General features: G+C 56.2%; 54 protein-coding genes (2 of these 54 running past the window's edge). 31 read left to right on the top strand and 23 right to left on the bottom strand.

The annotated features are described in order from the left end of the window. Nucleotides 1-1187, top strand: partial view of a multidrug efflux RND transporter permease subunit OqxB gene (gene oqxB, locus P346_RS18410; RefSeq protein WP_032657520.1) — the end only. Its footprint begins 1969 nt before the window's first position; only the last 1187 of its 3156 coding nucleotides appear in the window; its start codon lies off the left edge, out of view; it ends in the stop codon at nt 1185-1187. A gap of 99 nt (nt 1188-1286) precedes the next feature. On the opposite strand, the gene P346_RS18415 is transcribed toward oqxB, so the two are convergent. From P346_RS18415 to P346_RS18425, 3 genes are all read right to left on the bottom strand, one after another. Then, a complete protein-coding gene (locus P346_RS18415) occupies nt 1287-1766 on the bottom strand; it encodes an RrF2 family transcriptional regulator (protein ID WP_029739386.1) in 480 nt (159 codons plus the stop codon). Between the two features lie 137 nt (nt 1767-1903). Continuing rightward, the gene (locus tag P346_RS18420; protein WP_032657516.1) at nt 1904-3292 is read right to left on the bottom strand and encodes a sensor histidine kinase; all 1389 of its coding nucleotides are present in this window, start codon (nt 3290-3292) and stop codon (nt 1904-1906) included. Continuing rightward, nucleotides 3292-3969, bottom strand: a complete 678-nt coding sequence (locus P346_RS18425) for a response regulator (protein ID WP_032657513.1) — start codon at nt 3967-3969, stop codon at nt 3292-3294. Before P346_RS18425 ends, P346_RS18420 begins: the two co-directional genes overlap by 1 nt. 203 nt (nt 3970-4172) lie before the next feature. Here P346_RS18425 and P346_RS18430 point away from each other — a divergent pair, with 203 nt between their 5' ends. After that, nucleotides 4173-5009, top strand: a complete 837-nt coding sequence (locus P346_RS18430) for a MipA/OmpV family protein (RefSeq protein ID WP_032657511.1) — start codon at nt 4173-4175, stop codon at nt 5007-5009. Between the two features lie 123 nt (nt 5010-5132). On the opposite strand, the gene P346_RS22270 is transcribed toward P346_RS18430, so the two are convergent. Beyond that, nucleotides 5133-5681, bottom strand: a complete 549-nt coding sequence (locus tag P346_RS22270) for a hypothetical protein (protein WP_233456512.1) — start codon at nt 5679-5681, stop codon at nt 5133-5135. A gap of 180 nt (nt 5682-5861) precedes the next feature. On the opposite strand from P346_RS22270, the gene P346_RS18435 reads away from it, so the two are divergent. Both P346_RS18435 and P346_RS18440 read left to right on the top strand, forming a co-directional pair. Then, nucleotides 5862-6287 (top strand): VOC family protein, encoded by a 426-nt coding sequence (locus P346_RS18435; RefSeq protein ID WP_032657509.1) that lies wholly within the window; start codon nt 5862-5864, stop codon nt 6285-6287. Nucleotides 6288-6457: 170 nt separating this feature from the next. After that, on the top strand, nt 6458-8173 hold the full coding sequence (locus tag P346_RS18440; protein ID WP_032657507.1) for a SulP family inorganic anion transporter: 1716 nt from the start codon (nt 6458-6460) through the stop codon (nt 8171-8173). Between the two features lie 39 nt (nt 8174-8212). Here P346_RS18440 and dmsD read toward each other — a convergent pair whose 3' ends face one another. The 3 genes from dmsD to P346_RS18455 form a co-directional block, all read right to left on the bottom strand. Next, the gene (gene dmsD, locus P346_RS18445) at nt 8213-8827 is read right to left on the bottom strand and encodes a Tat proofreading chaperone DmsD (protein ID WP_032657505.1); all 615 of its coding nucleotides are present in this window, start codon (nt 8825-8827) and stop codon (nt 8213-8215) included. Nucleotides 8828-8920: 93 nt separating this feature from the next. Then, nucleotides 8921-11359: a selenate/tellurate reductase subunit YnfE gene (gene ynfE / locus P346_RS18450; RefSeq protein WP_032657504.1), complete on the bottom strand. Its 2439-nt coding sequence runs from the start codon at nt 11357-11359 to the stop codon at nt 8921-8923. A 256-nt stretch (nt 11360-11615) separates the two neighbouring features. Further along, the gene (locus P346_RS18455) at nt 11616-11882 is read right to left on the bottom strand and encodes a DUF1161 domain-containing protein (RefSeq protein WP_032657502.1); all 267 of its coding nucleotides are present in this window, start codon (nt 11880-11882) and stop codon (nt 11616-11618) included. Nucleotides 11883-11986: 104 nt separating this feature from the next. On the opposite strand from P346_RS18455, the gene P346_RS18460 reads away from it, so the two are divergent. Next, nucleotides 11987-12697 (top strand): YnfC family lipoprotein, encoded by a 711-nt coding sequence (locus tag P346_RS18460; RefSeq protein WP_032657501.1) that lies wholly within the window; start codon nt 11987-11989, stop codon nt 12695-12697. A gap of 167 nt (nt 12698-12864) precedes the next feature. Here P346_RS18460 and speG read toward each other — a convergent pair whose 3' ends face one another. Then, nucleotides 12865-13425 (bottom strand): spermidine N1-acetyltransferase, encoded by a 561-nt coding sequence (speG, locus tag P346_RS18465; RefSeq protein WP_023311549.1) that lies wholly within the window; start codon nt 13423-13425, stop codon nt 12865-12867. After that, complete coding sequence (locus tag P346_RS18470; RefSeq protein ID WP_023311550.1) at nt 13425-13763, bottom strand: DUF1283 family protein; 339 nt, start codon at nt 13761-13763, stop codon at nt 13425-13427. Before P346_RS18470 ends, speG begins: the two co-directional genes overlap by 1 nt. 152 nt (nt 13764-13915) lie before the next feature. Here P346_RS18470 and P346_RS18475 point away from each other — a divergent pair, with 152 nt between their 5' ends. The 5 genes from P346_RS18475 (at nt 13916) to P346_RS18495 (ending at nt 19726) form a co-directional block, all read left to right on the top strand. After that, entirely contained in the window at nt 13916-14242 is a 327-nt protein-coding gene (locus P346_RS18475) for a YnfA family protein (RefSeq protein WP_032657499.1), read from the top strand. A gap of 110 nt (nt 14243-14352) precedes the next feature. Then, entirely contained in the window at nt 14353-15567 is a 1215-nt protein-coding gene (gene manD, locus P346_RS18480) for a D-mannonate dehydratase ManD (protein ID WP_032657497.1), read from the top strand. Nucleotides 15568-15581: 14 nt separating this feature from the next. Continuing rightward, the gene (locus P346_RS18485) at nt 15582-16601 is read left to right on the top strand and encodes a Zn-dependent oxidoreductase (RefSeq protein WP_032657494.1); all 1020 of its coding nucleotides are present in this window, start codon (nt 15582-15584) and stop codon (nt 16599-16601) included. 73 nt (nt 16602-16674) lie between these two features. Continuing rightward, nucleotides 16675-18042, top strand: coding sequence for an MFS transporter (locus tag P346_RS18490; RefSeq protein ID WP_032657491.1), 1368 nt, complete (start codon nt 16675-16677; stop codon nt 18040-18042). A 220-nt stretch (nt 18043-18262) separates the two neighbouring features. Continuing rightward, on the top strand, nt 18263-19726 hold the full coding sequence (locus P346_RS18495; RefSeq protein ID WP_032657488.1) for a mannitol dehydrogenase family protein: 1464 nt from the start codon (nt 18263-18265) through the stop codon (nt 19724-19726). Between the two features lie 43 nt (nt 19727-19769). Here the strand turns inward: P346_RS18495 and ydfZ are convergent, their stop codons facing one another. Then, entirely contained in the window at nt 19770-19973 is a 204-nt protein-coding gene (ydfZ, locus tag P346_RS18500) for a putative selenium delivery protein YdfZ (protein WP_014883679.1), read from the bottom strand. Nucleotides 19974-20259: 286 nt separating this feature from the next. On the opposite strand from ydfZ, the gene P346_RS18505 reads away from it, so the two are divergent. Next, nucleotides 20260-20691 carry a universal stress protein gene (locus P346_RS18505; protein WP_032657485.1) on the top strand — a complete coding sequence of 144 codons (432 nt, stop codon included), beginning with the start codon at nt 20260-20262 and terminating at the stop codon, nt 20689-20691. A 33-nt stretch (nt 20692-20724) separates the two neighbouring features. On the opposite strand, the gene P346_RS18510 is transcribed toward P346_RS18505, so the two are convergent. Both P346_RS18510 and ydfG read right to left on the bottom strand, forming a co-directional pair. Continuing rightward, on the bottom strand, nt 20725-21411 hold the full coding sequence (locus tag P346_RS18510; protein WP_023311557.1) for a GntR family transcriptional regulator: 687 nt from the start codon (nt 21409-21411) through the stop codon (nt 20725-20727). Nucleotides 21412-21502: 91 nt separating this feature from the next. Further along, nucleotides 21503-22249, bottom strand: a complete 747-nt coding sequence (gene ydfG, locus P346_RS18515; RefSeq protein ID WP_023311558.1) for a bifunctional NADP-dependent 3-hydroxy acid dehydrogenase/3-hydroxypropionate dehydrogenase YdfG — start codon at nt 22247-22249, stop codon at nt 21503-21505. A 142-nt stretch (nt 22250-22391) separates the two neighbouring features. Here ydfG and dcp point away from each other — a divergent pair, with 142 nt between their 5' ends. Both dcp and P346_RS18525 read left to right on the top strand, forming a co-directional pair. Then, nucleotides 22392-24425 carry a peptidyl-dipeptidase Dcp gene (gene dcp, locus P346_RS18520; RefSeq protein ID WP_032657482.1) on the top strand — a complete coding sequence of 678 codons (2034 nt, stop codon included), beginning with the start codon at nt 22392-22394 and terminating at the stop codon, nt 24423-24425. Between the two features lie 309 nt (nt 24426-24734). Then, complete coding sequence (locus tag P346_RS18525) at nt 24735-27317, top strand: bifunctional diguanylate cyclase/phosphodiesterase (protein ID WP_032657479.1); 2583 nt, start codon at nt 24735-24737, stop codon at nt 27315-27317. 101 nt (nt 27318-27418) lie between these two features. Here P346_RS18525 and uspF read toward each other — a convergent pair whose 3' ends face one another. Continuing rightward, on the bottom strand, nt 27419-27853 hold the full coding sequence (gene uspF / locus P346_RS18530) for a universal stress protein UspF (RefSeq protein WP_032657476.1): 435 nt from the start codon (nt 27851-27853) through the stop codon (nt 27419-27421). Between the two features lie 132 nt (nt 27854-27985). Continuing rightward, nucleotides 27986-28276 carry a DUF1330 domain-containing protein gene (locus tag P346_RS18535; RefSeq protein ID WP_032657474.1) on the bottom strand — a complete coding sequence of 97 codons (291 nt, stop codon included), beginning with the start codon at nt 28274-28276 and terminating at the stop codon, nt 27986-27988. 66 nt (nt 28277-28342) lie between these two features. Here P346_RS18535 and P346_RS18540 point away from each other — a divergent pair, with 66 nt between their 5' ends. Beyond that, nucleotides 28343-28798 (top strand): MarR family winged helix-turn-helix transcriptional regulator, encoded by a 456-nt coding sequence (locus tag P346_RS18540; protein ID WP_233456513.1) that lies wholly within the window; start codon nt 28343-28345, stop codon nt 28796-28798. 72 nt (nt 28799-28870) lie between these two features. On the opposite strand, the gene P346_RS18545 is transcribed toward P346_RS18540, so the two are convergent. Then, the gene (locus P346_RS18545; protein ID WP_032657471.1) at nt 28871-29542 is read right to left on the bottom strand and encodes an MgtC family protein; all 672 of its coding nucleotides are present in this window, start codon (nt 29540-29542) and stop codon (nt 28871-28873) included. A 457-nt stretch (nt 29543-29999) separates the two neighbouring features. Between P346_RS18545 and P346_RS18550 the strand changes: the two genes are divergently transcribed. Continuing rightward, nucleotides 30000-31208, top strand: a complete 1209-nt coding sequence (locus tag P346_RS18550) for an MFS transporter (protein WP_032657468.1) — start codon at nt 30000-30002, stop codon at nt 31206-31208. Between the two features lie 19 nt (nt 31209-31227). Here P346_RS18550 and P346_RS18555 read toward each other — a convergent pair whose 3' ends face one another. After that, entirely contained in the window at nt 31228-32217 is a 990-nt protein-coding gene (locus P346_RS18555) for a 2-hydroxyacid dehydrogenase (protein ID WP_008502392.1), read from the bottom strand. Nucleotides 32218-32576: 359 nt separating this feature from the next. Between P346_RS18555 and P346_RS18560 the strand changes: the two genes are divergently transcribed. From P346_RS18560 to P346_RS18580, 5 genes are all read left to right on the top strand, one after another. Beyond that, a complete protein-coding gene (locus P346_RS18560; protein ID WP_032657465.1) occupies nt 32577-33332 on the top strand; it encodes a DUF4225 domain-containing protein in 756 nt (251 codons plus the stop codon). Nucleotides 33333-33334: 2 nt separating this feature from the next. Then, the gene (locus tag P346_RS18565) at nt 33335-33658 is read left to right on the top strand and encodes a hypothetical protein (RefSeq protein ID WP_032657462.1); all 324 of its coding nucleotides are present in this window, start codon (nt 33335-33337) and stop codon (nt 33656-33658) included. A 214-nt stretch (nt 33659-33872) separates the two neighbouring features. Continuing rightward, the gene (locus P346_RS18570) at nt 33873-36512 is read left to right on the top strand and encodes a YdbH family protein (protein WP_032657459.1); all 2640 of its coding nucleotides are present in this window, start codon (nt 33873-33875) and stop codon (nt 36510-36512) included. Continuing rightward, entirely contained in the window at nt 36509-36700 is a 192-nt protein-coding gene (locus tag P346_RS18575; protein WP_014169918.1) for a YnbE family lipoprotein, read from the top strand. Before P346_RS18570 ends, P346_RS18575 begins: the two co-directional genes overlap by 4 nt. Before the next feature lie 7 nt (nt 36701-36707). After that, complete coding sequence (locus P346_RS18580) at nt 36708-37025, top strand: YdbL family protein (protein WP_028017556.1); 318 nt, start codon at nt 36708-36710, stop codon at nt 37023-37025. Here P346_RS18580 and feaR read toward each other — a convergent pair whose 3' ends face one another. Next, nucleotides 37026-37934, bottom strand: coding sequence for a transcriptional regulator FeaR (gene feaR, locus P346_RS18585; RefSeq protein WP_032657456.1), 909 nt, complete (start codon nt 37932-37934; stop codon nt 37026-37028). A gap of 241 nt (nt 37935-38175) precedes the next feature. Here feaR and P346_RS18590 point away from each other — a divergent pair, with 241 nt between their 5' ends. Continuing rightward, on the top strand, nt 38176-39675 hold the full coding sequence (locus tag P346_RS18590) for an aldehyde dehydrogenase family protein (RefSeq protein WP_032657453.1): 1500 nt from the start codon (nt 38176-38178) through the stop codon (nt 39673-39675). A 51-nt stretch (nt 39676-39726) separates the two neighbouring features. Here the strand turns inward: P346_RS18590 and P346_RS18595 are convergent, their stop codons facing one another. Together P346_RS18595 and P346_RS18600 are read right to left on the bottom strand one after the other, a co-directional pair. Beyond that, nucleotides 39727-40341, bottom strand: a complete 615-nt coding sequence (locus P346_RS18595; protein WP_032657450.1) for an FMN-dependent NADH-azoreductase — start codon at nt 40339-40341, stop codon at nt 39727-39729. Continuing rightward, nucleotides 40338-41102, bottom strand: a complete 765-nt coding sequence (locus tag P346_RS18600; RefSeq protein ID WP_032657448.1) for an alpha/beta fold hydrolase — start codon at nt 41100-41102, stop codon at nt 40338-40340. Before P346_RS18600 ends, P346_RS18595 begins: the two co-directional genes overlap by 4 nt. 166 nt (nt 41103-41268) lie before the next feature. Between P346_RS18600 and P346_RS18605 the strand changes: the two genes are divergently transcribed. Continuing rightward, entirely contained in the window at nt 41269-42210 is a 942-nt protein-coding gene (locus P346_RS18605; protein ID WP_338010679.1) for a GlxA family transcriptional regulator, read from the top strand. A gap of 9 nt (nt 42211-42219) precedes the next feature. Here P346_RS18605 and P346_RS18610 read toward each other — a convergent pair whose 3' ends face one another. The 4 genes from P346_RS18610 to paaZ form a co-directional block, all read right to left on the bottom strand. Beyond that, nucleotides 42220-43326, bottom strand: a complete 1107-nt coding sequence (locus tag P346_RS18610; RefSeq protein ID WP_032657442.1) for a GGDEF domain-containing protein — start codon at nt 43324-43326, stop codon at nt 42220-42222. Nucleotides 43327-43398: 72 nt separating this feature from the next. Continuing rightward, a complete protein-coding gene (locus P346_RS18615; RefSeq protein ID WP_032657439.1) occupies nt 43399-45372 on the bottom strand; it encodes an alkyl/aryl-sulfatase in 1974 nt (657 codons plus the stop codon). A 167-nt stretch (nt 45373-45539) separates the two neighbouring features. Continuing rightward, nucleotides 45540-47816, bottom strand: a complete 2277-nt coding sequence (tynA, locus tag P346_RS18620; protein WP_032657436.1) for a primary-amine oxidase — start codon at nt 47814-47816, stop codon at nt 45540-45542. 622 nt (nt 47817-48438) lie between these two features. Next, the gene (paaZ, locus tag P346_RS18625; RefSeq protein WP_032657433.1) at nt 48439-50481 is read right to left on the bottom strand and encodes a phenylacetic acid degradation bifunctional protein PaaZ; all 2043 of its coding nucleotides are present in this window, start codon (nt 50479-50481) and stop codon (nt 48439-48441) included. Between the two features lie 284 nt (nt 50482-50765). On the opposite strand from paaZ, the gene paaA reads away from it, so the two are divergent. The 9 genes in view from paaA to paaI are tightly spaced (at most 11 nt apart) and all read left to right on the top strand, a layout consistent with a single transcriptional unit that may run on beyond the window. Then, entirely contained in the window at nt 50766-51695 is a 930-nt protein-coding gene (paaA, locus tag P346_RS18630) for a 1,2-phenylacetyl-CoA epoxidase subunit PaaA (RefSeq protein WP_032657430.1), read from the top strand. An 11-nt stretch (nt 51696-51706) separates the two neighbouring features. After that, on the top strand, nt 51707-51994 hold the full coding sequence (paaB, locus tag P346_RS18635; RefSeq protein WP_003857353.1) for a 1,2-phenylacetyl-CoA epoxidase subunit PaaB: 288 nt from the start codon (nt 51707-51709) through the stop codon (nt 51992-51994). 8 nt (nt 51995-52002) lie between these two features. Then, nucleotides 52003-52749 (top strand): 1,2-phenylacetyl-CoA epoxidase subunit PaaC, encoded by a 747-nt coding sequence (paaC, locus tag P346_RS18640; RefSeq protein ID WP_032657428.1) that lies wholly within the window; start codon nt 52003-52005, stop codon nt 52747-52749. An 11-nt stretch (nt 52750-52760) separates the two neighbouring features. After that, entirely contained in the window at nt 52761-53258 is a 498-nt protein-coding gene (gene paaD, locus P346_RS18645) for a 1,2-phenylacetyl-CoA epoxidase subunit PaaD (protein WP_032657425.1), read from the top strand. A 7-nt stretch (nt 53259-53265) separates the two neighbouring features. Then, nucleotides 53266-54336 (top strand): 1,2-phenylacetyl-CoA epoxidase subunit PaaE, encoded by a 1071-nt coding sequence (gene paaE, locus P346_RS18650; protein ID WP_032657422.1) that lies wholly within the window; start codon nt 53266-53268, stop codon nt 54334-54336. Next, on the top strand, nt 54333-55100 hold the full coding sequence (gene paaF, locus P346_RS18655) for a 2,3-dehydroadipyl-CoA hydratase PaaF (RefSeq protein WP_032657419.1): 768 nt from the start codon (nt 54333-54335) through the stop codon (nt 55098-55100). The genes paaE and paaF overlap by 4 nt, the downstream gene beginning before the upstream one ends. Continuing rightward, nucleotides 55100-55888: a 2-(1,2-epoxy-1,2-dihydrophenyl)acetyl-CoA isomerase PaaG gene (paaG, locus tag P346_RS18660; RefSeq protein ID WP_152537841.1), complete on the top strand. Its 789-nt coding sequence runs from the start codon at nt 55100-55102 to the stop codon at nt 55886-55888. The genes paaF and paaG overlap by 1 nt, the downstream gene beginning before the upstream one ends. 1 nt (nt 55889) lies before the next feature. Beyond that, nucleotides 55890-57314 (top strand): 3-hydroxyacyl-CoA dehydrogenase PaaH, encoded by a 1425-nt coding sequence (gene paaH, locus P346_RS18665; RefSeq protein WP_032657414.1) that lies wholly within the window; start codon nt 55890-55892, stop codon nt 57312-57314. Next, nucleotides 57304-57671, top strand: the 5' portion of a protein-coding gene (paaI, locus tag P346_RS18670) for a hydroxyphenylacetyl-CoA thioesterase PaaI (RefSeq protein ID WP_032657412.1). Its footprint extends 61 nt past the window's final position; 368 of the gene's 429 nt are visible here — the first part of the coding sequence; it begins with the start codon at nt 57304-57306; its stop codon lies beyond the right edge, outside the window. Before paaH ends, paaI begins: the two co-directional genes overlap by 11 nt.

Raw genomic sequence — 57671 nt, 5'->3', positions numbered from 1 at the left:
ACGCCAAAATCGCGCAAATTCAGGAAGGTTTTGGCTTCTCCATCCTGCCGCCGCCGATTTTAGGGCTGGGTCAGGGGTCGGGCTATTCTCTGTACATTCAGGACCGCGGCGGTCTGGGGTATGGCGCGCTGCAAAACGCGGTGAACACCATGTCCGGGGCGATTATGCAGACCCCGGGAATGCACTTCCCGATCTCAACCTACCAGGCTAACGTTCCGCAGCTGGACGTGCAGGTAGACCGTGACAAGGCGAAAGCGCAGGGCGTGTTGCTGACCGATCTTTTCGGTACGCTGCAAACCTATCTGGGCTCGTCGTACGTGAACGACTTCAACCAGTTCGGGCGTACCTGGCGCGTGATGGCGCAGGCCGACGGGCAGTTCCGCGACAGCGTGGAAGACATTGCGAATCTGCGCACCCGTAACAGCCAGGGCGAAATGGTGCCGATTGGCAGCATGGTAAAAATCACGACCACCTACGGGCCGGATCCGGTGATTCGCTATAACGGCTACCCGGCGGCGGATCTGATTGGCGATGCCGACCCGCGCGTGCTTTCGTCTGCGCAGGCGATGACGCAGCTGGACGCGATGTCTAAGCAGATCCTGCCGAACGGGATGAACATTGAATGGACTGACCTGAGCTTCCAGCAGGCCACCCAGGGCAATACGGCGCTGATCGTCTTCCCGGTCGCGGTGCTGCTTGCGTTCCTGGTGCTGGCGGCGCTGTATGAAAGCTGGACGCTGCCGCTGGCGGTGATCCTCATCGTGCCGATGACCATGCTTTCCGCGCTGTTTGGCGTCTGGCTGACCGGTGGCGATAACAACGTGTTCGTGCAGGTAGGGCTGGTGGTTCTGATGGGGCTGGCCTGTAAAAACGCGATTCTTATCGTGGAGTTTGCCCGCGAGCTGGAAATTCAGGGCAAAGGCATTATGGAAGCCGCGCTGGAGGCGTGCCGCCTGCGTTTACGCCCGATTGTGATGACCTCCATCGCCTTTATTGCCGGGACTATTCCGCTGATCCTCGGCCACGGTGCGGGCGCAGAAGTGCGCGGCGTCACCGGGATCACCGTCTTCTCCGGGATGCTGGGCGTGACGCTGTTTGGTCTGTTCCTGACGCCGGTGTTTTACGTGACGCTGCGTAAGTTTGTGACGCGCGGGAAAAAAGAGGAAAGGGACGTTCTGCCCGCGTAGGAACGCTGCTGATAATAAAAAACCGCCTTCATTGTGAAGGCGGTTTTTTTTTACATCAGAATGTGGGCCGGGTAAGCACTGCGCCACTCAACAAGATCGTTAAGACGTTTTTTGATACTGGGCAATAAGGTCCGGGAGCGGATCCCATCCGCTGCTATCGGCGTTTTTGACCGCTTCCAGGGCGCTTGCCACGGTATGGCGGGCCAGTACCGCTAACGAAGCCTCCTCGGCTTCTTCGGATATCGATTTGAAGTACCAGCAGGCGTTAGCGCTGACCACGCAGCGGGCCGGCACGTCAGGGCGCGACGCCCACAGCTTTTTATCTTCGATGACCGAAAGGTAGATGTCGCGCAGGGTGATCTCTTCCGGAGGGCGACCAAGATGAATTGAACCGTTACGGCCAAGCGTTGAGACGATAATGCCGTCACGCGTCAGCGGAACCATCAATTTGCGGATGAAGCTCGGGTTCGCTTCCAGGCCGTAGGCCAGAATCGCACTCGTGGAACGTTCACCCAATTGCTCCGCCATCGCTACGCTGAGAACCATCTGCAAAGCTGTCGGGAAGCGGTAATCTAACATTTCTCTGTCCTGGGTTGCGGTGAATCTTGTTCTTTTTGGCACCGCAGAGGTGAATAAGCAATAAACAACAATATAACAAATACGGTAATTATTTTGAAGCAATCTGCGGCATTTGCGATCGAACTCCCTGTTCTGATTTAGCAAAACGTGCGGTTCGGGAAGTCAACCGTCACCATCAGGCCACCTTCAGCGGAAGTACTCAGGTTTACGCTGCTGTTGTGTTGCTGCGCCACCGCTTTCACGATGGCTAGCCCCAGCCCGCTACCGCTTTGCACCTGATTGGGGTCGCGGAAAAACCGGTCGAACACGCGCTCGCGCAGTTCAACCGGAATACCGGGTCCTGCATCTGAAACGCGAAGCCGCGCGAAGCCATCTGCTATGCAGACATCAACCTGAATCCGCCCGCCCTCGGGATTGTACTTCACGGCGTTCTCAATGAGGTTATCAATAAGCGATACCAGGCGTTCCCTGACGCCAGCGATCCAGATGTCATCCTCGGCGAGGAATTCCAGCTCAATTCTGCGCGCAGAGGCCAGCGGTTCCAGCTCGGCCATTCGCTCCTGGATGAGCGTCGTCAGCGGCACGGGCTCCATGTCCGTATCAATGCGCGCTTCGCTGTGCATCATTAGCAGCAGCTGGTTGACGAGACGCGCTGCCCGGCTATTACTGCGAATCACCCCCGCCAGCAGCTCCTGCTGGCTTTCGCTAATGACCCAGGACTGCAGCGCTTCCACGTTGATGCGCATCGCCGCGAGGGGGGTACGCAGCTCGTGCGCGGCATCCGCAATGAAAACCCGTTCCCTTTCCGCGCTTTCGCGCACTCTGGCAAGGAAGTCGTTGATCGCATCCACCATCTGGCGAAGCTCCCTGTGTCCGGGAACGGCCTTTAAAGGGGAGAGATCGTCAGGCGTGCGCAGCGTAATTTCATTGACCACTTTATTCCAGGGGCGCATCGCAATACGGATTGACAGCCACGCGGGAAACAGAAGAAAAGGGAAGCAGACCAGCAGCGGCAGGATGTAGTAGCCGCGCGAGTTCAGGTAGATAAAGAAGTTCCAGCCGCTGGCAGGGGTGAAAAGGGTAACCTCCACGTCGGAGCGAGGGGATTTGAGGGTGCGGCTGGTCCAGACGCGGCCTTCACTCTGCACGTGCTCCATTTCCCCCAGCCGGGTGTTTGTTACCCCTGCGGGCGCTCCCTGTGATGAAAATATAACGGCATTATTCTTGCGAACGATGAGGTTAATCGACAGCACGGGATCTTCCCCGCCGCCATAGCCCTCACGCAGCGCTTTGCTGAAGGCTTCCAGCACTGCGGTGCGATCCTGCGGGCGTCCGTCCATCTTCTCAACCAGGGTAAAAAGGGTTTCGTAGGTATTACTGCCCGTGATAATGGGAGGACTGCGCAGGTCCTCCCACAGGATGAAGGTTACAAAAAGACACCACAGCAGGGTAAGCAGCAGCATCTGTGCGATGATAATTCGCCGTACCAGCGTTGGGCGTTTCAGGTGATACCAGACGTTTTGCATTACCCGGCCACCTTCTGCACTGAAACGGTATCAATGACATACCCGACGCCCCGCACCGTTCGCACATAGCCGTCGCCAATCTTTCGCCGCAAATTACCCATATGCACGTCGAGCGCGTTGCTGAGGTTCTCTTTGTTGCCGAATATCCTTTCTTCCAGAAACCGTCGCGTAATCACGCGGTCAGCTCGCAGCATCAGCGTTTCCAGCAGCGCATATTCACTCGCCGTCAGGTCTACGTGGCGCTCGCTCACCGTAACGCGACGCGTCGGGACATGAAGAGATAGGCCTCGAATTTCTATCGCCTCATTCTCGAAACCGTAGCTGCGCCGCGCCAGGGCTCTGACTCGCGCCAGCAGCTCGGCGAGAATAAAAGGCTTGACGAGATAGTCGTCCGCACCGGCATCCAGCCCGGACAGCCGATCCTGCAGCGTGCCTCGCGCCGTCAGGATGATAACCGGGATCCCCTTAAGCTGCTGACGCAAACGCGTCATCAGGCTCATGCCGTCGCCGTCGGGCAGCCCCAGGTCGAGCAAAATAAGTTCCGGCACGCAGACGTCCAGCTGATGCAGCGCATCCTCTTTGCGGCGAACCCATATGACGTCAAATCCTTGATCGGAGAGGGCGATACGTACGCCGTTGCCGAGATCCAGGTCGTCTTCAATTAGTAGAATTTTCACACTGGTAACTGTATCAACCGTGAATGAAGAACATCTTAAGAAAAAAACGGTATCAGGAAACCTGCCCGGTTTACAGCACCGGCTCGCGCTTCAGTATTTCTTCATTTTCGGCTCATCAGAACCTTAGGGTCGGTATTCAGAATGGGCGTTCTGGCGGTTAACCGCATGCATCGTCATCATTTGAATCCAAAAGGGCTTCTGTAATGAGAAACATCGAACTGCGTCATACGTTCCCCCATTTTCGTCCGGGCCGCAGCCTGAAAAACCTCGTGCCGGGCGTCGTTCTGGCATTACTGACCACGCCTGCGCTGGCGGCAGAGCAGAGCCAGGGTAACGTCTTAACCCTGGGGGGCGGCGTGGACGTCGCGCCGCGCTACTCGGGTTCAGATAAAACCCGCGTCAGCGCGGCTCAGGTGGTGGATTACGCCATGGCAAACGGCTTTTTTATCGGCACCACGCGAGGGATCGGTTACGGCAACAACATCGGCAACCTGGGCTACAGCGCCGCGCTGAGCTATCGAGTTGGCCGTAAAGATAAAGATGTGAGCAGCGATTCCATCAGCTCCGGCAGCGACGAGCTGCGGGGAATGGGCGAGATAAAAGGCTCGGCAATCGTTGTGCCCGGGCTTGAGTACAGGGTGACCGACTGGCTTCACCTGCAGATGCAGGCAGAGGTACCGGTTTCTGAGAGAGACAACGGTGAAGCGGTTCATTTCGGCATTTCCAGCCCGTTCTATACCTCACCCAAAAATGAGGTGACGCTGGCGCTGACCGGCAGCTGGGGATCGGGCAAGTATATGCAGACCTACTACGGGGTCAGCGCCGCTCAGTCGAGCGCATCGGGTTTTGCCCGACATGACGCCGGGGCCGGGATTTATGCCTGGTCGATGAATCTGGACTGGACCCACAGGCTCACCTCGCGCTGGAGCGTACTTGCCTCAGCGGGCGTTACGCAGCTGACGGGGGATGCGGGTGATAGCCCCATTGTGCAACGCAAAACATCGCCCACGGGAAGTTTGAAGGTGACGTACAGTTTCTGATCGTTGGCCGCGGTGGCTTAACGTTTTGAGCGCGCACCAGCTGTAATTTAAGCCGCTCCGGTTGAGATGGCGGGGCGGTTCCCTTTGCAGACAGTTACAGTACTGCACTCGCGGTTGACGGATTTACCTAAAGCTCCATTGTGCCGTAATGACAAACACGGAAGGTATGATAATACCCACATCCATTCCAAAATAAGACGTAAAATTATACTGGAATCCATGATATATGTAAGGAGAGAACCCTATCCCTGTTACTTTTTTAAAATCATGGTATGAACCATGGTCGCCACAATCATCGAAAGTATCAAAGAAAAATTCACCTACATATCCATAGATTCCTTTAAAAACCCAACCGTTATCCCATCCAGCCCAGTCTCTTCTAACCCCGGCAGCCAGGCATCTGTCATTAAAGCTGTTTTTCATTGTGCCTAGCACAAGACTGTATTTCGACGTATCCGAGAATTTCCTCTCCACGGATATGAACTTATTTTCAAAATTCTCCGTGTATTGTCCTCGATTATGCGTCAGATGATAAACGTATGAGCCGGTGTTTATTGAATACAGATTTATTTCATCTGCAGAGCAATGCAACGTAAAAAGATAAAAACTTCCGCACCACAGCCATGTGGGCCATCTTTTCCGATCTGTCTGCTTATGTGGAATATTATCCATATTCGCTCACTTTGGCTAACGTACTGAAAATATAAGGACTGTTCTTCGGTCTTCAGCTGGATAAATTTTAGCATACGTACGGAAACTTGAGGTCTTCACGTCACGGGTTAGCGGGCTGAGATGACCTTACCCTCTGAGGTATAATGTTTGTTCAGAAAACGGCAAAGAGGATGAGACAAGATGCTGACTTATATCACTATAGGTACAAACGATCTTCAGCGCGCCGCGGCGTTTTATGACGCGATTTTTAACGTGCTTGGCTATTCACGTTTGCCTGCCTGGACCGAGGACTGGGCAATGTGGGGAGATGAAAATAATCCGGATGAGGGGTTCAGCTTCTGTATTTGCCCTCCATTTGACCGCCAACCCGCAACGGCGGGAAACGGGACAATGTTCGCATTCCGTGCAGGTAACGCTGAGCTTGTCAGACGTTTCCATGCCGCAGGCCTCCTTGCGGGAGGGAAGAGTGAAGGCATGCCAGGGACACGAACCGCGTACGGCCCCGATTTTTATGTTGCCTATCTGCGCGATCCTGACGGGCATAAGCTGGCATGCGTTTGTCAGCATTATTCTCCTGAAGCCGATACGTTCCCAGACGAAGAATAGTCACGAGAGGTCGTTTTTGAACTATGTTTAACACCAGTCAGAATAATAAATAGTTGAACTGTTATTAGATTCTGAACAGTGGCGGCCTTAATCCGGAGCATTTGAAAGCCAGAACCTCTCTGAGAAGTGTGCCAACATTACGCGGGTAATATTTATATCCGGAGAATAACGTGTTCGGAAACGTTTTATTAAACTACATGCCAGGTTTACAAACTTTGTTAGCCTACGATAAAAGCTGGCTAAAACATGATGTTAAAGCCGGGTTATCCGTTGCGGCTGTCGCGCTACCGGTCGCTATTGCTTATGCTGAATTGGCAGGTGTTGGGGCAATAGTGGGGCTGTATTCCTGCGTTTTACCAATGATAGCTTATGCACTGTTTGGTTCTTCACGTCAGCTTATTGTGGGCCCTGATGCCACGACCTGCGCGGTGATTGCGGCCGTCGTGTTTCCGCTTTCTGCAGGTAATCCCGAACTGCACTGGCAACTAACAATCATCATGACGTTGATGATGGGCGGTTGGTGCCTGCTTGCCAGTAAATTTCGCCTGGGCGCACTTGCCGATCTGCTTTCTCATCCCATCCTTACGGGTTTGCTTAATGGCGTTGCCGTGACGATTATTGTCGGGCAAGTAGGCAAGGTGTTGGGGATAAAACTCGACGAAGCGCAGGTTATTGAGAAAATAATGGCGTTGCCGGGACGTCTTTCAGACAGCCATTTATTAACCGTTGGGATATCGCTTTTAACGTTAATTATTTTAATAGTTATTAAAACGTATCGCAGCCACTGGCCAGCACCGTTGATTGCGATTGTGCTGACAACGGTTCTGGTATGGGGAACATCTGCGCAACAGTATGGTATTGCCACTATCGGGGGGGAAGGCTTCCAGCCTGGTTTACCCGTCGTTAACTGGGGCGCGTTCCAGCCCGGTCCGATGCGTGATTTAGTGATCCCGGCGCTGAACCTGGCGTTGGTCAGTTTTGTCAGCCTGATGCTGACCGCCCGCAGTTTCGCCGCGAAAAATGGCTATGAAATCAATGCTGATGCAGAGTTCAGAGCGCTGGGTATTGCGAACATTATGTCCGGGTTATCTCAGGGGTTTGCTATCAGTGGAGCCGACTCCCGGACCGCGGTTAATGATTCAGTGGGTGGGAAAAGTCAGCTGGTTTCCATCGTCGCAGCCTTACTCATCGGTATCGTAGTGGTGTTTTTCACTCAGCCATTACAATTTATTCCGGTATCTGCATTAGGTATTGTTCTGATGTACGCATCCTGGTCATTAATTGATCTGCGCGGGTTATGGAATCTGAGGCGAAGAAATAAACAGGCATTTCGCCTGGCCTTCTTCACGTTTGGCTGTGTGTTAATTATCGGCGTTATCCAGGGGATCGGCCTTGCGGTGTTGCTTGGCCTGTTACAGTTCCTGCGTACGGTGTTTCGTCCCTCTGAGCACTTGCTGGGCACTGACGAAGATGGAATGATTCACTCATTAGGTAATACAACCGATATTAAAATGGTCCCGGGCGTGCTGATGTATCGATTTAACTCACCGTTGACCTATTTTAACGTGGCTTATTTTAAACGTCGGGTATTGAACCTGGTTGATGGTGCGGCATTACAACCTAAATGGGTGGTCATTGATGCCGTTGCTTGCTTCACCTATTCAGACATCAGCGTTCTGGCAACCATTAATGAGTTAAAGCGTGACCTGAAGGGGCGACAGATTAAATTAATCCTTGCGGGCAGGAAAACGGAATTAACGCGCTGGTTTAAAGAGAGTCGGCCAACAATGAATGATGATGACATGATTCTGGCGCCAGACCTCTATCTGGCACTTCGGTTCATTCAGAGCAAAGAGAGTGCGAGTGAATCAGGTGGCGAGGTATAAGCTAAAGGCTTGCCCGCCAACCGCGAGCAAGCCACACCCTTAGCGATACAGCGTCTTTTCCGTAACCGGAATAAGCAGCCCGGATCGCCAGTCCGCGAGCGTCAGCTGCGCAAGCCTGCCCAGCGCGGTATAAAACGGATGCCCGGCGTTTTCGACAAACACCGACAGGAAGCGGGTGCTCCACGGCAGCAGGTGCCACGCCAGAAGCTGAGCGCACTCCGACTCGCGGCCATTCTCGGCCAGCCACGCCGCCAGCAGCAGCAAAGTACCGAAATGATCTTCCGGCTCATTCTGCTGCATCTCAAACGCGATATTGTTCTCACGCATCCACTGGCGCAGCGCGAGGGTCGAGTCGCCAAACAATACGGATTCACGGTCCAGCCAGACGGAACCCCACGGCGGAGCGGGCAGGGCATACGGACCAATAAACAGCCGTTGCCAGGCGTCCGCCAGCGGCTCATCGGAAGATGAGGCAAACGTATCGGCAACCGGCTGCAGCGTTTCCGAAGGCAGGGGCCAGTCCTGAACCCATTCGCCAGCGGTGAGCGCTTTCACCAGCGGCGCGGCCTGCTCGCTGTCGGGAGCGAAATAAAACAGCGCGCCCAGCACCCGGGCGCTGAACGCGAACGATTCACGATGTGAGACGTCTTTCATTAAACCTTCCTTGCTCGCGCGGATGACGTCCGCGCGACTGTGTTAACCGATAATAATGACCATAGAATAAACCAGTGCCTCGCGTTTCACCCTTTACACCTTCTCAATCTGCACCAGATTGGTGTGCTGCGGGTTGCCTTTTGCCAGCGGAGAAGGACGATGGGTCGTCAGCGTGTTGATGCACGAGCCGTGGTCGATACGATCGCCACTCATATTGGCATCGTGCCAGGCGCCCTGGCCCATGGCGCTCACGCCTGGCATGATGCGTGGCGTGACCTTCGCTTCAATTCGCACCTCGCCGCGGCTATTAAAGACGCGCACCGTATCGCCGTTCTTAATGCCGCGTTTTTCGGCATCGACAGGATTAAGCCAGACCTCCTGGCGGCAGGCCGCTTTCAGCACGTCGACGTTACCGTAGCTCGAGTGGGTCCGGGCTTTGAAGTGAAAGCCAAACAGCTGCAGAGGGAACTGCGCGCGCTCGGGCGCGTCCCAGCCGTCAAAGGTCGAGGCGTAGACGGGCAGAGGGCTGATGGTCTCATCTTTTTCCAGCTCCCAGGTAGCCGCAATCTCCGCCAGCTTGCTGGAGTAAATTTCAATCTTGCCCGATGGCGTTTTCAGCGGATTGGCTTCCGGGTTCTCGCGGAATTTTTTATAGGCCACGAAGTGTCCGCTCGGATCTTTGCGCTTATAGATGCCCATTTTTTTCAGCTCGTCATAGGATGGAAGCTGAGGATCTTTCGCGAGCATTTTGGCATACAGAAACTGCAGCCACTGTTCCTGCGTGCGTCCTTCGGTGAATTTCTGATGGATATCCGGCCCGAGGCGTTTCGCCACTTCGCTCATGATCCAGTAGATAGGCTTACGCTCGAACTTCGGCGCGGTCACGGGCTGGAGGAAAATCAGGTAGCCCATATTGCCCGCATAATCGTTCGGAATGATGTCTTCCTGCTCGACGGTCATCAGGTCAGGCAGCACGATATCGGCGTACTTCGCTGACGAGGTCATGAAATTGTCGATGACGACAATCATTTCGCACTTGCTTTCATCCTGCAGGATATCGTGAGTTTTATTGATATCGGAGTGCTGGTTGATGATGGTATTGCCCGCGTAGTTCCAGATGAACTTAATCGGCACGTCCAGCTTATCTTTCCCACGCACGCCGTCGCGCAGGGCGGTCATCTCCGGTCCGCGGGCGATGGCATCCGTCCAGCTGAAGCAGGAGATCTGCGTTTTGACCGGGTTATCCGGTATCGGCATACGTTCGATGGTAATGGTGTAGGTGGACTCGCGCGCGCCGCTGTTACCGCCGTTGATGCCCACGTTTCCGGTGAGGATAGGCAGCATGGCGATGGCGCGTGACGTCAGCTCGCCGTTCGCCTGGCGCTGTGGTCCCCAGCCCTGGCAGATATAGGCCGGCTTCGCGGAGCCGATTTCGCGGGCAAGCTTGACGATGCGATCCGCGGGAATGCCGGTGATGCGTGAGGCCCACTCCGGCGTTTTCGCCGTATTGTCATCGCCCTGGCCGAGAATATACGCTTTGTAGTGGCCGTTAGCGGGCGCGCCTTCCGGAAGCGTTTTTTCGTCGTAGCCAACGCAGTATTTATCCAGAAACGGCTGGTCGACCAGGTTTTCGTCGATTAATACCCAGGCAATACCCGCTACCAGTGCGGCATCGGTACCCGGACGGATCGGGATCCACTCATCTTCGCGTCCGGCTGCAGTATCGGTATAGCGCGGGTCGATAACGATCATTCGCGCGTTGGACCGCTCGCGAGCCTGCTCCAGATAATACGTAATCCCACCGCCGCTCATGCGCGTTTCCGCCGGGTTATTGCCGAACATCACCACCAGCCTGGTGTTTTCAATATCCGAGGTGCTGTTCCCGTCGTTGCTGCCGTAGGTGTAAGGCATGGCGCAGGCGATTTGCGCCGTGCTGTAGGTGCCGTAGTGGCTCAGGAAACCGCCGTAGCAGTTCATCAGGCGCGCCACCAGCGAAGCGTAAGGGGAGGAGCGGGTGATATTGCCGCCGACAATCCCGGAGGAGTAGTTAATATACACCGCTTCGTTGCCGTATTTGCTGACCACGTCTTTCAGGCTGGCGGTGAGGGTGTTCAGCGCTTCGTCCCACGAGATGCGCTCAAACTTGCCCTCACCGCGTTTGCCCACGCGTTTCATCGGGTAGTTGAGACGGTCAGGGTGATTGATCCGACGGCGAATTGAACGCCCGCGCAGGCAGGCGCGCACCTGATGGTTACCGTAAATATCTTCACCGGTGTTATCCGTTTCGACCCAGTACACTTCGTCGTCGCGGACGTGCAGACGCAGCGCGCAGCGGCTGCCGCAGTTGACCGAGCAGGCGCCCCATACCACTTTATCTTCAGCAGGCTGGACGGCGTTCTTCACCGCGGCGGCGGCGCTTTTTAAACCAAAAGGAAGCGAGATCCCGCCAGCGGCAAGCGCCAGAGAACCTATTGCCGTAGATTTCACGAGAGTTCGACGGCTAATCCCGCCGTGATGTTCAGTATCGGACATGGCTCACCCCATCATTATACCCGTCATACTTCAAGTTGCAGGTGCGTTGGCTGCACTCACTCACCCCAGTCACGTACTTATGTACGCTCCTGGGGATTCGTTCCCTTGCCGCCTTCCTGCAACTCGAATTATTTAGGGTATATAATTGCGTATTATTTTTCCCGAAATGATAACCGGGCTAATGATGGGGTGAGTGTTACTGATTTGGGGGTATTAAATCTTAATCCTCATCAAATCAAAGGGGATTGAGGGTAAATTACTGCACTTCAGCAGCCCCGTTGCCTGTGCGGGTGTACAAAATTTTAAAGGTGTCGTTGGCGCAGTGGCCTACCACCTGCGTGCCCGTCTGGTCGGCCTGATCGTTCGGCACAATGCTCAGCGTAAAACCTGATTCAGGCACACCGTTGTTGATAATTTTCTGCTGAATGTCGCTTTTCACGCGCTCGCAGGAATCCGGTGCCGCCAGCGCGGCCGTTGAGGCACTCATTAACAGCAGGGCGGTAATCCAGGGTAACCGTTTCATCTGTAGCTCCTTTTCTCTGTGTAGAGATTAATTTTAGCAGGCTTCGTGTAAACAACTGTATTTGCTAATATGATTGGGAATAATCTCCCTTTACGGTAATAAATGTGAAGAAATACGCAGCGATAACGCTACTGGCAGCAACACTGGTGGGGTGCGACAACAGCTCCGCGCCGCTGTCGTTTACGCCCGAAATGGCGAGTTTTTCGAACGAATTTGATTTTGACCCGCTGCGCGGCCCGGTCAAAGACTTTACCCAGACGCTGTTCAACGAGAAGGGCGAAGTGTCCAAACGGGTCACCGGCACCGTGTCGACGGAAGGGTGTTTCGATACGCTGGAGCTGCACGACCTGGAGGCCAACACCGGCGTGGCGCTGGTGCTGGATGCCAATTACTACCTTGATGCGGAGACCCAGCAGCGCAAAGTGAAGCTGCAGGGGAAATGCCAGCTAGCCGAACTGCCGTCAGCCGGGATAACCTGGGATACCGACGACAATGGTTTTGTGGTGGCGGCGCACGGCAAAGAGATGGAAGTGAAGTATCGCTACGATGCGGATGGCTACCCGCTAGGCAAAACCACCGTCTCCGGGGATCAGCACCTGTCCGTACAGTCGACGCCGTCTAAAGACGTTCGCAAAAGAATGGATTACTCGGCAGTAAGCATGCTGAATGACAAGCCGCTGGGCAACGTGAAGCAGAGCTGCGATTACGATCGACACAATAATCCGGTGAGCTGTGACCTTACGATCACCGACGATAGCGTCAAACCTGCCGTTGAGCGCAAATACACTATCAAAAACACGATTGAATACTACTGAGAATAAAGTGCATTTTTGTGAGTTTCGCCCGGCGGCGCTACGCTTGCACGGGCCTACAAGGAAATGTGCAAGACATTGATACTCTTGCATAATGTAGGCCGGGTAAGCGTAGCGCCACCCGGCAAGAAAGACAGCTCAATGTTTTTTGACAGGGTTTATCACCAATCTCACTGCGCGGTAGGTTTCAGCAGGCTGGCGCCTGACGGCTTGTGTCCGGCCAGGTGCTGATGCTGGAAGATGCACATGCGAATGGTATTGCGGTATTCACCGTTGATAAAGAACTCGTGAATCAGCTCGCCTTCCACCATAAAGCCCAGCTTGCGGTAGATATGGATCGCCTTCTCGTTCTCTTTATCCACAATCAGGTAAAGCTTGTAGAGATTCAGAACGTTGAACCCGTAATCCATCGCCAGCTTCGCTGCCCGTGAGGCAAGGCCTTTTCCCTGATGCTCAGGGGAAATAATGATCTGAAACTCCGCCCGACGGTGAACATGGTTGATTTCAACCAGCTCCACAAGACCGGCTTTTTCGCCTTCACACTCCACCACAAAACGACGTTCGCTCTGATCGTGAATGTGCTTATCGTAGAGATCGGACAGCTCAACAAAAGCCTCGTACGGCTCTTCGAACCAGTAGCGCATCACGCTGGCGTTATTGTCGAGCTGGTGGACGAAGCGCAGGTCTTCACGCTCCAGCGGGCGAAGCTTAACGTCGCAGGGCGCCGACATTACGGGGCTACCGTGCGGCCAGTGCGGCGATCCAGACAGCGCAGGGTGTTTGGCTCCCAGTAGGCGTTGACGTTTGCACTTTGCTGACACTTATCGCGCGCGTCAAAAGCGACATCTTCTTTGTCCCACTCTTTTTCAGCACGTTTGTTGACCTTGTGACGAAGGCTGCGGGTGTCATTCCATTGTTCTTTGTCCATGGCGGCGTTCTGGCGGCTTTGCGCGCTGTCACCAGACTCAATAATGAGCTTGCTGGTTTCCGCTGTCGCAGAGGCGGCAAAGGCGAACGATGACAGCGCCAGCAGGGCTGTCAGACAAAGGCGTTTGCTTAATGTGGTCATAGCGTTTCCTTTTAAATGGGTGCAGATAATCAAGTTACCCCGAACAGATTCTACACCAAAGAGAAATGACGGCATACCCGCGGAGCAAGTATGGAAAAGTAAAGGACATTATCGGGTATGATGTCTAAATAGATCCTCACCTGACGTTAACTATGCTCAAAACGACGCTGCTTTTTTTTGCTACCGCGCTATGCGAAATCATCGGCTGCTTCCTGCCCTGGCTCTGGCTGAAGAAGGGGGGATCCGTATTGCTGCTCATCCCGGCAAGCGTCGCGCTGGCCCTGTTTGTCTGGCTGTTAACGCTCCATCCGGCCGCGAGCGGCCGCGTCTACGCCGCTTACGGTGGTGTCTATGTCTGTACCGCGCTGCTGTGGCTACGCGTAGTGGACGGCGTGAAGCTCAGCGCCTACGACTGGGCCGGCGCGCTGGTTGCCCTGTGCGGCATGCTGATTATTGTGGCGGGATGGGGGCGGGCCTGAGCCCCCGGTTTTGTGATCGTTAGCCGATTTTATGATCATTATACTTGTATGGTAGTAGGGTTGGTGGGTAAATTTCCAGCATCACAACGAATGATGTAAGGAAAGGAATTATGAAGATTGTCGCGGCTGACGTGTTTGTTACCTGCCCGGGGCGGAACTTTGTCACCCTTAAAATCACCACCGACGAGGGGATTGTCGGACTCGGTGACGCCACGCTAAACGGGCGTGAACTCTCCGTGGCTTCCTACCTGAAAGACCATCTATGCCCCCAGCTGATTGGCCGCGATGCGCACCGCATCGAAGATATCTGGCAGTTCTTCTATAAGGGCGCCTACTGGCGTCGCGGCCCGGTCACCATGTCGGCCATCTCTGCCGTGGACATGGCGCTGTGGGACATCAAAGCCAAAGCGGCCAATATGCCGCTCTACCAGCTGCTGGGCGGCGCATCCCGCGAAGGCGTGATGGTTTACTGCCACACGACCGGTCACACCATTGACGATGTGCTGGAAGACTACGCCCGTCATAAAGAGATGGGCTTTAAGGCGATTCGCGTGCAGTGCGGCGTGCCGGGCATGAAAACCACCTACGGCATGGCCAAAGGGAAGGGGCTGGCCTACGAGCCTGCGACCAAAGGCGACTGGCCGGAAGAGCAGCTGTGGTCGACCGAAAAATATCTCGATTTCACACCGAAGCTGTTCGACGCGGTGCGCAGTAAATTCGGCTTCAATGAACATCTCCTGCACGACATGCACCACCGCCTGACGCCAATCGAAGCGGCGCGCTTCGGCAAGAGCATTGAAGAATTCCGCATGTTCTGGATGGAAGATCCAACGCCTGCGGAAAACCAGGCCTGCTTCCGCCTGATCCGCCAGCATACCGTCACGCCTATTGCGGTGGGGGAAGTGTTTAACAGCATCTGGGACTGCAAGCAGCTCATCGAAGAGCAGCTCATCGACTATATTCGCACCACCATTACCCACGCGGGCGGGATCACCGGGATGCGTCGCATCGCGGACTTCGCCTCGCTCTACCAGGTGCGCACCGGCTCGCACGGTCCGTCGGATCTCTCGCCTGTATGCCACGCCGCCGCGCTGCATTTCGACCTGTGGGTGCCAAACTTTGGCGTCCAGGAATATATGGGCTATTCCGAACAGATGCTGGAAGTCTTCCCGCACAGCTGGCGCTTTGATAACGGCTACATGCATCCGGGCGACAGGCCGGGGCTGGGCATCGAGTTTGATGAAAAACTGGCGGCGAAATACCCCTACGATCCGGCCTATCTGCCGGTGGCCCGTCTTGAAGACGGCACGCTGTGGAACTGGTAAACGAGGAGCGAACGATGAAAAGCGTAGTGATTCAACAGCCGAACGAGCTGGTGATTGAAGAGCGGCCACTTCCGGCGCCAGGCCCGGGTGAAGTTCGCGTCAAAATCACGCTGGCGGGGATCTGCGGTTCGGACAGCCACATCTATCGCGGCCATAACCCGTTTGCGAAGTATCCACGCACGATCGGCCACGAGTTTTTTGGCGTGATTGACGCCGTAGGCGAGGGCGTAGACAGCGCCCGTCTGGGCCAGCGCGTCTCGGTCGATCCGGTGATCAGCTGCGGACACTGCTATCCGTGTTCCGTCGGAAAACCGAACGTCTGCACCTCGCTGGTGGTGCTGGGCGTACACCGCGACGGGGGCTTCAGCGAATACGCGGCGGTACCCGCTAAAAATGCCTGGCCTATTCCGGATGACATTCCGGATAAACACGCCGTCATGGTGGAGCCCTTCACCATCGCCGCCAACGTGACGGGGCAGGCCAGTCCCACCGAGCAGGACGTTGCGCTGATCTACGGCGCTGGCCCGATGGGGCTGGTCACCGTGCAGGCGCTGAAAGGCGTCTATAAGGTGAAGCAGGTTATCGTGGTTGACCGCATCGATGAACGCCTGAAAATGGCCCAGCGCAGCGGCGCGGACTGGGTGTTGAATAACGGCGAGCAGTCGTTGCAGGCCGCGCTGGACGAAAAGGGCATCAAACCGACGTTAATCATTGATGCCGCCTGTCATCCGACGATTTTGCAGGAAGCGATAACCCTGGCCTCTCCGGCGGCGCGCATCGTGCTGATGGGCTTCTCCAGCGAGCCGAGCCAGATTGTGCAGCAGGGCATCACCGGCAAAGAGCTGGCGATCTTCTCCTCGCGCCTCAATGCCAACAAATTCCCGGTCGTCATCGACTGGCTGAAAAAAGGGCTGATCGACCCGGAAAAACTGATCACCCATACCTTTGACTATCACCATGTAACAGACGCCATTGAACTGTTTGAGAAAGACCAGCGGCAGTGCTGCAAAGTCTTGCTCACGTTCGGGCAATAATCCTTTACGCGGTTAAGAGCCTGCGCAGACAGGCTCTATGTGGTACGCATCTTACCCTTCAGAGATAGCCATTATGACGCAAGCACAACCTCAAAGAACCACCTCCGATCTGGTGAAAGCCGCCGTATCCGGCTGGCTGGGCACCGCCCTGGAGTTTATGGACTTTCAGCTTTACTCGCTGGGGGCCGCCCTGGTCTTCCATGAGATCTTCTTCCCGGAACAGTCAGCCGCGATGGCGCTGATCCTCGCGATGGGGACCTACGGCGCAGGCTATATCGCACGCATTGTCGGCGCCTTTATCTTCGGCAGGATGGGCGACAGCATCGGCCGTAAGAAGGTGCTGTTTATCACCATCACCATGATGGGGATCTGCACCACGCTGATTGGCGTCCTGCCAACCTATGCGCAGATCGGAATTTTTGCCCCGGTTCTGCTGGTGACGCTGCGCATTATTCAGGGGCTCGGGGCCGGGGCGGAGATTTCCGGGGCCGGGACCATGCTGGCGGAGTACGCGCCGAAAGGCAAACGCGGCATCATCTCCTCGCTGGTGGCGATGGGCACTAACTGCGGAACGCTGAGCGCCACGGCGATCTGGGCGGTGATGTTCTTTGCCCTCGATCGTGAAGAGCTGATTGCCTGGGGCTGGCGCGTGCCGTTCCTCGCCAGCGTCGTGGTGATGATCTTCGCCATCTGGCTGCGTATGAACCTGAAAGAGAGCCCGGTGTTTGAGAAAGTTAACGATGCACAAACCGCGCAGCCGGACACCTCGCTGGGTTCAATGGTGAAAAGTAAATCCTTCTGGCTGGCGACCGGCCTGCGGTTTGGTCAGGCGGGCAACTCGGGTTTGATCCAGACGTTCCTCGCCGGATATCTGGTCCAGACGCTGCTGTTCGATAAAGCCATCCCTACCGATGCGCTGATGATAAGCTCCATTCTCGGGTTTATCTCCATTCCGCTGCTGGGCTGGCTTTCCGATAAAGTAGGGCGCCGTCTGCCGTACATTATCCTCAATATCACCGCCATTCTTCTCGCGTATCCGATGCTCTCTATCATCGTCGATAAGAGCTATGCGCCGGGGACAATCATGCTCTCTATCATCGTTATCCATAACTTCGCCGTGCTGGGGCTGTTTGCGCTGGAAAATATCACCATGGCGGAGATGTTTGGCTCGCGAAATCGCTTTACCCGCATGGCTATCTCGAAAGAGGCGGGCGGTCTGGTAGCGGTGGGCTTTGGTCCGGTACTGGCGGGGATCTTCTGCAATATGACCGGCTCCTGGTGGCCGATTGTCGCCATGCTGGTGGCCTATTCCATGATTGGGCTGGTCTCGGCAATCCTGATGCCGGAAGTGCGCGACCGTGATTTGAGCGCGGCGCAAGACGCAGCGGAGTCCGCGCCCGAAGAGAGTATGGGTTACGGCGCGATCTCCTCGCGACGCTAATGGTTTATAGCTTCCGTGACTTATCACACAACTTTATGTTTATGTCACACCACCTGAGCAAAAGTTAATATAAATCAAAATCTCAAACGGCAGGATCAGTATGGTTGATGGCAGTTATTTTTTTACCCCAACTGCCATTCTAGTTGGTGTAGTCAGCAGGCGCTGCCGCTTCAGAAGGCGCGGCAGCGATCCACGGCTTTCTAATTAACGAGTCTTAATCATGGAAAACACCTTATTACAGGCCAACGCGACGCTGCCTCATTACGATCGCGACAGCCTTAAAGCACGCATTGTTCATTTAGGCTTCGGCGCATTTCACCGCGCGCATCAGGCGGTGTACGCCGACATTCTCGCGGCCGAGCACGGCAGCGACTGGGGCTACTGTGAGGTTAACCTGATTGGCGGCGAGCAGCAGATTGCCGATCTGAACGCGCAGGATAATCTTTATACCGTGGCGGAGATGTCTGCCGATGCATGGACATCCCGCGTGGTTGGCGTGGTCAAAATGGCCCTCCATGCGCAGGTTGATGGGCTGGAGAGCGTGCTGGCGGCGATGTGCGAACCGCAGGTGGCGATTGTCTCGCTGACCATCACCGAGAAAGGGTACTGCCACTCACCGGCGACCGGGCAACTGATGCTCGATCATCCGTTTATCGTCGCCGACCTGCAAAACCCGCACCAGCCGAAATCTGCGCCGGGCGTGGTGGTGGAAGCGCTGGCGCGTCGCAAAGCGGCGGGTCTGCCCGCGTTTAGCGTGATGTCCTGCGACAACATGCCGGAGAACGGCCACGTGATGCGCAATGTGACCTGCGCGTACGCCCGGGCGGTAGACGGTGAGCTGGCGGACTGGATCGAGGCTAACGTTACCTTCCCGTCAACCATGGTGGACCGTATCGTGCCGGCGGTCACTCCCGATACGCTGGATAAAATCGAGCAGCTGACGGGCGTGCGTGACCCGGCGGCGGTCGCCTGTGAACCGTTCCGCCAGTGGGTGATCGAAGACAACTTTGTGGCAGGACGTCCCGAGTGGGAAAAAGCCGGTGCCGAGCTGGTGTCAGACGTGATCCCGTTTGAAGAGATGAAGCTGCGCATGCTCAACGGCAGCCACTCGTTCCTGGCGTACCTGGGCTATCTGGCCGGTTACCCGCATATCAACGACTGTATGGAAGATGAGAATTACCGCCTCGCCGCGCACGCGCTGATGCTTAACGAGCAGGCGCCCACGCTGAAAGTGAAGGGCGTTGATTTAGGCCGCTATGCCGATCTCCTGATTGCCCGCTACAGCAACCCGGCCCTGCGCCATCGGACATGGCAAATCGCGATGGACGGCAGCCAGAAGCTCCCGCAGCGTATGCTGGACTCCGTGCGCTGGCACCTGGTGCACCAGAAACCTTTCCCACTGCTGGCGCTGGGTGTGGCTGGCTGGATGCGTTATGTTGGGGGCGTGGACGAGCAGGGTAACGCCATTGACGTGAGCGATCCGCAGCTGGCGGTGATTCAGGCGGCGGTGAAGGGAAGTGCGGAAGGGGAAAGTCGGGTTAACGCGCTGCTCGGCATTGAGGCCATCTTTGGTAAAGAGTTACCGCAGGAGCCGCGCTTTGTTGCTGCGGTGATGACCGCGTACCGGTCGTTGCTGCAACAGGGGGCGAAAGCAACCGTGGCGCAGTACGCGTCCCAACGGTAATTCAGCACATGCCGCCGCGCGCGGCGGCATGTCTGCGCACAGCTTAGTGCATCCCCAGGCGAATCAGCTCAATCGGCTCAAACTTACCTTCGCATCCTTCCACTTCAACCGTTTTGCTGCGGCGCACCTGCGCGGCATCCAGCCCGTCGCTGTGGATCGCTTTAATCACGCCAGTTTTGCCCGTGCCGCTAATCATGACGCGGCTGCCGGTGGTGATTGCATTGCGGTTACGGTCGTATGTCATCATGGTATATTCTCCTCTCTAACCTGTTCGTTACGGCGCTATTTCAGGTTTGCCGTTCACGGGGCATATAAATACGCCTGTCCGCGCCTCATGTTTTTGTTTTTGATCAAACTCACACTTTTTTCTTTATTTCGTCGGGCGCTGACGGTTCAGGACGGTAATTTACAAAGCAGACCGTTATTTTCATTAACTGATAGTTTCGACATGGAAGCGTTTAGGGTTGGTTTATATTCCTGATGTCATTCTGGGTGCAGGAAATAACCCTTCATCGGAATAAGGAGTCAGGCTTATGTATAAGAGCATTTTGATGCCTGTAGACGTGTTTGAAATGGATTTGAGCGACAAAGCGGTTCGCCACGCGGCAAACCTGGCGAAGGCTGAGGGCGCGTCGATTACCCTGGTCAACATTCTGCCAGCCAGCAGCCGGTCTCTGCTGCGCGGGTTCAACGCCGATATTAAAAAGTTTGAAGAGTATATGACCGCAGAATCCGGCAAGAAAATGAACGAGTTAAAAAGACTGTTCGATATCTCCCCGGAGAATATTCACAGCATGGTGCGTTTTGGCAACGTCCGCGATGAAATTATCAAGCTGAGCAAGGAGGGGGAATATGATGCGATTGTCATCGGGTCGAAAAACCCGAGCATCACCACTCATCTGCTGGGTTCAAATGCGGAATCTATTCTGCGCTACGCGACGATCCCGGTGTTAGTCGTTCGTTAATCAGGTCGCCGCGCCCGAAAGGGGCGGCGAATATTACTCTTCGCTAAACCACTCGCTATTTTCCTGACGTATAAGCTGCACGGATTCGCTGATTTCCTGCAGATGCAGCGTCATCGCTTTTTCCACGCCGTCCGGGTCGCGTTTTTCCAGCGCGCTGAAAATATCATGATGCTGTCGGAGCAGCATTTCCGGCGGGGAGACGTGATCGAGGCTCATGTAGCGCACGCGGTCAATGGTGGCCTTGATGTTCTCGATGGTGTCCCAGGCCAGCTGACAATCCGCGATCTGCGCCAGCTTCTGGTGGAATTCATCATCAAGCTGGAAGAAGTCATTGAGCTGCTTGCGGTCAATCGCAATACGCTGCTGGTGCAGGTTCTGCTCAAGCTGGTAACACTGGTTGTCGTTGATAAGCGTTGCGGCGCGGCGCGCCACCGCACATTCAATGGCCTGGCGAACGAAACAGCCGTTGCGTACCTGAGAGAGTGAAATTTTGTTCACGTAGCTGCCGCGCTGCGGGCGGATCTGTATCAGCCCGTTCTCGGCAAGCTTAATAAACGCTTCACGGACCGGCTGACGGGAAACGTCAAAACGCACGGAGACCTCTTTTTCAGAAAGCGGCGTTCCCGGTGGGATCAGGCAATGGACAATATCACGTCGCAGAATGCGATAGATTTGCTGGTTAACGGGCTGGGTGGGATTGAGTTGCGATTCAGCGGCCATGAGTTGTCATTTCTCAGAGAGTTAGCCTGAACATACTACCATTCTTTTATAACCCGAAACAGACCCGGCCCGCAGGCCGGGAAGGGCAGATTTAGCCACGATGGACGCTAAGTCCGGCAAAACTCTGGCTGACTGGCATCATTTCCACGGTATTGATGTTGACGTGTTTTGGCAGCGTCGCCACCCACCAGACCGTTTCGGTCACATCTTCCGGCGTCAGCGCGTTAGCATTTTCGTAGGTTTTGCCCGCTTTCGCGTCATCGCCTTTGAAACGCACATTGGAAAACTCGGTGCCGCCCACCAGGCCCGGCTCGATATCGGTAACGCGAATGGCGGTGCCGTGCAGATCGGTACGCAGGTTAAGGCTGAACTGGCGCACAAACGCCTTCGTTGCGCCATAGACGTTGCCGCCCGCGTAAGGCCAGCTTCCGGCGGTGGAGCCGATGTTGATAATGTGGCCGCGGTTGCGCTCGACCATGCCCGGCAGCACCGCGCGGGTCATATAGACCAGCCCTTTGTTATTGGTGTCGATCATGTTTTCCCAGTCTTCAACGCTGGCTTTGTGCGCGGGCTCCATGCCCAGCGCCAGACCGGCATTGTTGACCAGCACGTCGATGGCGCGCCACTCGGCGGGCAGGTTGGCAATCATCTCTTCAATGGCCGCGCGGTTACGCACGTCCAGCTGCGCGGTCAGGATGCTGTCGCCTAATTCGTCTTTCAGCTCCTGCAGGCGCTCCTGACGACGGCCCGTGGCAATAACCTTGTGCCCGTTGGCGACGAAGCGACGCGTGATGCTTTCACCAAAACCTGCCGTTGCCCCGGTAACTAAAATAATCATCTCACTGTTCCTCAACGCTTTTTGTGTTGTACTAACATAGCACGGCCGCAGAGGGTGCGTTAAGGCAACATTTGTATGACGGCGTTGCAGGGGATGGCGGCCTGGCCTACTCTGGGAGGATACCCGTACTCAGGAGCGAAAGATGACGGCCACGAATCCCTTTTTTGACATCAGCCTGCTGCCTTACCAGGCCCCCCATTTTGATGAAATCAACGACGGCCACTATCGCCCGGCCTTCGATGAAGCGCTTCGCCAGAAGCGGGCGGACGTAGACGCCATTGTGTCCCAAAACGCTGCGCCGGACTTCACCAACACCGTGCTGGCGCTGGAGAAAAGCGGCGCTTTGCTCTCGCGCGTCAGCAGCGTGTTCTTCGCCATGACCTCTGCGCACACCAATGCGTACCTGCAGGAGCTTGAGGAGCAGTTCTCCACCGAGCTTGCCGCGCTGGCGAACGATATCTGGCTGAATGACGTGCTTTTCGCCCGCGTGGAGAGCGTCTGGCAGGACCGTGCCGCGCTGGACGCCGAATCCCGTCGGCTGGTCGAGGAGACGTATCAGCGGTTTATTCTGGCCGGCGCGCGTCTCAATGAAACAGAAAAAGCCGAGCTGAAGGCGCTGAATACCGAGGCGGCGACCCTGACCAGCCAGTTTAATCAGCGTCTGCTGGCTGCCGATAAAACGGGTGGGCTGGTGGTGGATTACGCGCACCAGCTTGACGGGCTCAGCGCCAGCGAGATCGCTGACGCGGCGCAGGCTGCCGCAGAGCGAGGGCTAAACGATCGCTGGCTGATCCCGCTTCTGAACACGACCCAGCAGCCCGCGCTTTCGGCGCTGCGCAATCGCCAGACCCGCGAAAACCTGTTCAACGCTGGCTGGACGCGGACCCAGAAAGGGGATGAAAACGACACTCGCGAGCTGATCCTCCGCCTTACGGCGCTGCGCGCCCGGCAGGCCCGCCTGCTGGGCTTTGAGGATTACGCCAGCTGGAGTATTGCCGACCAGATGGCGAAAACCCCGGACGCCGCGCTGGAATTTATGCGCGGCATTGTGCCTGCCGCCCGCGCCCGGGCAGAGCGCGAGCAGGCCGATATTCAAAACGTCATTGATGACGAGCAGGGCGGTTTCACCGTGCAGGCCTGGGACTGGGCCTTTTATGCCGAGCGCGTGCGTCAGGCAAAATATGCCCTCGATGAATCGCAAATCAAACCCTATTTTGCGCTCAATACCGTATTGCACGATGGCGTATTCTGGGCCGCAAGCCAGCTGTTTGGCATCCGCTTTGTGGAGCGCTTCGATATTCCGGTGTATCACCCGGACGTCCGCGTATGGGAAATTTTCGACCACACCGGTGAGGGCATGGCGCTGTTTTACGGCGACTTCTTTGCCCGCGATTCCAAGCAGGGCGGGGCGTGGATGGGGAATTTCGTCGAACAATCTTTCGAGCTTGCTGCCCGTCCGGTGATCTACAACGTCTGTAACTACCAAAAACCGGCTAACGGCGGCGTCGCGCTTCTCTCCTGGGATGACGTGATCACCCTGTTCCACGAGTTTGGCCATACGCTGCACGGCCTTTTTGCCAGCCAGCGTTTCGCCACGCTTTCCGGGACCAATACGCCGCGCGATTTCGTTGAATTCCCGTCGCAGATCAACGAACACTGGGCCAGTCATCCGCAGGTGTTTACCCACTACGCCCGCCATTACGAAACCGGTGAACCGATGCCGGACGCGCTGCGTGAAAGCATGCTCAACGCGACCCATTTCAACAAGGGTTATGATATGACGGAGCTGCTGGCTGCCGCGCTGCTGGACATGAACTGGCACGGCATCGGTGAGGCCGTTTCGAGCGTAGAGGATTTTGAAGCGGCAGCACTGAAAAAAGAGGGGCTGGATCTGCCCGCCGTACCGCCGCGCTATCGCAGCAGCTATTTTGCCCATATTTTCGGCGGCGGCTACGCTGCGGGATATTACGCCTATCTATGGACGCAAATGCTGGCGGACGATGGCTATCAGTGGTTTGTTGAACAGGGCGGCCTGACTCGTGAAAACGGGCAAAAATTCCGCGAGGCGATTTTGTCCCGTGGTAACAGCACGGATTTAGCTGAGCTGTATCGCAGCTGGCGCGGGCACGATCCGAAGATTGAACCTATGCTGGAGAATCGCGGGCTGAGCGAATAGAGTCAGTCTCTTCAGAAAAAAGAACCGGGCTTTACGCCCGGTTTTTTATACGTCTATAACAGCTTCAGCCAAAAAAAGTCTTAATATGCATTCTTTATAAATAAAATGGTGACGTTAAACGTCACTCCGGTCGGTATATTTAATTTACCGGGTTTAGGTAGTAAAAGAGTTAATGATTAATAATTTGATCTGGATTGGAGAAATCAAATATTCTTTAACCTCAGGTTTTTAGCTATAAATTTTTGTTATTTTGTGCCGATAATGAAAGTGGCATAAAAATCGACGTAGTAGCAGTTAAGAAGGCGAAAGATGACCCTACCTCTGAACAATCCGGGCTTCACCGACAACGAGCCTTCTAAAGGCCTGATAAATAAAACCTTTACCTATATTGTCACGTTGTTGATAAGTATTTTTATTGCGGCAATAATTTCTCTGCTAATAATAAAAGATAATGTGAATGAAATCAGCGACACGCACGATGAATTTTTGTTAAGGAAAGCACTCGATACCCGCCAGGAAAGCATGCGAAGTCATTTGAAAGACAATGCCGAGTGGGGAGATGCCTACAAACATCTTCATCTGAACACTGACGTTCACTGGGCATGGGATAAGCAGAACCTGGGTAAATCCCTTTATGACAACTTTGGCTACGAAGGGGTGTTTGTTCTCTCTCCAGAAGGGGGCACGCGATACAGCGTGGTTGACGGGAAACTGAAGCTTCTGGATCTGGAGCGCTGGTTAGATAAAGCAACAAAAGACCATTTACTGCGTGAAACGAGCATCAAAAATGGATCGCCGGTTTCTATGCTGGCGCTTATCGATTCCGTTCCGGCCATTGTTTCTGCGCAATGGATAACGACGGGTGATGATACGAGCGTGCAGTCCTTACCGGGGAAACCTTCGACAATGGTGTTTATAGACAAGTTAACGGCTAAAAAACTCCTCACGATTGGGCAGGATGCCGGTATCCAGAACGTTCGTACTTCTCCCGCTACGGTCACTTCTCAAATAAATAATCAGACAGAATTTACCTTAAGCACCCAGAATGGGGATGTGCACATTATCTGGGACAGCGAAAATCCCGGCCAGGCGTTAATAATTTATTTTTTGCCATTACTCATTCTTTCAGTCATTCTGACGGTATCGATGACGGTTATATTAATGCGCCATATTATGCACAAGGCGAGAATGCTTGATGAAAATACATTTCTCCTCGAGCAGGCGCAGTTGAATCTTATTACAAGTGAAAAACGATTCCGGGACGTCAGTGAAACAACCAGCGACTGGTTCTGGGAAACAGATTTGTCGTTAAGGATAACATGGCTATCGGGGCGTTTTTCTACAATAACGGGATATGAAAATAGCAAATGGATAGGCCGCAGGTTGGATGAACTTTTTCCGTCGACAAGCGGATTATCACATGACTGTGCCAGGCAGCGGGACTTAACCGAACGCTTTGAATTTAAAAACTGCCCTTATACTCACGCGCAACAAACCACGTCATATTGCACGCTTCTGGCAAAATTTTCTGCTCAGCCTGATGGAACGGTGGTGTTGCGAGGCGCGGCAACCGACGTCTCTCAGGAAGTTGAAGCAACAAAACGCGTGGAGTTTCTGTCACGCCATGATGAATTAACCGGTCTGCCGAACCGGTATCATATTAAGGAATTTCTGGCTGGCAAGTTAGCGAAAGAAGATCTTAACCATTATCCCTTTGCCATGATTTGCCTTGATTTAGACAAGTTTAAACCCGTCAATGATATTTTCGGGCACTCCACCGGCGATGCCCTGCTTGGCGAGGTCGCTTCACGCCTTAAAAATTGCGTTCGTCGAGGTGATTTTGTCGCACGGCAGGGAGGGGATGAATTTATGCTTCTCCTCGGCAACACCAGCCAGCAAGACCAGATTGAGGAGGTGTGTCGTCGCATCGTGCAAGAACTTAACCGTCCTTTCGCCATTGAGGGCAATGATGTGGCGATAGGCGTAAGCATGGGCATTGCGCTGGCTCCCCGGGATAGCAGCAGCGCAAACGATCTTCTACGCTACGCGGATATTGCGCTGTATCAGGCGAAACAATCCGGCAGAAACCGATGGGTCTATTATCGCCCGGATATGTCGGAAAAGTTGACCGAACGCAGGAAACTGGAATTAGAACTCAAGACCGCGATTCGCGAAGAACAGCTCTACCTGGTTTACCAGCCGCGTTATAATCTCCGGTATTCTACTATTGATGCCGTCGAAGCGCTGGTGCGTTGGCAGCACCCGGCTCGGGGGACCATAATGCCCGATCAGTTTATTCCGCTGGCAGAAGAAACCGGGCTGATTATTAGCCTGAGCAACTGGGTCATACGCAAAGCCTGTGCGGAGACGAAAGATAAATTGCCGGGATTATCGGTCTCCGTCAATATTTCTGCTATCGAATTCCAGGCAAGCGATCTTGCCGAAAGGATAAAAGAGATCCTTCACGAAACAGGGCTTGAACCCAAACGGCTGGAAATTGAAGTCACTGAAAATGTTACGCTTTCCGATCCTGAAAAAACCTTGCAGACCATGAAGTCTCTCAAAAAAATGGGCGTCCGCATTCTGATTGACGATTTCGGTACCGGCTATGCCTCACTGAGCTATCTGCGGAAGTTTCAGTTTGACGGGCTTAAGCTCGACAAGAGCTTTATTTTTACCCTCGGTGACTCGCCGCAGAACCAGTCAGTCGTGGAGAAAATTATCGACCTGGGGAAAGCCTATTCCATGGCGGTAACCGCAGAAGGGGTGGAGACCGCGGAACAGCTGTCATTTCTGAAAAAAAATAAATGTGATGAAGTCCAGGGTTACTTTCTTGGAAAACCGGCCGCCATTACGGAATTAAATTTAAACGCCAACAGAGTAAATCTCTAAATCGCGCTTTCACTCAGGGCTGCGTAAATGAAAAACCGGGCGTCTCGCCCGGTTTTTGTTATCCGCTATCCGTTCGTATCCACGAGCGTAAACGCCGCTTTCTATCTCACGACCAGGACAGGGCATTTCGCATGCCGAACAACTGCCGCTGCGTTCGAACCCAACAGATAGGTCGATATGTCAGGTTTGTGGGAAGCGATAATAATCAGGTCGGCATCGATCGTGTCAGCGAGCTTAAGGATTTGATCTTTTGGAGATCCCGTCACGGCGTGAGTCTGTATCTTGTCGGGAGGGATTTTGAATTGCTTAACGATTTCATCTAGCTTCGCTAAGGCCGCGTGCTGGAACTCTTTCATCTTCGGCATTTCTACCGAATAGGCCAGGCCTAATGATGAATAATACGGAAGCGATGGAATGACGGTGAGAAAGTGAACTTTAGCTGTGTTAAGGGCGGTATGTGCCTGAACGAAGGGGATAACCATGTGCGTCAGGCTATCCTCAGAAATGTCAATTGGAACCAAAATTGAATTATACATTTGTCCCTCCTGAGTGTTTTTCACACAACTCAGGGTAGACCGTTAATTTCAGGAAAACAGAGAGCAGGGTGTCATAACGGGCACAAATTTAGGTTATGTGATATGCGTACAGTCGACCTGGCCGTCATTCCGTCATTCCGTCGTGACAATGAACATTCTCGCTTCCTGGGCGAGCTGGCGTTCAGCCTTAATCGGCGCATATTGTTCCGAATGATAGAAGGCAAGGGCCTGCTCCAGGTTAGGGAATTCAAAAATGCCCGCATAGGGTAACGGCTCCACTTCCCCTTCCAGAACCTGCGCGACAGCACCAAAATGAACGATTTTACCTCCTGCCTCTTCTAATGCAGCCGTGAAGCGGGGGGCAAGGCGGGCCTGTCTGGCAGGGTCAATAACGCGTAAGTTGATATGAACAAAGGCGGGCATATCCGTTCCTTATATGGTAAATAATGTATATACAGTATTAACTTTAGCATTGATTGTCGAGATGAAATGATGAACAACATTGATGTTGCGCTGTTGAAGACCATCCCGGAAGTCTGTCCGGCGTTTCAGGCGCGCGCTACTGCGAGGGCTATTACGCGCTATTACAATGCCTGCTTCAGACCGTTTGAGCTGACCGCCGAGCAGTTCAGCCTTTTGGTTGGCATTGGGGGTTCCCCAAATGAAACCGTTGCGGAACTCGCCGCCAGAGCAGGGGTGGATGCGACCACGCTGAGTCGAAATATCCGTAGTCTGGAATCCCGGTGCATTATTGACTCGGCTGGAGGCCGTGGACGTGCCGGAAAACGACTCACGCTGACAGCTGAGGGCTGGCGTCTGCTCGAGGAGCTCATCCCGGTCTGGCAATCCGCTAAGCAAGAATTGTCCCATCTTATGGGCAGCGAGCAGCTCGGCCTGACGACGGAGATGATGAAACGCCTGGCTAAAATCAGCACAGCTTTATGAATATCTCAGCATCACCGTTCGTTTCCGGCTAAACAGCAAAGCCTACACCGGGCGTAACGCCCGGTTTAGTATTTATGTTGCGTGACAGCTGACGGACGCGATAATTTTATTCCCGCCCATATTCCCCATAATCAGATCGAGTAATTTTCGGTATTCCTCCCGGGTCATCACCTCAGCGCGAATTTCAGTTTTACCTTCTGTTTGCGCAGTAGCGGAATAAATCGCTTTCAGACTTAACGTCAGCTCTTTCGCCATATCTACGACGCTTTGCCGCACCGCATCTTCATGCTCATCATTACAGGTAATTCTCAGGACATAGCATTTTTCGCCTTCATGGAGCACGGGCAGTTGATTAATTCGCTGCGCGGCTTCGCGAAGCAATATGTTAGCGCAGAGAATAATTAGGCTGGCCATGGCGGCATTCCAGAACTGGCCTAATCCGCACAGTACGCCAATTCCGGCCGAGCACCATAGCGTTGCGGCGGTATTCAAACCACGAATATTCATTCCTTCACGCATAATGACGCCAGCGCCAAGAAAGCCGATTCCGGAGACGATCTGCGCTGCGATACGCCCCGGGCTATCAGGAGAAGTCGATACCGAACTTAAAATGAACACTGCCGCACCCGTGGCAACCAGTGCATTGGTACGAAGCCCGGCCATACGCTGGCGCCACTGTCTTTCCGCGCCAATAATTGCGCCCAGCAGCATCGCTGCGAGCAGATGAGAGATATAAGGGAACATCAGCCTGTCGCCTGTTAACGTTATTAAATATTAAGCGTCGGTGCTTTGCTAAGCACATCATAACGCCGTTTAATTGCTAAGCGTGTCAGGACGACGGTGGCGGAAAGAGTGAATGTGTAAACATGAACATCGCGATGCCCCACAAATTGAGCGGTTTTACTATTTTGGGATACAATCGCTTAAAGAGGATTGCTGCCCACCGTTTAAGGTAAGCAGCGAGAAATTTGTGCTAGCTTACCTTCGTATCGACTATAAAATAACTTTCCAACGAAGGACTCCTGTGAAAATTTATTGCCAGTATAGTCAGGCAAGCTAATGAGTAAAGCGAAAAAACAGCCTCCGTTATGAATTGTTTAAGTTCGGAGGACATGTTTTTTAAGACGTCATCTGATTTTAAAAAATACCCGGTATACTACATTTTCTTTTTTACAGGCGATAACAGACAAAGGCAGGCAGTATGTCTCTTCGTTCGCTGCGGGCATTGTGCCTGACAAGTTTTTTCATTGCGGATGTCCGCGATGGCCTCGGTCCTTTTCTCGGTATTTTTCTGACCGAACGCCACTGGTCTCCCGATGATATCGGCATCCTGATGACGGCCGGTGGGCTGGCGGGATTACTGGTCACGCTGCCGGCGGGATTCATCACCGACACCTCACGCAGCAAGCGGACCGTGCTGGCGCTGATGTGCCTGCTCATCACTCTTAGCACGCTCCTGCTCTGGTTTAGCCAGCAGAGCGGCGTTGTCGCCGTTTCGCAAATCGTCACCGGTATCTGCGCGGCATTTGTGGGGCCGCTGATCGCCGGGATTACGCTGGGGCTGACCGGCCAGAGCGGGTTCAGCGCGCAGATGGGCAAAAATGAGGCGTTCAATCACGGCGGCAATTTTGTCACCGCGCTGATTGCAGGCGGCATTGCGTGGTACTGGGGCGTCGGCGGGATTTTCCTGCTGATGACCTGTACCACGCTGTTAACGCTCTGCGCGCTGCTTGCCATCCGCAACGAGGATATCGATAACGATGCCGCACGAGGACTCTCGTCTTCAGCGAGCCTGCCGGTTCCCGGCTTTGCCGTGCTGATTAAAAACCGGGCGCTGTTTGTGACCGGACTGACGCTGCTGCTGTTTCACCTGGCGAACGCCGCGCTGCTGCCGATGCTGAGCATGAGGGTGGCTGCGGCACCCGCCTCGATCAACCCCGGTTTGTACGCGGCGGGCACCGTTATCATCTCTCAGGCCGTGATGATCCCCGTCGCCATCTGGGTCGCCCACCGAATAGACCGATACGGCTACTGGCGCTTAATTATGCTGGCGCTGCTGGTGATGCCGGTGCGCGCGGCGCTGGCGGCGTCGACGGACGCGCCGCTCATGATGATCCCGGTACAAATTCTCGACGGGCTGGCCGCAGGTATCCTGGGCGTCGCGGTACCGTCGTTTATCGTGGTGCTGTTGCGCGGGAGCGGGCACGTCAATGCCGGGCAGAGCGTGGTGATGCTGATGCAGGGTGTTGGGGCATCCATGAGCCCGGCGTTAACGGGCACGATTGCGGGTCATTATTCCTTTGCGACGGCATTCAGCGTTCTGAGCGCGATTGCGCTGGTGGCCGTCCTGCTCTGGTGGTGCTTTGCGCACCGGACCTGGGAAACAGACAGTAGGCCGTGTGGGGCATAGCCGCCACCCGGCGTCACGCTTACGCCAGTTCGTTAGGGCACGCTTCGCCCTTTTCCAGCTGCTGCAGGTTACCCAGCGTGGTTTCCGAAATGCTGATCAGCGCTTCGGCGGTCAGAAACGCCTGGTGACCGGTAAACAGCACGTTATGGCAGGCAGACAGGCGGCGGAACACGTCGTCCTGGATCACATCATTAGACTTGTCCTCAAAGAACAGATCGCGTTCGTTCTCGTACACGTCCATCCCCAGCGCGCCAATTTTTTGGGTTTTCAGCGCTTCGATAGCGGCCTGAGAGTCAACCAGCCCGCCGCGGCTGGTGTTGATGATCATCACGCCATCTTTCATCTGGTCAAACGCCGCCTGGTTAAGCAGGTGGTAGTTCTCCGGCGTCAGCGGGCAGTGCAGGGAGATCACGTCAGACTGCGAGAACAGGGTCGGCAGGTCGACGTATTCCACGCCCAGATCCAGCGCAGCTGCGCTCGGGTACGGATCGAACGCCAGCAGACGCATGCCGAAGCCCTTCAGAATGCGCAGGGCGGCCACGCCAATTTTACCGGTGCCGATCACGCCCGCGGTTTTGCCGTACATGGTGAAGCCGGTCAGCCCTTCCAGCGAGAAGTTGGCGTCACGGGTACGCTGATAGGCGCGGTGAATACGACGGTTGAGCGACATCATCATGCCAATAGCATGTTCCGCGACCGCTTCCGGGGAGTACGCCGGGACGCGCACCACCTTCAGACCCAGCTCTTTCGCCGCGTCGAGGTCCACGTTATTAAAGCCCGCGCAGCGCAGGGCGATATACTTCACGCCCTGTTTTTTCAACTCTTCCAGCACCGGACGACTGCCGTCGTCGTTAACAAAAATGCAGACGCCTTCACAGCCGTGCGCCGTTTTGGCGGTTTTTTCGGACAGCAGAAAGTCGAAAAATTCAAGCTCAAACCCGTAAGCCTCGTTAACATGTTGCAGATACTTTTTGTCGTACTGCTTTGTGCTATATACCGCGAGTTTCATAAGACTTTCTCCAGTGATTTTGCATTCACGTTAGCATGATTAAAATTATCTTACAATTTCTAAAATATTATTGAATTCAATAAGTTCTATCAATTATTCTAGAGCATATGTACACCCTAACTCCATGATATTTATATCCACCGACTTCTGAAGGGGGCACCAGAGAGATACCTACTTATTTTATTCTAGGGGTGCTATGGGGGAAGCTTAAGTCACAGCAAGTGCTTATGTTTGGGTAAATGGTTTACCAATACCTGAAAATGTGACTACCTTTAGCTGTTGAAATGACGTAGCTCTTTGAATGTCTTAACATCGAAGGTAGTATTATTGCTATCGTTTTAAAATGACAGGGAGACCGAATGTACAACCATAATCGGGAAAAAAGTCATTTCGAGGAGAAAGTCTTAGAGATTGAAAATCTTGCGCAGCGAATTGCCACAAAGCATTTGCTTTATGGTACCTCTGGCATGTTTTTTGAAACTCAACAACTTGTTGCTCGTTTGAGAAGGGAGATTGAATCGCATTGCTTGACCTGGTCAGGGGGGATTCAAGTTCTTGATGAACAGATACATCATCTTAAGGAACAAGATGACTTACTTACCTTCAATAAGGCTAAATTATTCATTGTTGTTGAAAAAAATCGGACAACAACGACGACTTTAGCGCTTAAACAGATCGGTTTCGTTGCCGGTGGGGCGCAAGTGTATGGGGGCGCTAGTTTATGCGTCGGTTCGCTTGGTCTTGCCTGTGCTGCGTATGGTGCACCTATGATTACTCATGGGCTAAACAACATGTATGAAAATGGATACTATCTTCTATATCGTGAAGATCGGTCTGGCACGCTAAGAGATGCTTATCGTTACGCAGCAGCGAAGCTCGGCTATGGGAATAATGAAGCTGATATTGTCTATGGTGTAGTTGATATTTCTTTATCAGCCTATGGCGCGGGTAGGAGAGTACTGGCTCCCAGAGAAAAATCCTGGAGTCTGTTTCGCAACATCGAATCTGATTATATCAGAGGATGGCAAGAGGCTTCTAAAACAGCGATGGCTTTGGATTTGACCAGTGGAAGCGTCACAGGTTGGCAGATGTACCAGATAGCTAAAGAGAATTAATTATGTCGGAACAGTTCGAGTTGTCATTAACCCCACCGATTCTACCTGCCGTGTGCTATTTTATTGTATCTATTGCCATTTTTTGCTTGTTGTACCTCGGTAAACTCAAGGTCAACAGGCTTCGTAAATATCCTCTGTTCATCGCCTATACGCTGTTTGTGATTGCTATTGCAGCCATTCAAATTAACGTTTTTGCCAACGGCTATGAGTTTGTTAGCGGTTTTTTGCATATTGATTTTGATCCCTGGCGGTACGACTCGGTGTATTGGGGGTCATTGATATTCGCCATGCTTTACCTGCTGGCAATGCCAAGGAACAAGTATTAATTTCACAACTCTGCTCTGCGATTGTTATTGAATTTATGCGTAACCAATTGAACTTAAAATATATTCTTTAGGTTACGCATGGCAAAAAAATCACCGCTTACTATTACAGCATCTATTCTTAACTTAGCGTTAACTTCAACTCAATCGCTAAACATGCGACAATGATCGGCACTGCCGGCTTAATTCTTTCGCTAAATCAGGATATTAACTGCCCATGAAGGGTAAATACAAAGCCGCTCTTGCGCTTTTACTGCTGTTCATATTGTTGCCGCTGACGCTGCTGATGACGCTCGCTCAGTGGGTACCGACGCTCGCCGGGATCTGGCTGCCCGTCGGGACGCGCATCGCTTTCGAAGAGAGTCCGAAACTTACCCGCCACGCGCTGGTGATCCCCGATCTTCGCTATCTGGTTGAAGACTGCGAAATTGCCCGCATCGATAACGTGACGCTGTCACATCCGAGCCGCTGGAAGCTGGATATCGGCGCGCTGGATCTTAACTCCGTCTGTCTGAGCAAAATTCCCCAGTCTGCGCCCTCAACGGTCGCCCCCAAAACGCTGGCACAGTGGCAGGCGGTATTACCGAATACCTGGCTCACGATTCACCGTCTGACGCTTTCGCCCTGGCAGCAGTGGCAGGGCGAGCTGCGTGCGTCGCTGACGCCGTCCATTCAGGAGATCGCCTATAAAGGCGAGCAGGTCAGCATTAAAGGCACGCTTCGCGGTCAGACGCTCTCGGTCAGCCAGTTCGATGTACAGCTCCCTGACCAGCCGCAGCCGATTAAGCTGGTGGGCGAGTTTACCTTGCCGCTGGTGCCGGATGGCGTGCCGGTGAAAGGCCACGCGGTCGCGACCTTTAACGTGCCACAGTTAACGTCTCTGGTCGATGCCGATCTGGACTGGGAAGACAATCAGGGACAGCTGGTGGTGATGGCGCGGGACAACCCCGATCCGCTGCTTGACCTGCCGTGGCAGATCACCGCGGAGCAGCTGAACATCAGCGACGGGCGCTGGAACTGGGATCTCTCGGGTATGCCGCTGAGCGGGCGGGTGTCCCTTCGCGCCGACAACTGGCAGCAGGGGCTGGATAATACCACCCTGACCGGACGACTGAATGTGCTTACCCAGGGTGATGCGGGGAAAGGCAACGCGGTACTGAACATTGGGCCCGGCAGGCTCGGCATGGAAAACAGCGACATGCCCCTGCATCTGAGCGGTGAAGCGAAGCAAAACGATCTCATTCTTTACGCAAAATTGCCTGCAACGCTGACCGGCAGCCTGTATGAACCGCAGCTGGCCTTTGAGCCTGGCGCGCTGCTCCGCTCGCGCGGGCGCATCATTGACTCACTCGATATCGATGAAATCCGCTGGCCGCTGGCGGGCGTGAAGCTGACACAGAAGGGCGTGGACGGCCGCTTACAGGCGATTCTGCGTGCCCATGAAAACCAGATGGGCGATTTTGAACTCCATCTGGACGGCCAGGCCAACGACTTTTTACCTGATAACGGCCTGTGGCAGTGGCGCTACTGGGGAAAAGGCGGTTTTACGCCGATGCATGCCCGCTGGGATGTCGCCGGGAAAGGCGAGTGGCGCGACAATCTTATTGAGCTGACGGCGCTCTCCACCGGTTTTGACAAGCTCCAGTACGGCACGATGGAGGTCAGCAAGCCGCGTCTGGTGCTGGATCAACCGGTGCGCTGGCTGCGTGACCCCGAAAAACCGGCCTTCAGCGGCGCGCTGTCGCTCAACGCAGGGCAAACCCGTTTCTCCGGCGGCAGCGCGTTGCCGCCCTCGGTCCTGACCTTCAGCGTCGACGGCACCGACCCGACCATTTTTCAGTTTAAGGGCGACCTCCATGCGGACAAAATCGGCCCGGTACAGGTGAACGGACGCTGGGACGGCGTGCGCCTGCGCGGGCAGGCCTGGTGGCCGAAACAGTCGCTCACCGTATTCCAGCCGCTGATCCCGCCAGACTGGAAAATGACGCTGCGCGACGGGGAACTTTATGCGCAGGTCGCCTTCTCGGCGGCGGCCGATCAGGGCTTTGAAGCGGGCGGGCACGGCGTGCTGAAATCCGGCAGCGCCTGGATGCCGGATAACCAGATTAACGGCGTCGATTTTGTGCTGCCGTTCCGCTTCAGCGAGGGAACCTGGTCCCTCGGCACGCGCGGGCCGGTCACGTTGCGCATCGGCGAAGTGGAAAACCTGGTGACCGCGCGCAACATTACCGCCGATCTACAGGGGGATTATCCCTGGACGGAGGACAATCCGCTGCTCCTCACTAACGTGAAGGTGGAAACCCTCGGCGGGAAGATCACCATGCAGCAGCTGCGGATGCCGCAGCACGATCCGGCCCTGCTGCGTGTGGACAACATCTCCTCCAGCGAGCTGATTAGCGCCGTTAATCCGAAGCAGTTTGCCATGTCAGGGCCGGTGAGCGGGGCGCTGCCGTTCTGGCTGGACAATGAAAAATGGATCATTAAAGATGGCTGGCTGACCAACCCGGGGCCAATGACGCTACGCATCGACAAAGATACGGCCGACGCCATCGTGAAGGATAATATGGTGGCGGGCGCGGCAATTAACTGGCTCCGCTATATGGAAATTTCGCGTTCGTGGACGAGAATCAATTTAGATAACCTGGGTGAATTAACCATGCAGGCGACCATCAAGGGGACCAGCCGGGTGGATGGCAAAAGCAGCTCCGTCAACCTGAACTATACCCATGACGAGAATGTCTTTACCCTCTGGCGCAGCCTGCGCTTTGGGGACAACCTGCAAACCTGGTTTGAGCAACATGCGGCGATACCTGCTCCCCGCAGTTTGACTGGCAAGGAAAGTGAGGAACAACAATGAAAAAGATGGCTGGTGTGCTCACCGTTGCCGTTGCCGCGCTATTGACCGGCTGTACGCCGCGTATTGAAGTCGCTGCGCCAAAGGAGCCGATTACCATCAATATGAATGTCAAAATCGAACATGAAATCCATATTAAGGTCGATAAAGACGTTGAAACCCTGCTGAAATCGCGCAGCGATCTGTTCTGAGGATGCCATGAAACGATTAGCTCTGATTTTACTGGCACTGGGGATGAACGTGCAGGCGGCTGCGCTGACCTTAAACGATGCCCGGGCGCAGGGGCGCGTGGGGGAAACCCTCAGCGGCTATCTTGCCCCGATTCAACAGGACGCGGAAACGCTGGCGCTGGTCAATCGTATCAATGCGGCACGCACGGAAAACTACCAGAAGCTGGCTGACAGCAATAATTTGCCGGTCGATGAAGTGGCCAAAATGGCAGGTCAAAAGCTGGTTGCCCGCGCGCAGCCGGGCGAATACGTGAAGGGTATTAACGGAAAATGGCTCAAAAAGTAGTTAGCGGTAGCGCCTGCGGTATTCACCCGGCGAGACGCCAAAACGCTGCTTAAACGCCGTTGAAAAATGGCTATGGTCGGTAAAGCCCCAGCTGTAGCCAATGCCCGCCAGCTTTTCATCATCACCGGTAGATTGCAGTGCCTGTGCGCAGAGATCCAGACGACGGTTTTTGATGTACTGCGCCACCACCAGCCCCTTTTCGGCAAACATGCGGTAGAGGCTGCGCACGGACATACCGCTCTCGGCTGCAATCCATTCCGGGCGCAGCGATTCAGACTGAATATGGTCGTCAATCAGCGCGACTACATGCAGGAACTGGCGCTCCTTGCGCGGCTGAATGATTTCACGCTGCTGGAATGCGGGGCGCAGCAGGCAGATCATCGCTTCGAGCGCCGCTTCGCTCTCCCGGTCACTCAGGTCGGCATTGCTCATGCTCTCCATCAGCAGGCGATGGCTCAGCTGTACCGTGGGCAAGGTGCGGGAAAGGGCGGTCGCGCAGCTTATCTCCTGGAAACGACACTGCTGCTCAATAATCTGGCGGGGAACCAGCAGCGAAATCTGGCGGGATTTTTCCCGCCAGTTGATCGAGCAGGGACGCGACGCGTCAATCAGCGTGATATCACCTGTTCTGAGTACCGCCCGACGTTCATCCTGTTCAATTTCCGCGCTGCCTTCAAGCTGGAACACGGTATAGAACCAGGCATCGTTACTCTGCGTAATCTCCTGACGGGAGCGGAACAGGTTAACGCCGCCTGCGGTCACGGTGCTGAGCTTCAGGCTGCGCGCATAGCTGGTCTCCAGCTCGCCGAAGAACTTTCCCTCGGTGGGCTGCGCGTTAAAACACCCGCAAACCTGGTTAATTTGCGCCAGCCACTGCTGATACTGTTCCTGCTCGCTTGCACACGCCATCGTTTCTCTCACTGCACCGTCAACGTTTTCGCATTGTTGCATTTGTGTTGCATTTTGTCAGAGCTATGAGGCTGACTATAGGAAAGAACACTCACCGGTAACAGCGATATAAGCGGCAATTATCGCGATTTGCGGAGCCTGTCACAGGTGGCAAAGCGAATGTCACAGAGACAAAAGCGAGAACGCAAAACCCCACTTAGACTGGATGGACACCCTGCGAAGAATAACGAAGGAGTATCCTATGTCTGAATCACAGGTGGCCATTCAGCCTGCCGTACAACAATTTTTAGACCGACAACATGGCCTGTGGATTGAAGGGCGTCAGGCCGCGTCGGACAGTGAAAAGCGGCTGAACGTCTTCAACCCGGCCACGGGCGAGGTCATTGCCTCAACTGCCGATGCCAGCGTCGATGACGTTGACCGCGCCGTCATGTCCGGCTGGCGCGCGTTTGTCGCCCGCAGCTGGGCCGGAAAACTGCCGGCGGAGCGCGAGCGGATCCTGCTTCATTTCGCCGATCTGGTCGAACAGCACAGCGAGGAGCTGGCCCAGCTTGAAACGCTGGAGCAGGGCAAATCCATTAACATTTCCCGCATGTTTGAAGTCAGCTGCACCCTGAACTGGATGCGCTATACCGCCGGGCTGACCACCAAAATTTCGGGTAAGACTCTCGACCTTTCCATCCCGCTGCCGCAGGGCGCCCGCTATCAGGCGTGGACGCGTAAGGAGCCGGTTGGCGTGGTGGCCGGGATTGTGCCCTGGAACTTCCCGCTGATGATCGGGATGTGGAAAGTGATGCCTGCGCTGGCCGCGGGCTGCTCTATTGTCATCAAGCCGTCAGAGACCACGCCGCTGACCATGCTGCGCGTGGCGGAACTGGCAAGCGAAGCGGGCATTCCGGATGGGGTGTTCAACGTGGTGACCGGGAGCGGCGCGGTGTGCGGCGCAGCGCTGACCTCGCATCCGCATATTGCAAAGGTGAGCTTTACCGGCTCAACGGCGACGGGTAAGCAAATCGCCCGCACGGCGGCGGATACGCTAACCGGGGTGACTCTGGAATTGGGCGGGAAAAACCCTGCTATCGTCCTGAAAGACGCGGACCCGGCGTGGGTGATCGAAGGCCTGATGACCGGCAGCTTCCTGAACCAGGGGCAGGTGTGCGCGGCGAGCTCGCGCATCTACATTGAAGCGCCGCTGTTTGACACGCTGGTCAGCGGGTTTGAGCAGGCGGTGAAATCCCTGAGCGTCGGGCCGGGCATGTCGCCGGAGGCGTTTATCAACCCGCTGGTGTCGCGTGCGCACTGCGACAAGGTGCAGACCTTCCTTGACGAAGCGAAGTCGCGCAGCGCGGAGCTGATCGTCGGTAACCGGGGACCGGAAGGCAAAGGCTATTACGTTTCGCCGACGCTGGTGGTGAACCCGGATGCCTCACTGCGCCTGACCCGAGAAGAGGTGTTTGGCCCGGTGGTCAACCTGGTGCGCGTCGCCGACGGGGAAGAGGCGCTCCAGCTGGCAAACGACAGCGAATATGGCCTGACGGCCAGCGTCTGGACGCAGAATATCAGCAAGGCGCTGGAGTACACCGACAGGCTGCAGGCGGGCACCGTCTGGGTGAACAGCCATACGCTGATCGACGCCAACCTGCCGTTCGGCGGCATGAAGCAGTCCGGCACCGGACGTGACTTCGGTCCGGACTGGCTGGACGGCTGGTGTGAAACCAAATCGGTGTGCGTGCGGTACTAAAAAACAAGCCGGGTGGCGGTTACGCTTACCCGGCATGCTTTCTCCCGATGGCTATTTTAGCGAGGCGGCGATGACGGAAGGAATAGCGTCAAACGCCTGCGCAACGCCTCTAGTCCGGATCTCCTCACCGCGCGTCGCCCCTTCCGCACGAATAAATTCCACTCTGTCGATGCCCAGAAAGCCAAAAAATTTCTGCAGGTATCGCTCCTGAAAATCCATGTCTTCGATTGGCGTACCGTGATAGATCCCGCCACGGGTGGAAACGACGATAATCCTTTTGCCTGTCGCATGCCCCACCGGACCCGTCGGGGTATAGCTGAAGGTTTTTCCCGGCTGGGCCAGTCGATCTAACCAGGCCTTAAGCTGCGTGGAGACGGAGAAGTTATACATAGGCGCGCCTATCACGATGAGGTCGCTATTGAGAAATTCGTTTACAAGCTCCCCAGACAGATTGTGTTCGCGGACGTCTTCAGCCGTAGCGTCCGTGGCTATCCGCAGCGGCCGGAAGCCTGCAGCGACGGTGCCGCTGAGATGGGCGATGGGGGTTTTAACAACGTCGCGATAGACCACCCGATCTGATGCGAGCTGGCGAACCACCTCTGCCGTCAGCTGACGTGAAAGTGAGAACTCGCCGTTAATGCTTGAATCTATATGCAGAATATTCATTTTTTTGTTTCCTTTGCGTCGGTCTGGGTTGCTTGTTCGATAAACTGGCTGACGGCGTCCGGGTGGGAAATCATCGACATATGGCTGCTCTTAATACGCAGGACGGTGGCGTTCATGGCGCCGGCAAGCTGCTGCTGGACGCCGGGAGAAAGGGCGCGATCGTCTTCGGTTATCAGATACCACGAGGGTTTTTCGCGCCAGGCGGCATGTTCTACCTTCTCGCTAAAGGCGGTTGCCGCGATGGGCTGCTGCGTTGCCGTCAGCAGCTTTACGCGGTTGAAAGACAGGTCATTGGCCATCGTGCGCTGATAGGCATCGGGATCGTCCAGCCAGATCAGCCCTTTATTATCCGGGCGCATGTCGGCCATCGGGGCGTTAAGGCGGGTAAGAAGAGAGGTGACCGATTCACCGCTGTCGGGGGCAAGGGCGGAGAGAAAAACCAGCTTTTTCACCTTCGGGTTATTGCCTGCCTGGGCGATGACCGCGCCAGCCCAGGAGTGGCCGACAAGGACCACTTCCCCTTGCTGACGGTCAATGACACGCTCTGTGGCGGCGACGTCATCTTTCAGCGAGGTCAGAGGGTTCTGCACTGCCGTGACGTGATAGCCCCGGGTCTGCAAACGGTCTATCACTTCCTGCCAGGCGGAACCATCGGTAAAGGCACCGTGCACGAGGATGATGTTATTAATCCGCGCCTGTACGGGCTGCGATGCAGCCATGCAAAGCAAAGAGAGAAGAACGGGCAAGCGTGTCGGTTTCATAGGCGTGACGTAATTTCCTGAGAGACGTTAAAGCACAGTGTAACGAGAGGCGCAAAGAAGCTTGTAGTGTCTGAAATGACGGTTAACATACGAAATCAGACATTTTATTCGGGCCTGAATCATGAGAATTGGCATTTTAGCGTTACCCGGAAGTATGAAATCCGCCGTGGCTGGGCTCTGCGACATGTTCTGGCTGGCTAACGAGGTGATTGCCCAGCAACCGGACGGCGAGGGCATATCGCCATTTGAGGCGGTCATCATCACGGCGGAAGGAAAGCCGGTCCCGGACGCGCAGGGTCGGCTGATCGAGACCGATGGGAGCTTTGTCACCGGGGGAACCTTCGACCTCGTGATTGCCTGCGGGATGAAGCTTGACGAGCAGAAACGCCCGGTCTCGCTGGCGGCGGTCCACGAGGCTGGCGCATGGCTGCGCGGCCAGTATGATAAAGGCGCGATGCTTGCGGGAGCCTGTGCCGGTGGGTTGGTTCTCGCCGAGTCGGGGGTACTCAATGGGCGGGCATGCACGACGACCTGGTGGCTTTACCATACTTTCCGCCAGCGTTACCCGCTCAGCAAACCCGTCTGGGGTAAAGCGCTGGTGCAGGACGCGCGGGTTATCACCTCCGGCGGCCCGCTCTCGTGGGTTGACCTGGTGCTGCATATCATCCGCCTGCACGCGGGGCAGAAGCTGGCGCGTCTGACGGCCGACATGGCCGTGGCTGACAGTCAGCCGTTGTCTCAGCAGGTTTACGCGCCGGCTGGTTTTTTAAATTCGGTACATCCGATGATAATGAAAGCGGAACATATCGTTCGGTATGAAAATCCGGCGATTACCGTAGAGCAGCTTGCCCGGGCGCTGAATATGACCACTCGTACCCTTCACCGAAAAATGGCGGAGGAGATGAATGAAAGCCCTAAAAACTTTTTGACGCGCATGCGCATTGAAAAGGCGATGCGTCTCCTGGAGCTGCCGGGGTACGTCATAGCGCAGATTGCTGGCGATTGCGGTTACGCTGACGACACGGCGTTCAGGCGCGCATTTACTGGCGTGACGGGAATGTCGCCCGGCCAGTATCGCAAGTGGATTGCCGGGCGTCATGCGGAATAGCCGCCGTTCTCAGCGGCATGCTCGATCCCGCCCGGCCTCCTTCGCCCGATACAGCGCCGCATCGGCGCGGGCGATGATCTCTGTGCCCGCTAACCCTTCCGCCATGCTCGCAATCCCCATGCTCACGGTGACATGGTCGCTAACGGTTGAGGCGCTGTGCGGTATGGACTCCGCGCGCAGGCCGTCCTGAATGCGTAGGGCCACCTTTTCAGCGATGTTTTCCGGGCAATTAAACAGGATCACCACGAACTCTTCGCCGCCGTAGCGTGACACCACATCGTCAGGCGTTCGCACCGACTGCTTCAGCACCCGCGCCACGCGCGTCAGGCAGTCGTCACCCGCCTGGTGCCCGTAGGTGTCGTTGTAGCGTTTGAAATAGTCGATATCCAGCATAATCACCGAGAAGGTTTTTTTCTGCTCAACCGCGTTCTCCAGCACCACTTCCATTTTCCGGCGATTGGCGGTTTTGGTTAACGGATCCTGATGAGCCAATGCATCCAGTCTGGAGATCAGCAGCTGATTTTGCTGGTTACGTCGCCAGGCCTCGTCAAACCAGCTCAACAGGATGAAACGCCCGCAGATCAGGATCAGCGAAAACACGCTCCAGATGACGACGAAGTGAAGGTTGAGGCCATCGTTCCGCATCCAGCTTGCTATCGGCAGGGTGATCCAGAGCGGGAGCACAAAGGCGAGTAACCCTTCAGGGTAAAAATAGAGCGCCGTTAAGCCGGCGAGTAATAAAATAACGCACAGCGGCCAGACGTGCGGGAGCAGCAGCTGGGTGATAAACCAGAAGCAGGAGACCGACCAGATGGCGCTGCAGATAAACAGCACCACGCTGATACCGGCGATGCGCCGCCAGGCCATGAGGATCAGCGCTGCGGAGAGGATGATAATGCCGAGCATGGAGGCATCGACAATTCTCGTCAGCTGCGGCGAGTGGGGGTAAAGGGGATCGCTGGCCTTAAGCAGGACGTGTCGCAGCAGAATCATCACCGCGAAGCTGATATTGACGAAGGCCAGCCACGGCAGGTTCATCGCCAGCCCGTGCATGACCATGGCATGGCGCGTTGGCCAGGTTGCCCGTTCAAGTGTCGGTTTTTTTCTTTTTTCCATTGACGCTTTTTACCCTGTCTGGCTAACACGTGAAGCAGGAAAGGGCGGACGAACCGCCCTTTGCGTGCACCGTTACGGTGTCACAATGTTAAACCAGAAATCAAACTTGTCCATATAGCTAAGCATGGCATCAAGTTTCGCGCTGTCGCCAGTAATTTTAATATTTCCGCTGTCCTGGGCCTGTTTCAGCGTAACCTCCTTGAGAATGATTTTATTCAGGGTGTCACGGTTAAGCGTCAGCGTAGCGTCCGCCTCTTTTGCTTCAGCGTTTGCCGTGTGGTTAAGCACGCCGTTTTCCAGCTCGAGTTTGTATTTCCCGCCATCGCTGCCCAGGTCGATGTTAAACACCGATTTTGCGTCACCCGCTTTTTGTCCGTTGATATGGACAGCCAGATAGTCAAAGAACATCTCCGGCGTCATCGCGCGCACCGTATCCGGGCTTGCGGTATTCGGCGTTGGACCTTTCACCACGCCGTTACGCAGCTCCTGCGCGCCGGTCAGGTAGAAGTTACGCCACGGACCGGACTCAGCCTGATAGCCAAGCTGTTCCAGCGCATCCGCTTCCAGGTTACGTGCCGCCTGGTTGTTGGGATCGGCAAAGACCACTTTGCTTACCACCTGCGCCACCCAACGGTAGTTCCCCTGGTCGAAGTCGGTTTTCGCCTTGTTGAGGATGGCATCCGCGCCGCCCATATACTCCACGAATTTCTTCGCGGCTTCTTCAGGCGGCAGTTCATCCAGCGTCGCCGGGTTGCCGTCAAACCAGCCCAGATACAGCACATAGGTGGCTTTTACGTCATGGCTCACCGAGCCGTAATAGCCGCGGTTGGCCCAGGTATGCGCCAGTGAATCCGGGAGCTTGAAGTTCGCGGCGATTTCGTCGCGCGTCAGCCCTTCGTTCGCCATTCGCAGCGTCTGGTCGTTGATGTAACGATAGAGGTCACGCTGGCTTTTCAGCAGCTTGACCACGTTTTCGTTGCCCCAGGTCGGCCAGTGGTGCTGCGCCATGATGATTTCGGCCTTATCACCCCAGCGCACAATCGCCTGGTTGATGTATTTCGACCACGGCAGCGGCTCGCGGATTTTGGCACCGCGCAGCGAGTAGGTGTTGTGCAGGGTATGGGTCACGTCCTCAGCGGATTCAATCAGCTTTTTCTCTTCGATATACCAGAGCATTTCGGACGGCGCTTCGGATCCCGGTGCGAGCATAAAATCATAGGTCAGGCCGTCGATAACCTCTTTTTGCCCGTCTTTCTCAATGATATTGGTCGGGGCAATCAGCGTGACCGTCCCGGCGGAGGTCGTTGTTCCAAGACCGGCACCCACCTGACCTTTGGCATCTGGCTTCAGCAGGTTGCCATACATATAGCTGGCGCGGCGGCTCATCACGTTACCCGCCATGATATTCTCGGCAACGGCTGCTTCCATAAACCCGGCAGGCGCGTAGACCTTCACTTTGCCGGACTTCACGTCGGCTTCATCCACTACGCCGCGCACGCCGCCATAGTGGTCGACGTGACTGTGGGTATAAATAATGGCGACGACAGGCTTCTTGCCGCGATTTTTAAAATAGAGATTCATCCCGACCTTCGCCGTTTCTGCCGACACCAGCGGGTCAACCACGGTAATACCTTCTTTTCCTTCAATGATGGTCATATTTGACAGATCAAGATTTCGGATCTGATATACGCCGTCGGTCACTTCAAACAGGCCGCTAATATTAATCAGCTGAGATTGACGCCATAAGCTTGGATTAACGGAATCCGGTGCTTTATCGCCTTCTTTAATAAACGAATACTGCTGTGGATCCCAGATAACATTGCCTTGTTCCCCTTTGATAATTTCCTGAGGAATAGGGGCAATAAAGCCTTTATGGGCGTCCGTAAAATCGGTGTTGTCGGAGAAAGGAAGCTGATTAAACAGGGCGTTATTGGCTTGTTGCGTTGCGGCGGTGGCGTCCTTCGGGGCTTCTGCGGCATATGCGGAGCTGATGGAAATAACAAGTCCAGCCAGAGCAAGACTCCTGACGATCAAATTGAATTTCATCCTAACCTCTCAGTGGTGTATTACGTCGTTCGTGGAAACTTCGTGTCCTGGCTGAAAGTGGTTAAAGAAATGCAAGGGAAATAAACGAGGTAGAAATAACTATAATCGGGGAGAGGTATTCAGCAAGTAAATGGATGAAAAACCGGGCATTGCGCCCGGTGCGTTATTTATTTCTGATCGTCTTTCTTTTTCCCGAGCGTTGGCGTCTCGTCGAAGAAGTTCCACGGTTTAAGCAGGGTATGCACCCATTCCGTCGGCATGATCGGCCACTCCTCCGCGCGGGCGACGTGGGTAGTGCCGGTGGTCATCCAGACCACGTCATCCTGACCGTTGAGCGATTCGTTATCCTTGCTGTACTGCCCCAGGCCCGTGTCGTGGATGGAGCGGTTCGGGAATTTGCCTTCCGGGTAGAGCTCATCCGGGTGGTAACGGGTCACCCAAAGCTGCTTGTCCATAAAGCTCAGGCGATGGTAGATCCACTCATCCGGGGCAAATTTCGCGCCGGTTGCTACCGGATGCGTACCGCCCGCGTAAGGGATAATCTGGTATGAGACCGGGTTGCCCATGCGGTTCTCTTTACTTGTGTTGCTCAGCAGCCGAATGGTGCCCGGGTCGAATTTCTGCGCCGCCTGCTGCTCGGTATCAATATCGTACTGATTGATCTGCATGGTGCTGGTGCGCGGGCCACCGGCGGTATTCGGCTTCACTTCCGGATCCATGGCCACCAGCTTGTTGTTGATGCCGTCCACGTCCATATCAAGACGGAAGTTGTAGATGTGCTGGTGCGTGGTGCCCACGATATTATGGTCGATCAGCGTGCCGTATTTTGTGTCGTCTTTGGCGGTGGCGTCGTGCATGGTTTTCGCCTGAACGCCTTTCACCGCTTCGATACCCGTCGCGCCGGCATCAATGCCGATGGTGCCATTTTCATGGAACACCCAGTCGAAGATGTAATCGTAATTGCCCACGGTACTCACCCAGCGCACCACCAGCTCGCGGCGCTCGGCGCTGACGTTTGGCTGGCCCATCTCCTGATGTTTATATTCCGGCCCCGCGTAGCGTTCGAAAATGGCGATCGCGCGCGGGATCTCCATCGGCGCGCCGGTGTAATCCGGGATGGTTTCATTGAGCATCACGGCGTTGGACGGCACGTCTTTACCGCGTACCAGCGGTGAGGTCAGGGTGCCCATGCCGTAGTCGCCGGAGTCGAGATAGGCTTTAAAGTACCAGCCCACGTCCGGATCGCCGTAAGGGACGATCATGCCTCCGAGCGACCCCTGATACATCACCTGGCGCTTTTTGCCGTTGTCGTTATACGTGACGGTTGAAATCATCGGGCCGACGCGGGAGTCCAGGCTCAGGTGGAAATCCCAGTTCTGCCAGTGCACCATATCGCCGGTGATGGTGTAGTTCTTGCCTTCCGGCTCAGTGATGTTGAGCGGTTTTTTCGGCGTCTCAACGCGGTCGCGGCCATCATAGGGACGCGGGGTAATGGGAACCGGAACAACGGCGCCTTCTTCAATCTTCTGGATCTTTTTCTGTTCAAGATCGACCACGGCCACCAGGTTTTCAATCGGGTGCGCCCAGTAGTTGCCGTCGCCGACATCCAGATAGCTCACCACCTTCAGCAGGCGATCTTCCTGCTTCAGGCCGTCTTTACCGTCGAAATAGCCGACGGTCAGCGGTGTGGTAACCACTTTTTTCGGGTCGGTGATGCCGTGCTTTTTAAGCACCTCGGCAAACTCTGTGCTCTCGTTGATAATCTGCTGAACCGCGGTGAAATCATCCAGCAGCACCATGCCGTGCGCGTCTTTCACCGGTTCCCAGCGCAGGATTTTTTTATCCTTCAGGTCCACCACGCTTTCGATAACGTGCTTCCCATCGAGCATGACGATCTTCGCCTGGCGAGGGGCATCCACTGCCGTACCGTTAAGCACAAAGTCCCACACTTTGGCTTTCTCTGGCTCGGCAAGAGCGATCTGGGTAAAGCGGGTATTCGGTTTAAAGTCCGCCGAGGCTTTCACAATCTCAACGGCTTGCTTAATTTCGTCCGCCGTTAGCGCGTTTAACGGGTGAGGGCGTTTTTCTACCTGGAAGGTCTGGTCAAGGCCGGACTGGAAAACGTCGTTGATGAAGGTATCGGAAATAAAGGCTTTCTTGCCTTTCATCACCACCGGCACCTCAAGCCTGAGAATTTTACCGTTGACGATGGCGGTTTTTGCGCCCGGTTTGACCTTCACAAAGGCACCGTCTTTCGCAATGGTGAACATCTGTGCGTAATCATCCCACTGAACGTCCGCGCCAAAGTCCTGCAGCGTTTTGTCCATCGGGACCATATGCGCCTCACTGCCGTGGGCGAAAACAGGGGATTGCCAGGCGCAACACAGCGCAACGGCCATGGCCAGCGCCGTTCTACGGGCAGAAAAAGAAGAATTGCTTCCCATCGTAGACCTCATCTTGTTGTGTTTATTGTGTTGTGACAGCCTTATCCTGACAGGCCCATGAGAAAAGCGTTTGCCTGCATCTGCCAGGTTATTTGCCAGTCTTGCCAGGTTAAAAAAAGAGCGGGGATAAATCACATGCTGGGCCAATTATTCTCCCCATTGTGGCTGAGGGAACCCCACAAATGATGTCAGCACAGGCAGCCTCCTCTCCCTTGAGGGAGAGGGCTGGGGTGAGGGGGAACATACGGCTGTGATTGTCATTCCGCTCACTTTATGTTCCTTGCTACTCTGTAACGACATGACCGGTGAACGTGCCAGGGTGGCTCAGTCGCCACCACCCTGGCGACCCGGGCTCCCGGCGGTAAATCGCCGCTTCGCGGTGCCCTCAGCTTATTCCTTCAGGCTATCGGGTCGGGCATGAGCCTGCATCCCTGCAGGCCACGCCCTCTCGGCGCATCCCTGCGCCTCGCCCCGGCCTTACGGAAACGCCTCGGCGATTTACAGCCGGACCAGGGCATCGCTGTAAGCCATTCATTTTCCTGAAGCAACATTTATCGCTTACAGTTAAAAAATTACTGGGATTCCTCTCCCTTTGGGGAGAGGGTCAGGGTGAGGGGGAAACTTAGCTGAAATCACCCTGCTGGCGCGCCACCAGCGTCAGAATGGAGTAGAGCGCCACGGCCTGCTGGTGCTGGTTGAAGATCTCAACCGCCCATTCCACCACGCCGGTCGGTTTTTCCTCCGCGGTACGCTGTTTCTTCAGCGTTTTACGTTTGCAGGTCAGACGCACCTGAATGGTATCTCCCGGCTTAACCGGCTCGATAAAGCGCAGGTTCTCCATGCCGTAGTTAGCAATGACAGGCCCGACGCCCGCATCAACAAACAGTCCCGCCGCGGCGGAGATCAGGAAGTAGCCGTGCACCACGCGCTCGCCAAAGATCGACTCTGCCGCGCCGATCTTGTCCATATGGGCATAGAAATGGTCCCCGCTCAGGCAGGCAAAGTTCACAATGTCAGCTTCCGTGAGGGTGCGGCGCGGCGTCAGCAGGCTGTCGCCCGGCTGTAGCTCCTCAAAGTATTTGCGGAACGGATGCACGCGATCTTCCTGCACCGTTGCGCCACGCACCCACTGTTTGCCAATGGCGGCCAGCATCGACGGGCTGCCCTGAATCGCGGTGCGCTGCAGGTAGTGCTTCACCGCGCGCAGGCCGCCCAGCTCTTCGCCGCCGCCCGCGCGGCCCGGGCCACCGTGCACCAGCTGAGGAAGCGGGGAGCCGTGGCCGGTAGACTCTTTGGATGATTCCTCGTTAAGGATCTGAATGCGCCCGTGGGCGCGCGCCGCACCGGCAATAAACTGGCGGGCAATGGCCAGGTCTGCGGTGACCAGCGTACCCGCCAGGCTGCCGCCGCCCGCGCGGGCAAGCTGCATCGCGTGGCGTGCATTGCGATACGGCATCAGCGTCGCAACCGGGCCGAAGGCTTCGGTTGAGTGCACCGCCGGGGTTTCGTCCGGCTGCGGGCAGAACAGCAGGGTCGGCGGGAAGAACGCGCCCGCGGCCTGCAGATCCGCTTTGCCGCCCAGACGGATCTGGCAGCCTGCGGCGATCAGTTGCTCCACCTTCTCCTGCACGTCCGCGCGCTGTTCGGCGTTGACCAGCGCCCCCATTTTCACTCCTTCCTGCGCCGGGTCGCCCACCACCACCTTTTCCAGGCGAGCAATCAGCGCCTGGCCCACCGCGTCAATCTGGTTTTGCGGGACGATAATGCGGCGAATGGCCGTACATTTTTGCCCGGCCTTAGCGGTCATCTCGCGGACCACTTCCCGGATGAACAGGGCAAATTCCGGCTGTTCAGGCGTGACGTCTTCCCCCAGCACGCAGCAGTTCAGGGAGTCGGCTTCCATAGTGAACGGAATCGAATTCGCCACGATATTCGGGTGCACGCGCAGGCTTTGCCCGGTGCTGGCGGAGCCGGTAAAGGTCACCACGTCCTGGCTGTCGAGTTGGTCGAGGAGGTCCCCCGCGCCGCCGCAGATCAGGCTGATGGCACCGTCCGGCACCAGCCCGCTGTCCACGATGGATTTCACCATCGCCTGCGTCACCTGCGCGGTCGCGGTAGCGGGTTTAATGATGGCGGGCATCCCGGCAAGCCAGGTCGGCGCCAGCTTTTCCAGCATCCCCCAGCAGGGGAAGTTAAAGGCGTTGATGTGCACCGCCACCCCGGATTTTGAGGTCAGGACGTGGCGCGCCGCAAAGCCGCCTTCTTTCGACAGCGGGATTAACTCGTCTTCCGGCCACAGCGTGTCATCCGGCAGCTCGCGGCTGCCCAGGCTGGCGTAAGTGAAGAGGGTGCCGATGCCGCCTTCAATATCTACCCAGCTGTCCGCCTTCGTCGCGCCCGTCTGGGCCGACAGGGCATAAAACGTCTCTTTCTCGCTAAGCAGGTGCTTTGCCACCGCCTTCAGCATGGCCGCACGTTCGATAAAGGTCATCTCGTGAAGCGCTTCGCCGCCGCGCTCAATCGCATAGCGACGGGCGGCCGCCATGTCCAGCCCTTCGCTGGTCACGCTCCACAGCGCTTCGCCACTGATGGCATGATGAATAGTGCGTTCGCGGCCCCGGCCAGACTGCCAGGTACCGGACACGAAGCTGGCTAACTGCTGCATCGCTTATCTCCAAATGTTACGTAATTTACTCATTAATAGTTTAATCATGAATCATAAAAATCAAGCTGAGTTTTAATGAATTGTTAACATTGTGATCCGGTCTGATGAATTGCAGCGCGCAAAGCGACTGTTCAGAGGGCGCGCAGCAAAAGCCTTGCGAGCAACATCACAAAACCAGGAAACAATTCTTGGGGTTGTATTTAACCTTTGTGTAACTTTTAAAAAACAAAGTGATTCAACATTACGCTTTAATTTGCAAACTAACGAATCATAAAGGTGATGACGTGACGCAAGAACAACGGTTTGAGCAGCGCATAGCGCAGGAGACGGCGATTGAGCCTCAGGACTGGATGCCTGACGCCTACCGTAAGACGTTGATCCGTCAGATTGGTCAGCATGCGCACTCCGAAATTGTCGGCATGCTGCCGGAGGGGAACTGGATCGCCCGCGCGCCGACGCTGCGCCGAAAAGCGATCCTGCTGGCGAAAGTGCAGGACGAAGCCGGGCACGGGCTCTACCTCTACAGCGCGGCGGAAACGCTGGGCTGCGCGCGGGAAGACATCTACCAGAAGATGCTCGACGGCAGGATGAAATACTCCTCCATCTTCAACTATCCGACCCTGAGCTGGGCCGATATCGGCGTGATCGGCTGGCTGGTGGACGGCGCCGCTGTCGTCAACCAGGTGGCGCTGTGCCGGACCTCCTACGGTCCGTATGCCCGCGCGATGGTGAAAATCTGTAAAGAAGAGAGCTTCCACCAGCGCCAGGGCTTTGAGGCCTGCATGGCGCTGGCGCAGGGCAGCGAGGCCCAGCGCCAGATGCTGCAGGACGCCATCAACCGTTTCTGGTGGCCCGCGCTGATGATGTTCGGGCCGAACGACGACAACTCGCCGAACAGCGCCCGCAGTCTGGCCTGGAAAATCAAACGTTTCGGCAATGACGAACTTCGCCAGCGCTTTGTCGACAATACGGTGCCGCAGGTGGAGATGCTGGGCATGACGGTGCCGGATCCCGACCTGCGTTTGGATGAAGAGAGCGGTCATTATCGCTTCGGCGAGATCGACTGGCAGGAGTTTGACGAGGTCATTAACGGGCGCGGCATCTGTAACCACGAACGCCTGGCCGCCAAACGTAAAGCCTGGGAAGAGGGGGCGTGGGTGCGCGAAGCCGCACTGGCGCACGCGGAAAAACAACACGCCCGCAAAGTGGCTTAAGAGGAATCACGATGAGCAACGTCTACTGGCCGCTGTACGAAGTGTTCGTACGCAGCAAACAAGGGTTATCCCACCGTCACGTGGGCAGTCTGCATGCCGCCGACGATCGCATGGCGCTGGAAAATGCGCGCGACGCCTACACCCGCCGCAGCGAAGGGTGTTCTATCTGGGTGGTTAAGGCGAGCGAGATTGTCGCCTCCCAGCCGGAAGAGAGCGGCGAGTTCTTCGACCCGGCGGAAAGCAAGGTTTACCGCCATCCGACGTTCTACACCATCCCCGACGGCATCGAGCATATGTGAGGCAAAGAATGAATTCAGTGACTGCCTATGCCCTGCGTCTGGGCGACAACGGTCTGGTGCTTTCCCAGCGCCTCGGCGCCTGGTGCGGCCACGCGCCGGAGCTGGAAATTGACCTCGCGCTCGCCAATATCGGTCTCGACCTGCTGGGCCAGGCGCGCAATTTTCTGACCTATGCCGCGGAGCGGGAAGGCCAGGGCGATGAAGACACGCTGGCGTTTGGCCGCGACGAGCGCCAGTTCCGCAACGTTCTGCTGGTCGAGCAGCCGAACGGCAGCTTCGCCGACACCATTGCCCGCCAGTACCTGATGGATGCCTGGAACGTGGCGCTGTACGAGCGCCTGACCCAAAGCAGCGACGGCCAGCTTGCCGCCATTGCCGCCAAAGCGATTAAAGAGGCGCGCTACCACCTGCGCTTCAGCCGCGGCTGGCTGGTGCGTCTGGGCGACGGGACCGAAACGTCCGCGCAAAAAATGCAGCAGGCTATCGACAATCTGTGGCGTTTTACGGCGGAGCTGTTTGAAGCCGATGACGTCGAGCTGGCCCTGATTGAATCCGGCGTGGCGGTTGACCCGCGGGTCCTGCGCCAGCCGTGGGAAAGCGAAGTCTTTGCCGGTCTCAATGAAGCCTGCCTGCAGGTTCCTGCAGAGGTGGCGTACCGCACCGGGGGCAAGAGGGGGCTGCATACCGAACATCTGGGCCCGATGCTGGCGGAAATGCAGTACCTCCAGCGCGCGTATCCCGGTCAGCAGTGGTAAAGGAGAACGCTATGCAACGCCTCGTCGACATCGCGCCCGCGCAAATCCCGCAGATCTGGTCGCTGTTAAGCCAGATCCCCGATCCGGAAGTGCCGGTATTAACCATCACCGATTTAGGCATGGTGCGCAGCGTGAAGGCGCAGGGGGAAGGCTGGGTCATTGGCTTCACGCCAACCTACTCGGGCTGCCCGGCAACGGAACACCTGCTGGGAGCGATCCGCGATGCGATGACCGCGAACGGCTTTACTCCGGTACACATTGTGCTCCAGCTTGAACCCGCCTGGACCACCGACTGGATGACCGCCGACGCGCGCGAGCGCCTGCGGGCATACGGCATCAGCCCGCCCGTGGGGCATAGCTGCCACGCGCACGTTCCGGCTGAGGTGAGCTGCCCTCGCTGCGCCAGCACCGACACCTCGCTTATCAGTGAATTTGGTTCGACGGCCTGCAAAGCGCTCTACCGCTGCAACACCTGCCGCGAGCCCTTCGACTATTTCAAATGTATTTGAGGCTGCCATGACAACGTTTCATTCATTAACAGTGGCAAAAGTGGAACCCGAAACCCGCGACGCGGTGACCATCACGTTCGCGGTGCCGCAGGCGCTGCAGGACGCCTACCGCTTCCGCCCCGGCCAGCACCTGACGTTAAAAACGAAGCTTGACGGGGACGAGCTGCGCCGCTGCTACTCCATCTGCCGGAGTACCGCCCCGGGCGAGATCAGCGTGGCGGTCAAAGCCATCGACGGCGGGCGCTTTTCCCGCTATGCACGGGATGAGATCAAAGCGGGTATGGCCCTGGAGGTGATGGTGCCTCAGGGGCAGTTTGGCTACCAGCCGCGGGCTGAACGTGAAGGCCACTATCTGGCAATTGCGGCAGGCTCCGGGATCACCCCGATGCTGGCGATTATCTCCGCGACGCTGGCGACCGAACCCAACAGCCAGTTCACCCTGATCTACGGCAACCGCAGCAGCCAGAGCATGATGTTCCGCCAGGCGCTGGCGGACCTGAAGGACAAGTACACGCAGCGGCTGCAGCTGGTCTCAATCTTCAGCCAGGAGCGGCTGGACAGCGATCTGCTCTTTGGCCGCATCGACGGGGAAAAGCTGCAGGCGCTGGCGAAAACCCTGATCAACTTCCGCCAGTACGACGAGGCGTTTATCTGCGGCCCGTCGGCGATGATGGACGACGCCGAAGCGACGCTGAAGGTGCTGGGGATGCCGGACAAATCCATTCACCTTGAGCGCTTTAACACCCCGGGAACCACCGCTAAACGCGCGGTGCACGTCCAGGCGGAAGGACAGAAAGTGACCGTGCGGCAGGACGGGCGCGACCGCGAAATCACCCTGACGGCGGACGACGAAAGCATCCTGGATGCCGCCCTGCGTCAGGGGGCGGATCTGCCGTATGCCTGCAAGGGCGGCGTGTGCGCCACCTGTAAATGCAAAGTGCTGCGCGGGATGGTGGACATGGCGACCAACTACAGCCTGGAGCCGGACGAGCTGGCAGCCGGATACGTGCTGAGCTGCCAGTCGCTGCCGTTAACCGCCGACGTGATTGTCGACTTCGACGCGAAGGGGATGGCATGAGCGAACTGATTATTACCCGTCATGGCCGCGTGCTGCAGCTGACGCTAAACCGTCCGGCGGCGCGCAACGCCCTCAACAATGCGCTGTTAACGCAGCTTGCTGAGCAGCTTGAGGACGCCGCAGCAGATGCCGACATCGCCGTCTGCGTGATTTACGGCAGCGAGCGCTGCTTTGCCGCCGGGGCCGATCTCAACGAAATGGCGGAAAAAGATCTGCCCGCCACCCTGAACGATATCCGCCCGCAGCTGTGGGCGCGCATTAACGCGTTCAGCAAACCGCTGATTGCCGCCGTGAACGGCTTCGCGCTGGGCGCAGGCTGCGAGCTGGCGCTGCTGTGCGACGTGGTCATTGCTGGCGATAACGCCCGTTTCGGCCTGCCGGAAATCACGCTGGGCATTATGCCCGGCGCGGGCGGCACCCAGCGTCTTATCCGCAGCGTCGGTAAATCCCTTGCCAGCAAAATGGTGCTGACCGGCGAGAGTATTTCCGCACAGCAGGCGCTGAGCGCCGGGCTGGTCAGCGACGTTTTCCCGCCAGCGCTGACGCTGGAGTATGCCCTGAAGCAGGCGGCGCTGATGGCGCGCCACTCTCCGCTGGCGCTGCAGGCGGCGAAACAGGCGCTGCGCCAGTCTCAGGAGGTGCCGCTCCAGGCCGGTCTGGCCCAGGAGCGCCAGCTGTTTACGCTGCTGTCTGCCACCGAAGACCGCCGGGAAGGCATCGACGCCTTCTTACAAAAACGCACCCCCGACTTTAAAGGACGCTAATTGTGGAATTTATTCTCAGTCATGTTGAGCAGGGCGTAATGACCATTACGCTGAACCGTCCGGAGCGTCTGAACAGCTTCAACGACGTGATGCACCAGCAGCTTGCCGAGTGCCTGAAGCAGGCCGAACGTGATGACGCAATCCGCTGTCTGCTGATCACCGGGGCGGGGCGCGGCTTTTGCGCCGGTCAGGATCTGAACGACCGCAACGTTGACCCCAACGGCCCGGCGCCGGATCTGGGGATGTCCGTTGAAACCTTCTATAACCCGCTGGTGCGCCGCCTGGCAAAGCTGCCGAAACCGGTCATTTGCGCGGTTAACGGCGTGGCCGCGGGGGCGGGTGCGACGCTGGCATTAGGCTGCGACATGGTGATTGCTGCCCGCTCCGCCAACTTCGTGATGGCCTTCAGCAAGCTCGGGCTGGTACCGGACTGCGGCGGTACCTGGCTGCTGCCGCGCGTGGCCGGACGCGCCCGCGCCATGGGGCTGGCGCTGCTCGGTGACAAACTCAGCGCCGAACAGGCGCAGGCGTGGGGAATGATCTGGCAGGTGGTGGATGACGAACAGCTCTCCTCCACGGCGCAGCAGATGGCGCTGCATTTTGCCTCTCAACCGACCTTCGGGCTGGGGCTGATCAAGCAGGCCATCAACGCCGCAGAAACCAACACCCTGGACGCCCAGCTCGATCTGGAGCGCGACTATCAGCGCCTGGCCGGGCGCAGCGACGATTACCGCGAGGGCGTCAGCGCCTTCCTGGCGAAGCGCGCGCCGAACTTTACGGGGAAATAAGATGCTGAACATACGGACTGTCGCCGTGATTGGCAGCGGCACGATGGGCGCAGGGATTGCCGAAGTCGCCGCCAGCCATGGTCATCAGGTGCTGATCTACGATATCTCCAGCGATGCGATATCGCGCGCCATCGACGGGATCCGCCAGCGTCTGGCCTCCCGGGTGACGCGCGGAAAACTCTCTGCCGATGCCGGGAGTCAGATCCTTGCCCGGCTGCTTCCGGTCACGAATATCGAGGCGCTCTCCGCGGCCGATCTGGTTATAGAAGCGGCCTCCGAGCGTCTGGAGGTGAAAAAGGCGCTGTTTGCACAGCTGGCTGAGATCTGCCCGCCGCAGACGGTGCTGACCAGCAATACCTCTTCCATCTCCGTCACGGCGATTGCGGCGGACGTCCACCATCCGGAGCGGGTCGCAGGGCTGCATTTCTTCAACCCGGCGCCGGTGATGAAGCTGGTGGAGGTGGTCAGCGGGCTGGCGACCTCTCCGGAAGTAGCCGACGCGCTGTGCGAGCTGGCGCTGAACTGGGGCAAACAGCCCGTTCGCTGCCAGTCAACGCCGGGGTTCATCGTCAACCGCGTTGCCCGTCCGTTCTATTCCGAAGCCTGGCGCGCGCTGGAAGAGCAGGTCGCGCCGCCGGAGGTGATTGATGCCGCCCTGCGCGAAGGCGGCGGTTTCCCGATGGGGCCGCTGGAGCTGACCGACATGATTGGTCAGGACGTGAATTTCGCGGTGACCTGCTCGGTGTTTAACGCCTTCTGGCAGGAGCGTCGTTTTCTGCCTTCGCTGGTCCAGCAGGAGCTGGTGCTGGCAGGAAGGCTGGGCAAAAAGAGCGGGAAGGGCGTCTACGACTGGCAGGGTGACAAACCCGAGGTGCGGTGGGTGCCAGCCGTCAACGACAGCTACAGCCCGATGCGCGTGGAAAAGAGACGTGACGGTGTCACCGAGATTGATGATGTGTATCTTATTGAAACGCAGGGGGAAACCGCTCAGGCGTTGGCGCTGCGGCTCAACGGAGCGGTGGTGGTAGTGGACCGCATTGAGCGCGATGTGGCGGTGATTGCAGCTGCCGCCAGCAACCCGCACACCGCGACGCAAAAGGTCATCCGCTACCTGCAGCAGCAGGGTAACCGGGTGGTGCAAATTGCCGATTATCCTGGCCTGCTGGTCTGGCGCACGCTGGCGATGATTGCCAACGAAGCGCTGGATGCCCTGCAAAAAGGGGTCGCCAGCGAGAAAGACATCGATACCGCCATGCGCCTGGGCGTGAACTACCCGAGCGGGCCGATCGCCTGGGGCGAGCGGCTGGGCTGGCAGCGGCTGCTTACGCTGCTGGAGAACCTGCAGCGTCATTACGGCGAAGAGCGCTATCGCCCCTGTTCACTGCTGCGCCAGCGCGCGCTTCTGGAGAGTAGCTATGAGTCATAACGCCTGGCATAACGCCCGCGCGATGTACGAACGGGACGCCTGCGCGCAGGCGATGGGGATGGACATTGTCGCCATGGACGAGGGCTACGCGGTGGTGACCATGACCATCACCCCGCAGATGCTTAACGGCCACCAAACCTGCCACGGCGGACAGCTTTTTTCGCTGGCAGACACCGCCTTTGCCTACGCCTGCAACAGCCAGGGGCTGGCGGCGGTAGCCTCTGGCTGCTCGATTGATTTTCTGCGTCCGGGCTTTGCCGGGGACACGCTCACCGCCACCGCGCGGGTGATGCATCAGGGCAAACTCACTGGCGTGTATGACATTGAAATCCAGAACCAACAACAGAAAACCGTCGC

This window comes from Enterobacter sp. DC1 (assembly GCF_000568075.1).
Classification (GTDB): Bacteria; Pseudomonadota; Gammaproteobacteria; order Enterobacterales; family Enterobacteriaceae; genus Enterobacter; species Enterobacter asburiae.
Note: the sequence above shows the minus strand (reverse complement) of the source record. Positions and strands in the feature narration are given on the sequence as shown.

Excerpts from the sequence above, each read along its gene's own strand:
- paaZ (WP_032657433.1), bottom strand. The coding sequence starts at position 50,481 with ATGCAGCAGTTAGCCAGCTTCGTGTCCGGTACCTGGCAGTCTGGCCGG.
- P346_RS18615 (WP_032657439.1), bottom strand. The coding sequence starts at position 45,372 with ATGAAATTCAATTTGATCGTCAGGAGTCTTGCTCTGGCTGGACTTGTT.
- P346_RS18430 (WP_032657511.1), top strand. The coding sequence starts at position 4,173 with ATGAGAAACATCGAACTGCGTCATACGTTCCCCCATTTTCGTCCGGGC.
- paaH (WP_032657414.1), top strand. The coding sequence starts at position 55,890 with ATGCTGAACATACGGACTGTCGCCGTGATTGGCAGCGGCACGATGGGC.
- ydfG (WP_023311558.1), bottom strand. The coding sequence starts at position 22,249 with ATGATTATTTTAGTTACCGGGGCAACGGCAGGTTTTGGTGAAAGCATC.
- P346_RS18485 (WP_032657494.1), top strand. The coding sequence starts at position 15,582 with ATGAAAAGCGTAGTGATTCAACAGCCGAACGAGCTGGTGATTGAAGAG.
- feaR (WP_032657456.1), bottom strand. The coding sequence starts at position 37,934 with ATGGCGTGTGCAAGCGAGCAGGAACAGTATCAGCAGTGGCTGGCGCAA.
- P346_RS18555 (WP_008502392.1), bottom strand. The coding sequence starts at position 32,217 with ATGAAACTCGCGGTATATAGCACAAAGCAGTACGACAAAAAGTATCTG.
- P346_RS18490 (WP_032657491.1), top strand. The coding sequence starts at position 16,675 with ATGACGCAAGCACAACCTCAAAGAACCACCTCCGATCTGGTGAAAGCC.
- P346_RS18540 (WP_233456513.1), top strand. The coding sequence starts at position 28,343 with ATGATGAACAACATTGATGTTGCGCTGTTGAAGACCATCCCGGAAGTC.
- P346_RS18570 (WP_032657459.1), top strand. The coding sequence starts at position 33,873 with ATGAAGGGTAAATACAAAGCCGCTCTTGCGCTTTTACTGCTGTTCATA.
- ynfE (WP_032657504.1), bottom strand. The coding sequence starts at position 11,359 with ATGTCCGATACTGAACATCACGGCGGGATTAGCCGTCGAACTCTCGTG.
- P346_RS18550 (WP_032657468.1), top strand. The coding sequence starts at position 30,000 with ATGTCTCTTCGTTCGCTGCGGGCATTGTGCCTGACAAGTTTTTTCATT.
- P346_RS18505 (WP_032657485.1), top strand. The coding sequence starts at position 20,260 with ATGTATAAGAGCATTTTGATGCCTGTAGACGTGTTTGAAATGGATTTG.
- paaD (WP_032657425.1), top strand. The coding sequence starts at position 52,761 with ATGCAACGCCTCGTCGACATCGCGCCCGCGCAAATCCCGCAGATCTGG.
- P346_RS18545 (WP_032657471.1), bottom strand. The coding sequence starts at position 29,542 with ATGTTCCCTTATATCTCTCATCTGCTCGCAGCGATGCTGCTGGGCGCA.
- P346_RS18470 (WP_023311550.1), bottom strand. The coding sequence starts at position 13,763 with ATGACCACATTAAGCAAACGCCTTTGTCTGACAGCCCTGCTGGCGCTG.
- P346_RS18580 (WP_028017556.1), top strand. The coding sequence starts at position 36,708 with ATGAAACGATTAGCTCTGATTTTACTGGCACTGGGGATGAACGTGCAG.
- P346_RS22270 (WP_233456512.1), bottom strand. The coding sequence starts at position 5,681 with ATGGATAATATTCCACATAAGCAGACAGATCGGAAAAGATGGCCCACA.
- P346_RS18595 (WP_032657450.1), bottom strand. The coding sequence starts at position 40,341 with ATGAATATTCTGCATATAGATTCAAGCATTAACGGCGAGTTCTCACTT.
- P346_RS18535 (WP_032657474.1), bottom strand. The coding sequence starts at position 28,276 with ATGCCCGCCTTTGTTCATATCAACTTACGCGTTATTGACCCTGCCAGA.
- P346_RS18590 (WP_032657453.1), top strand. The coding sequence starts at position 38,176 with ATGTCTGAATCACAGGTGGCCATTCAGCCTGCCGTACAACAATTTTTA.
- P346_RS18415 (WP_029739386.1), bottom strand. The coding sequence starts at position 1,766 with ATGTTAGATTACCGCTTCCCGACAGCTTTGCAGATGGTTCTCAGCGTA.
- P346_RS18565 (WP_032657462.1), top strand. The coding sequence starts at position 33,335 with ATGTCGGAACAGTTCGAGTTGTCATTAACCCCACCGATTCTACCTGCC.
- P346_RS18610 (WP_032657442.1), bottom strand. The coding sequence starts at position 43,326 with ATGGAAAAAAGAAAAAAACCGACACTTGAACGGGCAACCTGGCCAACG.
- tynA (WP_032657436.1), bottom strand. The coding sequence starts at position 47,816 with ATGGGAAGCAATTCTTCTTTTTCTGCCCGTAGAACGGCGCTGGCCATG.
- P346_RS18475 (WP_032657499.1), top strand. The coding sequence starts at position 13,916 with ATGCTCAAAACGACGCTGCTTTTTTTTGCTACCGCGCTATGCGAAATC.
- manD (WP_032657497.1), top strand. The coding sequence starts at position 14,353 with ATGAAGATTGTCGCGGCTGACGTGTTTGTTACCTGCCCGGGGCGGAAC.
- dcp (WP_032657482.1), top strand. The coding sequence starts at position 22,392 with ATGACGGCCACGAATCCCTTTTTTGACATCAGCCTGCTGCCTTACCAG.
- P346_RS18495 (WP_032657488.1), top strand. The coding sequence starts at position 18,263 with ATGGAAAACACCTTATTACAGGCCAACGCGACGCTGCCTCATTACGAT.
- P346_RS18420 (WP_032657516.1), bottom strand. The coding sequence starts at position 3,292 with ATGCAAAACGTCTGGTATCACCTGAAACGCCCAACGCTGGTACGGCGA.
- paaB (WP_003857353.1), top strand. The coding sequence starts at position 51,707 with ATGAGCAACGTCTACTGGCCGCTGTACGAAGTGTTCGTACGCAGCAAA.
- P346_RS18435 (WP_032657509.1), top strand. The coding sequence starts at position 5,862 with ATGCTGACTTATATCACTATAGGTACAAACGATCTTCAGCGCGCCGCG.
- speG (WP_023311549.1), bottom strand. The coding sequence starts at position 13,425 with ATGTCGGCGCCCTGCGACGTTAAGCTTCGCCCGCTGGAGCGTGAAGAC.
- paaF (WP_032657419.1), top strand. The coding sequence starts at position 54,333 with ATGAGCGAACTGATTATTACCCGTCATGGCCGCGTGCTGCAGCTGACG.
- P346_RS18525 (WP_032657479.1), top strand. The coding sequence starts at position 24,735 with ATGACCCTACCTCTGAACAATCCGGGCTTCACCGACAACGAGCCTTCT.
- paaE (WP_032657422.1), top strand. The coding sequence starts at position 53,266 with ATGACAACGTTTCATTCATTAACAGTGGCAAAAGTGGAACCCGAAACC.
- P346_RS18455 (WP_032657502.1), bottom strand. The coding sequence starts at position 11,882 with ATGAAACGGTTACCCTGGATTACCGCCCTGCTGTTAATGAGTGCCTCA.
- P346_RS18510 (WP_023311557.1), bottom strand. The coding sequence starts at position 21,411 with ATGGCCGCTGAATCGCAACTCAATCCCACCCAGCCCGTTAACCAGCAA.
- ydfZ (WP_014883679.1), bottom strand. The coding sequence starts at position 19,973 with ATGATGACATACGACCGTAACCGCAATGCAATCACCACCGGCAGCCGC.
- uspF (WP_032657476.1), bottom strand. The coding sequence starts at position 27,853 with ATGTATAATTCAATTTTGGTTCCAATTGACATTTCTGAGGATAGCCTG.
- P346_RS18600 (WP_032657448.1), bottom strand. The coding sequence starts at position 41,102 with ATGAAACCGACACGCTTGCCCGTTCTTCTCTCTTTGCTTTGCATGGCT.
- paaC (WP_032657428.1), top strand. The coding sequence starts at position 52,003 with ATGAATTCAGTGACTGCCTATGCCCTGCGTCTGGGCGACAACGGTCTG.
- dmsD (WP_032657505.1), bottom strand. The coding sequence starts at position 8,827 with ATGAAAGACGTCTCACATCGTGAATCGTTCGCGTTCAGCGCCCGGGTG.
- P346_RS18560 (WP_032657465.1), top strand. The coding sequence starts at position 32,577 with ATGTACAACCATAATCGGGAAAAAAGTCATTTCGAGGAGAAAGTCTTA.
- P346_RS18575 (WP_014169918.1), top strand. The coding sequence starts at position 36,509 with ATGAAAAAGATGGCTGGTGTGCTCACCGTTGCCGTTGCCGCGCTATTG.